This is a genomic window from Cupriavidus sp. 22TCCZM01-5 (assembly GCF_057798915.1).
The window spans coordinates 1-57,671 of the sequence record NZ_JBYOJR010000013.1 but is presented as its reverse complement, the minus strand read 5'-3'; the positions used below and the strand labels follow the sequence as shown (position 1 = coordinate 57,671).

45 protein-coding genes and 1 pseudogene (1 of these 46 running past the window's edge) are annotated in these 57,671 nt (G+C 67.4%); 33 read left to right on the top strand and 13 right to left on the bottom strand.

What is annotated here, in order from left to right:
* From AC3FNH_RS14560 to AC3FNH_RS14545, 4 genes are all read right to left on the bottom strand, one after another.
* Positions 1 to 929: the 5' portion of an acyltransferase family protein gene (locus AC3FNH_RS14560; RefSeq protein ID WP_488720532.1), read on the bottom strand. 238 nt of this gene lie to the left of the window's left edge; only the first 929 of its 1,167 coding nucleotides appear in the window; it begins with the start codon at positions 927 to 929; its stop codon lies off the left edge, out of view.
* Between the two features lie 10 nt (positions 930 to 939).
* On the bottom strand, positions 940 to 1,560 hold the full coding sequence (locus tag AC3FNH_RS14555) for an LbetaH domain-containing protein (RefSeq protein ID WP_276102043.1): 621 nt from the start codon (positions 1,558 to 1,560) through the stop codon (positions 940 to 942).
* Between the two features lie 146 nt (positions 1,561 to 1,706).
* A complete protein-coding gene (locus AC3FNH_RS14550) occupies positions 1,707 to 2,897 on the bottom strand; it encodes an acyltransferase family protein (RefSeq protein WP_488720531.1) in 1,191 nt (396 codons plus the stop codon).
* 178 nt (positions 2,898 to 3,075) lie between these two features.
* The gene (locus AC3FNH_RS14545; RefSeq protein WP_488720599.1) at positions 3,076 to 4,287 is read right to left on the bottom strand and encodes a glycosyltransferase; all 1,212 of its coding nucleotides are present in this window, start codon (positions 4,285 to 4,287) and stop codon (positions 3,076 to 3,078) included.
* 319 nt (positions 4,288 to 4,606) lie between these two features.
* Here AC3FNH_RS14545 and AC3FNH_RS14540 point away from each other — a divergent pair, with 319 nt between their 5' ends.
* The 19 genes from AC3FNH_RS14540 (at position 4,607) to galE (ending at position 30,377) form a co-directional block, all read left to right on the top strand.
* The gene (locus AC3FNH_RS14540) at positions 4,607 to 5,857 is read left to right on the top strand and encodes an oligosaccharide flippase family protein (RefSeq protein WP_488720530.1); all 1,251 of its coding nucleotides are present in this window, start codon (positions 4,607 to 4,609) and stop codon (positions 5,855 to 5,857) included.
* On the top strand, positions 5,857 to 6,924 hold the full coding sequence (locus tag AC3FNH_RS14535) for a glycosyltransferase family 4 protein (protein ID WP_488720529.1): 1,068 nt from the start codon (positions 5,857 to 5,859) through the stop codon (positions 6,922 to 6,924). Before AC3FNH_RS14540 ends, AC3FNH_RS14535 begins: the two co-directional genes overlap by 1 nt.
* 702 nt (positions 6,925 to 7,626) lie before the next feature.
* Positions 7,627 to 8,619, top strand: a complete 993-nt coding sequence (locus tag AC3FNH_RS14530; protein ID WP_488720528.1) for a GlxA family transcriptional regulator — start codon at positions 7,627 to 7,629, stop codon at positions 8,617 to 8,619.
* Positions 8,620 to 8,762: 143 nt separating this feature from the next.
* A complete protein-coding gene (locus tag AC3FNH_RS14525; RefSeq protein WP_276102036.1) occupies positions 8,763 to 10,292 on the top strand; it encodes a mannose-1-phosphate guanylyltransferase/mannose-6-phosphate isomerase in 1,530 nt (509 codons plus the stop codon).
* A gap of 112 nt (positions 10,293 to 10,404) precedes the next feature.
* Entirely contained in the window at positions 10,405 to 11,784 is a 1,380-nt protein-coding gene (locus AC3FNH_RS14520; protein WP_276102035.1) for an undecaprenyl-phosphate glucose phosphotransferase, read from the top strand.
* A 67-nt stretch (positions 11,785 to 11,851) separates the two neighbouring features.
* Positions 11,852 to 14,101 carry a polysaccharide biosynthesis tyrosine autokinase gene (locus tag AC3FNH_RS14515; RefSeq protein WP_488720527.1) on the top strand — a complete coding sequence of 750 codons (2,250 nt, stop codon included), beginning with the start codon at positions 11,852 to 11,854 and terminating at the stop codon, positions 14,099 to 14,101.
* An 83-nt stretch (positions 14,102 to 14,184) separates the two neighbouring features.
* Complete coding sequence (gmd, locus tag AC3FNH_RS14510; protein ID WP_488720526.1) at positions 14,185 to 15,303, top strand: GDP-mannose 4,6-dehydratase; 1,119 nt, start codon at positions 14,185 to 14,187, stop codon at positions 15,301 to 15,303.
* A gap of 5 nt (positions 15,304 to 15,308) precedes the next feature.
* Positions 15,309 to 16,274 carry a GDP-L-fucose synthase family protein gene (locus AC3FNH_RS14505; protein ID WP_488720525.1) on the top strand — a complete coding sequence of 322 codons (966 nt, stop codon included), beginning with the start codon at positions 15,309 to 15,311 and terminating at the stop codon, positions 16,272 to 16,274.
* 26 nt (positions 16,275 to 16,300) lie between these two features.
* Positions 16,301 to 17,521: a glycosyltransferase family 4 protein gene (locus tag AC3FNH_RS14500; RefSeq protein ID WP_488720524.1), complete on the top strand. Its 1,221-nt coding sequence runs from the start codon at positions 16,301 to 16,303 to the stop codon at positions 17,519 to 17,521.
* A complete protein-coding gene (locus tag AC3FNH_RS14495; RefSeq protein WP_488720523.1) occupies positions 17,518 to 18,804 on the top strand; it encodes a glycosyltransferase WbuB in 1,287 nt (428 codons plus the stop codon). The genes AC3FNH_RS14500 and AC3FNH_RS14495 overlap by 4 nt, the downstream gene beginning before the upstream one ends.
* A gap of 166 nt (positions 18,805 to 18,970) precedes the next feature.
* Positions 18,971 to 20,182, top strand: coding sequence for an acyltransferase family protein (locus tag AC3FNH_RS14490; protein WP_488720522.1), 1,212 nt, complete (start codon positions 18,971 to 18,973; stop codon positions 20,180 to 20,182).
* Positions 20,183 to 20,206: 24 nt separating this feature from the next.
* Positions 20,207 to 21,559, top strand: a complete 1,353-nt coding sequence (locus AC3FNH_RS14485) for a hypothetical protein (RefSeq protein ID WP_276102028.1) — start codon at positions 20,207 to 20,209, stop codon at positions 21,557 to 21,559.
* Positions 21,556 to 22,788 (top strand): glycosyltransferase, encoded by a 1,233-nt coding sequence (locus AC3FNH_RS14480; protein ID WP_488720521.1) that lies wholly within the window; start codon positions 21,556 to 21,558, stop codon positions 22,786 to 22,788. Before AC3FNH_RS14485 ends, AC3FNH_RS14480 begins: the two co-directional genes overlap by 4 nt.
* Positions 22,788 to 24,509 carry an FAD-dependent oxidoreductase gene (locus AC3FNH_RS14475; protein ID WP_488720520.1) on the top strand — a complete coding sequence of 574 codons (1,722 nt, stop codon included), beginning with the start codon at positions 22,788 to 22,790 and terminating at the stop codon, positions 24,507 to 24,509. Before AC3FNH_RS14480 ends, AC3FNH_RS14475 begins: the two co-directional genes overlap by 1 nt.
* Before the next feature lie 24 nt (positions 24,510 to 24,533).
* On the top strand, positions 24,534 to 25,694 hold the full coding sequence (locus tag AC3FNH_RS14470; RefSeq protein ID WP_276102025.1) for a polysaccharide biosynthesis/export family protein: 1,161 nt from the start codon (positions 24,534 to 24,536) through the stop codon (positions 25,692 to 25,694).
* A 43-nt stretch (positions 25,695 to 25,737) separates the two neighbouring features.
* Positions 25,738 to 26,559 (top strand): Crp/Fnr family transcriptional regulator, encoded by an 822-nt coding sequence (locus AC3FNH_RS14465; RefSeq protein ID WP_488720519.1) that lies wholly within the window; start codon positions 25,738 to 25,740, stop codon positions 26,557 to 26,559.
* Complete coding sequence (locus AC3FNH_RS14460; RefSeq protein WP_488720518.1) at positions 26,559 to 28,883, top strand: polysaccharide biosynthesis tyrosine autokinase; 2,325 nt, start codon at positions 26,559 to 26,561, stop codon at positions 28,881 to 28,883. The genes AC3FNH_RS14465 and AC3FNH_RS14460 overlap by 1 nt, the downstream gene beginning before the upstream one ends.
* Positions 28,884 to 28,945: 62 nt before the next feature.
* Complete coding sequence (locus AC3FNH_RS14455) at positions 28,946 to 29,353, top strand: VanZ family protein (protein ID WP_276102022.1); 408 nt, start codon at positions 28,946 to 28,948, stop codon at positions 29,351 to 29,353.
* Positions 29,346 to 30,377, top strand: a complete 1,032-nt coding sequence (gene galE / locus AC3FNH_RS14450) for a UDP-glucose 4-epimerase GalE (RefSeq protein WP_276102021.1) — start codon at positions 29,346 to 29,348, stop codon at positions 30,375 to 30,377. The genes AC3FNH_RS14455 and galE overlap by 8 nt, the downstream gene beginning before the upstream one ends.
* 82 nt (positions 30,378 to 30,459) lie before the next feature.
* On the opposite strand, the gene AC3FNH_RS14445 is transcribed toward galE, so the two are convergent.
* The 8 genes from AC3FNH_RS14445 to msuE form a co-directional block, all read right to left on the bottom strand.
* A complete protein-coding gene (locus tag AC3FNH_RS14445) occupies positions 30,460 to 31,113 on the bottom strand; it encodes a methionine ABC transporter permease (protein WP_276102020.1) in 654 nt (217 codons plus the stop codon).
* On the bottom strand, positions 31,094 to 32,233 hold the full coding sequence (locus tag AC3FNH_RS14440; RefSeq protein WP_276102019.1) for a methionine ABC transporter ATP-binding protein: 1,140 nt from the start codon (positions 32,231 to 32,233) through the stop codon (positions 31,094 to 31,096). The genes AC3FNH_RS14445 and AC3FNH_RS14440 overlap by 20 nt, the downstream gene beginning before the upstream one ends.
* 16 nt (positions 32,234 to 32,249) lie before the next feature.
* On the bottom strand, positions 32,250 to 33,077 hold the full coding sequence (locus tag AC3FNH_RS14435) for a MetQ/NlpA family ABC transporter substrate-binding protein (RefSeq protein WP_025585096.1): 828 nt from the start codon (positions 33,075 to 33,077) through the stop codon (positions 32,250 to 32,252).
* A 36-nt stretch (positions 33,078 to 33,113) separates the two neighbouring features.
* Positions 33,114 to 34,481 carry an LLM class flavin-dependent oxidoreductase gene (locus AC3FNH_RS14430; protein WP_276102018.1) on the bottom strand — a complete coding sequence of 456 codons (1,368 nt, stop codon included), beginning with the start codon at positions 34,479 to 34,481 and terminating at the stop codon, positions 33,114 to 33,116.
* Complete coding sequence (locus AC3FNH_RS14425) at positions 34,481 to 35,731, bottom strand: SfnB family sulfur acquisition oxidoreductase (RefSeq protein ID WP_488720517.1); 1,251 nt, start codon at positions 35,729 to 35,731, stop codon at positions 34,481 to 34,483. Before AC3FNH_RS14425 ends, AC3FNH_RS14430 begins: the two co-directional genes overlap by 1 nt.
* 1 nt (position 35,732) lies before the next feature.
* Positions 35,733 to 37,001: an SfnB family sulfur acquisition oxidoreductase gene (locus tag AC3FNH_RS14420; RefSeq protein WP_488720516.1), complete on the bottom strand. Its 1,269-nt coding sequence runs from the start codon at positions 36,999 to 37,001 to the stop codon at positions 35,733 to 35,735.
* Positions 37,002 to 37,223: 222 nt separating this feature from the next.
* A complete protein-coding gene (locus tag AC3FNH_RS14415) occupies positions 37,224 to 38,462 on the bottom strand; it encodes an acyl-CoA dehydrogenase family protein (protein ID WP_488720515.1) in 1,239 nt (412 codons plus the stop codon).
* An 18-nt stretch (positions 38,463 to 38,480) separates the two neighbouring features.
* Positions 38,481 to 39,044, bottom strand: coding sequence for an FMN reductase (msuE, locus tag AC3FNH_RS14410; RefSeq protein ID WP_276102013.1), 564 nt, complete (start codon positions 39,042 to 39,044; stop codon positions 38,481 to 38,483).
* Between the two features lie 255 nt (positions 39,045 to 39,299).
* Here msuE and AC3FNH_RS14405 point away from each other — a divergent pair, with 255 nt between their 5' ends.
* The 8 genes and pseudogenes from AC3FNH_RS14405 (at position 39,300) to AC3FNH_RS14370 (ending at position 48,558) form a co-directional block, all read left to right on the top strand.
* Entirely contained in the window at positions 39,300 to 41,015 is a 1,716-nt protein-coding gene (locus tag AC3FNH_RS14405) for an ABC transporter substrate-binding protein (RefSeq protein ID WP_488720514.1), read from the top strand.
* A gap of 69 nt (positions 41,016 to 41,084) precedes the next feature.
* Complete coding sequence (locus tag AC3FNH_RS14400) at positions 41,085 to 42,056, top strand: ABC transporter permease (protein WP_488720598.1); 972 nt, start codon at positions 41,085 to 41,087, stop codon at positions 42,054 to 42,056.
* A 105-nt stretch (positions 42,057 to 42,161) separates the two neighbouring features.
* Positions 42,162 to 43,019 (top strand): ABC transporter permease, encoded by an 858-nt coding sequence (locus tag AC3FNH_RS14395; protein ID WP_488720597.1) that lies wholly within the window; start codon positions 42,162 to 42,164, stop codon positions 43,017 to 43,019.
* A gap of 48 nt (positions 43,020 to 43,067) precedes the next feature.
* A complete protein-coding gene (locus AC3FNH_RS14390; protein WP_276102011.1) occupies positions 43,068 to 43,616 on the top strand; it encodes a carboxymuconolactone decarboxylase family protein in 549 nt (182 codons plus the stop codon).
* A 16-nt stretch (positions 43,617 to 43,632) separates the two neighbouring features.
* Entirely contained in the window at positions 43,633 to 45,318 is a 1,686-nt protein-coding gene (locus AC3FNH_RS14385; RefSeq protein WP_488720513.1) for an ABC transporter ATP-binding protein, read from the top strand.
* A gap of 12 nt (positions 45,319 to 45,330) precedes the next feature.
* On the top strand, positions 45,331 to 45,603 hold the full coding sequence (locus AC3FNH_RS14380; protein WP_488720512.1) for a LysR substrate-binding domain-containing protein: 273 nt from the start codon (positions 45,331 to 45,333) through the stop codon (positions 45,601 to 45,603).
* Between the two features lie 508 nt (positions 45,604 to 46,111).
* Positions 46,112 to 46,394, top strand: a pseudogene (locus tag AC3FNH_RS14375) (IS110 family transposase); the annotation flags it as partial.
* 511 nt (positions 46,395 to 46,905) lie between these two features.
* Entirely contained in the window at positions 46,906 to 48,558 is a 1,653-nt protein-coding gene (locus AC3FNH_RS14370) for a sialidase family protein (RefSeq protein ID WP_488720511.1), read from the top strand.
* Between the two features lie 466 nt (positions 48,559 to 49,024).
* Here AC3FNH_RS14370 and hisN read toward each other — a convergent pair whose 3' ends face one another.
* Entirely contained in the window at positions 49,025 to 49,798 is a 774-nt protein-coding gene (hisN, locus tag AC3FNH_RS14365; RefSeq protein WP_488720510.1) for a histidinol-phosphatase, read from the bottom strand.
* Positions 49,799 to 50,022: 224 nt separating this feature from the next.
* Between hisN and AC3FNH_RS14360 the strand changes: the two genes are divergently transcribed.
* The 6 genes from AC3FNH_RS14360 to AC3FNH_RS14335 all read left to right on the top strand — a co-directional run bounded on the left by AC3FNH_RS14360 (position 50,023) and on the right by AC3FNH_RS14335 (position 57,488).
* The gene (locus AC3FNH_RS14360) at positions 50,023 to 50,856 is read left to right on the top strand and encodes a p-hydroxycinnamoyl CoA hydratase/lyase (RefSeq protein WP_488720509.1); all 834 of its coding nucleotides are present in this window, start codon (positions 50,023 to 50,025) and stop codon (positions 50,854 to 50,856) included.
* Between the two features lie 80 nt (positions 50,857 to 50,936).
* Positions 50,937 to 52,388 carry an aldehyde dehydrogenase gene (locus AC3FNH_RS14355; RefSeq protein ID WP_488720508.1) on the top strand — a complete coding sequence of 484 codons (1,452 nt, stop codon included), beginning with the start codon at positions 50,937 to 50,939 and terminating at the stop codon, positions 52,386 to 52,388.
* A 70-nt stretch (positions 52,389 to 52,458) separates the two neighbouring features.
* Entirely contained in the window at positions 52,459 to 54,363 is a 1,905-nt protein-coding gene (locus AC3FNH_RS14350) for a feruloyl-CoA synthase (protein ID WP_488720507.1), read from the top strand.
* Between the two features lie 55 nt (positions 54,364 to 54,418).
* Positions 54,419 to 55,522 carry a porin gene (locus AC3FNH_RS14345; protein ID WP_488720506.1) on the top strand — a complete coding sequence of 368 codons (1,104 nt, stop codon included), beginning with the start codon at positions 54,419 to 54,421 and terminating at the stop codon, positions 55,520 to 55,522.
* A gap of 89 nt (positions 55,523 to 55,611) precedes the next feature.
* The gene (locus AC3FNH_RS14340; RefSeq protein WP_488720505.1) at positions 55,612 to 56,601 is read left to right on the top strand and encodes a Bug family tripartite tricarboxylate transporter substrate binding protein; all 990 of its coding nucleotides are present in this window, start codon (positions 55,612 to 55,614) and stop codon (positions 56,599 to 56,601) included.
* A 20-nt stretch (positions 56,602 to 56,621) separates the two neighbouring features.
* Entirely contained in the window at positions 56,622 to 57,488 is an 867-nt protein-coding gene (locus tag AC3FNH_RS14335) for an amidohydrolase family protein (protein WP_488720596.1), read from the top strand.
* The last annotated feature ends 183 nt before the right edge of the window (positions 57,489 to 57,671 follow it).

Below are 57,671 nucleotides of genomic sequence, written 5' to 3'. Positions count from 1 at the left end.
ACCGAGTGCCACAGGTAGATGCCGTACGAGTACACGCCGATCCACGCCACGACGCGGTACACCGCAGAGCGGCGCAGGTCGCCGGAATACTCCAGCGCCAGCACGATCAGCACGGCGAAGCCGATTGCCTGGATCGTGTAGCCGATACTCTCTTCCATCTGCAGGATCGGCTGCAGCCAGGCCAGCCACACCACCAGCGCGAGTACCAGCGCCACCAGCAGTGCGCGGCGCCGGGCCAGCGCGCGGTAGTAGGCCGGCTGCATCCAGTAGACCGTGGCGAGCATGACGCCGATCAGCAGGCTGTCGATGCGGTACTGCGTGTAGGCCGCCGCGGCTTCAAGGTTGCCATGGGCGACGGCGGCGCAACGCGCGGCGAGCACGACGACGCAGGTCAGTCCCAGCGTCCACAGGATCGCCGGTGCACCGGCGCGCCAGCGCGCCAGCAGGAGCAGCAGGGCCGGCAACAGCAGGTAGAAATGTTCCTCGACGGCCAGGCTCCATGTCTGGGCGATGGACGAGCCCAGGTAGTTCTGCAGATGCGTCAGGTTCTGGTAGAGAAAGGTGCTGGTGGGGTGCCGCCCGGCCACGACGTGGAAGACAATCAGCGCATAGTAGGCCGGCCAGATCTTGAAGATGCGCCGCACGATAAAGCGCCAGGCGTCGATGCGGCCTTCCTGCGAATACTGGCGCAGCAGCAGCCCGCCAACGAGAAAGCCGCTCAGCGTGAAGAACAGGTTGACGCCCTCGCGGCCGAAATTCTTCAGCGGATACTCGATCCACGCCAGTACCGGATGGCCCGCGCTGACGGTGTGGAAATGCATGCCCATCACCATGATGATGGCCAGCCCGCGCACGAAGTCGAGCTCGATCGCGCGGCCCGTGCTTGCGCCCTGATGGGTCTGCTTGCCGGAAATTCCGAAGTTGCCCATGACGGTCTCCTCAGATGCCGCAGTCGCGCCAGGACGGCACGGCGCTGCCGGCAAAGCGCGGGCGGATGAAGCGGCACGGATTTCCGCCGTAGACGCCGCCGGCTGGCAGCGAGTGGTGCACCACGGACAGCGGTGTCACCACCGTCGAGCGTCCGATCGTGACGCCCTTCTGCACCACGCACCCGGCCGTGATCCACGCGCCGTCCTCGATCACGATCGGGGCGACCATCAAGTCCATGTTCGTGTCCAGCGCGTGCGAGCCGGCAGTGAGGAAGGCGCCCTGCGAGATGCAGACGTGCGAGCCAATGCGGATCGGCGCCTGGTTGTAGATCCAGCAGTCGACGCCGAACCAGCACGCATCGCCCACCTCCAGGTTCCACGGTGCCTTCACGCGCATCGGATGGACCATCCGGCAGCCGCGCCCGATGCGCGCGCCGAACAGCCGCAGCAGTCCGACCCGCAGGGCGGAGAAGGGCATGAGCGGGTTGTTGATGATGGTTGCTTCGAGCACGAACCAGACGGCTTCGAGTGGGAGGCTGCGGCGTCTGACATAGTTGCCCTTGCCCGCGCGGTCGAGCGGTATGACGGCGTTGCCCGCGTGGCGGGCCGACCCGAGCGCCTCAGCTTTCATGTCCCGTTCCTCCCGGCCTGGTCGTCGCAGGCCTTTCCTTTTCAACGTTCATACCGTTTCCAATTCGGTAAAAGAATTATTGAACGCTGCGGCCGGCCTGGTGGCGTATCGAGGCACGCTTGTCCATGGGCGGAGAAGTTTTGGCGTCAATCGACTACGCCCTGTTGCCCGGGCGTCGGCCGGATGCCCCGGCGGTCTTCCAGGTCTTTTGCCATGCCAGCCGCGGGCAGCGGCGCGCGGCGCACGGGCATCACCGCTTCGCGCAGGCGCAGGAACGGGAGCTCGACGAGGCGCGTGGTCACGTAGCCCGCCACAAGGGCGATCGCAAACTGCAGGACGGTTGCCAGCGCCCACACCAGCAGTGGCGGCCAGCCCCATTCGAGCATGGTGCGAATGGCAACGCGCCCCGGCTCGCGCGCCACCGTGTGCCACAGGTAGATGCCGTATGAGTAGACGCCAACCCAGGCTACGGCACGATAGGCGAGCGTGTCGCGCAGCCGGCCGGAATGCTCCAGCACCAGCACGATCAGTGCGCAAAAGCCGATCGACTGGACGGTAAAGCCGATGCCTTCCTGTAGCGCGACGGTGCGTTGCACGCACAGCAGCCACGCCAGCAGCGCCGCCACGGCTGCGAGCAGCAAGGCGCGCCGCGCGGCCAGCGCGCGGTAGGTGGCGGGCATCAGGCAGTAGACCACGGCCAGCATCACCCCATAGAGCAGGCTGTCGACGCGGTAGTGGGTGTAGACGTAGGCACCGTCGAGGTCGCCAGCCGCTACCGCCGCCACGCGCCCGGCCAGCACCAGCATGCACAGCGCCGCCAGGTACACCAGCAGCATCTGCGGCGACGGGCGCCAGCGCGCCACGCCGAGCAGCGCGAGCGGCAACAGCAGGTAGAAGTGTTCCTCCACGGCAAGACTCCAGGTCTGTGCGATGGACGAACCCAGGTAGTTCTGCAGGTGAAAGGTGTTCTGGACCAGGAAGGTGTCGCGCGGGTGCCTTCCCGCCACGGCGTGGAACAGGACCAGCGCGTAGTACGCGGGCCAGATCTTGAACATGCGGCGCACGATGAAACGCCGCGCGTCGATCGTGCCGGTGCCGGCGTACTCGCGCAGCAGCAGGCCGCCCACCAGGAAGCCGCTCAGCGTGAAGAACAATGTCACGCCCTCGCGCCCGAAGTGCTTGAGCGGATATTCGACCAGCCACACCAGCGTGCTGCCGGTGTCAACCGTGAAGAAGTGGATGCCCATCACGGCAATGATGGCGATGCCACGGATGAAGTCGAGCTGGCGCAGGCGTTCGTTGGGCGATGATGCCGCGTCTTGCTGATGCGCAATCATGTGAACGGTCCTCCGGCCGGCAGGGACCCGCTACCCTGCCGGTGGGCGGCACCATCTTGGCGGTGCTTCGAAAGCTGAAAAGATAAAGATGGTGGCACCACATTCCTGGCGATGCCGCCGGTCCTGCATGGCTGGCTTGCGGCGGCGTGGCCAGGTTGGATTGCGCCCTGGCCAGCCCTCACGCGGCCGCGCAGCGCAAGGTGCGCTTGAACTCTGCGACCGTGTGGCGCGCCAGCAGGTGCGCGCGGGCGATGTCTCCCGGCGCCCGCGCGTGCGGCGTCGTGGTGGCGGGCGGCGGCCAGAGCTGGTTCAGGGCGTGGCGGATGGCCGGCGTCGACAAGTCGTCGAGCACGGGTCCGAGTTCGCGCCCGTTGCAGAACCAGCCGATCAGCCCGTCCGCGGTGGCGATCACCGGCTTGCCGCTGCGATAGGCCTGCACCAGCACGCCGCTCATGCCGTAGTGGCCCTTGTAGCCGAGCCACACCGCATCGCATGCAGCGAAGAGGTCGGCCTCCTCGGCCTCGCTGATGAAGCGGTCCAGGATGAGCGGCTGCGGCCTGAGCGCTGGCGCGGCGGCCTGCAGGTAGTCACGCGTCTCGGCGTCCTGAATGCCGGCGACGACCAGCGTCGGCGCGCGCGCATGCCCGGACAGCGCCTGCACCAGCTCGCGGATGCCCTTGCGTGCGCTGACGTCGCCATACACGAGCAGGTGCGGACCGGCACCCAGCCGCAGGCGCAAGCGCGCGGCGTCGGGGCTGGTGCCGCATGCGCCGGTGATTTCCGGGCTCGGGTCCGCGAGGTAGGCGAGCGCAGCGCCGCCGTGGCGCCCGGCATGCCACTGCGGCAGGGTGGGGTCGATCGACAGCAGCGTGCGCAGGCCATCGCAGCGCATCGCAGCGCGGAACAGCAGCGCCTTCAAGGCGTTGACGAACGGCTGGCGCGGCGCGCGCACGCCCACGCTGGCATGGTGGAAACTGGCGCGCATGGTAATGCCAAGCCATGACGTCGGGCCGAAGGGCGAGCCGAGCAGCGGCAGCGCGTACAGGAAATAGTCGGCGTAGGGCACCACCACCAACGCCGGCTGCAGCGTCGCGCAGGCTTGCCGGTGCAGATGGCGGAAAACCCGCCAGAAGCGGATATACGACAGCCGGCCCGCGCCACGACCGGCGTGGGCCGGCAGTGCTACCGGCAGCAGCTCGCAACCTGGGTGGCGCCCGGCGGCCAGTGCCTGCGCGAGCTGGTGATCGCGGTTGGCGACGTCCGTCACCACCAGGCAGCGGTGGCCGGCCTCGGCGAAGGCCTGCATGGTCCATTCGACATAGCGCCAGCGGTGGCCGGTGAAATCGGGCTCGATGATCAGCAGCGCAGGGGCGGAGGTGGTAGCCGGCATCGCCGTCATGGTTGTCGTCGCACGTGTATGGAATTCATGCCGCAGCCCGCTCCCGGGCGAGAGAACTGCCGGGGCCGGCTTCCTGATGTCATCACCCTAGCAGCGCGTGCCAGTCCGCTGCCGCCAAAAGCAAGCGCGCCGCGGCAGCGGAACGGCAAGTCGTCCGGCACATGTCGCGTGGGCGGCACGGCTGACCGAAAACGACTGGAAGATGGCGTGCCGCCCATGCAGGTGGCGCGCTATGGTCGGTGCACAGGGCCATGCAGGCCATTGACGCCAGGCGCGCGCTCCACACACACCAACAAACAGCCGGGGGGCCATGAACAAGGCATTGAAGATCATGGCGGGATTGCCGCGCAGCTGGCCGCCGGCCCATTCCGCCGTCTGGGTGCTGGTCCAGCAGGCGCTGGCGCGAGGGCTGGTGGCGGTCAAGTTCCTGCTGGTCGGGCGCATGCTGGGCCCGGAGGCGCTCGGCGTCGCGGGCGTTGCGCTGCTGGCGGTGGCGATTGCCGAGGCACTCAGCGATACCGGCCTGCCGCAGGCCGTGGTGCAGGGCCGCCAGGAACCGGCGCCGCATGAATTGTCGGCACTGTGGATGGCACTGAGCTGCCGCGGCGTGCTGGTAGGACTGCTGCTGGCAGCGCTCGCGCCGTTCCTCGCCGCGCAGTTCCATCTTGCCGGCGCGGTGCCGTTGTTGTGGATGGCCGCCATGCTGCCGTTCCTGCGCGGGCTGGCCTCGCCCGCCTACTACGTGGTCATGCGCGAGCGCGGCTTCCAGCAGATCGCGGGCGTGGAAGTGGCGAACGCCTGCACCGACTGCGCCGTGAGCCTTGCCTGCGCGCTGGCCGGTGCGGGTGCGTACAGCATCGTCATTGGCCTGCTGGCAGGCGAGGCATGCAAGAGCGTGCTGACGTGGGCGGTGCTGCGCCCGCGCCCGCTGCTGCGGCTGCGCTGGACCGGCATCGGGCATTACATCGGCTTCAGCCGCTGGATCTGGGCCGGCAGTGTGGTCAACCTGATCCTGAACCAGTTCGACAAGGTGATGGTGGGCAGGCTGCTCGGCCCGGCGCAACTCGGCGCGTACCAGATGGCGTCCAAGCTCGCGCAGATGCTGCTGGCCGATGCGGGCATCGCGCTGTCGCAATACCTGTTCCCGACCTTCGCCGCGCGCCATCGCCAGCAGGACGGTTCCGCGCTGCGGCTGGCGCGCCGCCTGCTCCTGCTGGGCGTGCTGCTGCTGGCTGCGGCTGTTACCGTTCTGGCCGTGGTGGCCGAACCGCTCTTCCTGCTGCTGCTCGGGCCGCGCTGGCTCGAGGCCGTGCCGCTCTTTCGCGTGTTTGCGGTCAACATGGCCATCGGCGCGCTGATCGCGTTGCTGGTGGCCTACCTGCGCGCCGTGGGTCTGCCGCGCGCGGCCACTGAGGCGTCGGTGATCCAGGTTGGCGTGCTGCTCTTGCTGGTGCCGCCGGCCACGCAGCACTCCGGCGCTATCGGTATTGCGTGGTCGATGACCGTCGGGCTGGCGTGTGCGGCGGCGTGGATGCTCTTTCGCATGTTCAGGAGGGCGTGATGCGGATACTCCATCTTGTGCTGGCGCCGCGGCTGTCGGGCGCTGAAGTCCTGGCTCGGGACCTTGCCATCGCCCAGCAGGAAGAGGGGGAAGTCGTCGGCCTGGCCTCGCTGCTGCCGGCCCATGCCGACTTCGCCGCGCTGCGAGTCGATCTGGATCGCGCGGGCGTGTCGTGCCACTTCCCGGCGCGGCCGACGCGCGCGCCGGGCCGGCTGTGGCACCTGCTAGGCGCGCTGCGGCGCTTCCGTCCCGACGTGGTATTCGCCCACTCCACCATCCCAGCGTTCTACGCGCGCGCGCTGCCGTGGCCGGCGCCGGTCGTCTACGTGATGCATTCGGCCGTCAATGATTTCGAACGGCCGCTATTCCGCTTTGCGGAGCGCATGCTGTCGCAGCGCGCACGCGCCGTGGTGGCTGTGGCGCAGAGCAATATCCGCGACTATCGCGCGGCGGTGGGCAGCCATCCGGGACTGATGCTGATCCCGAACGGCGTCGACACGCGCCGCTTTGCCGCATCGGCCACCAAGGCGGTGAACGGGACGGATAGTCCCCTTGTCGTCCAGCTTGGCCGCTATGCGGCGGTAAAGAACCAGCTGCACACGGTACGTGCCTTCGCGCAGATGCTGCCAATGGTGCCCGGGGCGCGCCTCGCGCTGTACGGCGTGATCGAGGATCCCTCATACCATGCCGCCGTGCAGGCACTGGTCGATGCGCTCGGGCTGGGGGCGCAGGTCAGCGTCAACGGCCCGCGCGGCGATATCCCGCAACTGCTGGCGCTGGCGAGCGCCTTTGCCATGCCGTCGGCCTCCGAGGCGCACAGCATTGCCTTCCTGGAAGCACTGGCGACGGGCGTGCCCGTCGTGGCCAGCGCGATCCCTGCCTTTCGCTTTTCAGGCGGCTTCCCGGCAGTCCAGTTGCTCGACACAAGCGACATCGCCGCCTACGCGAACGCGCTCGCGCGGGCGGTGGCACAGCCCCGCGCCGCACGGCCGCTCGACGGCCTGACGCTGCAGGACACCGTGCGGCACTACCGCGCCATCGCGCGCACCGTGACAGGCCTCGCCTGAGGCTGCCTTCCGCTTGCCTTAGCCGCTTCCCGCCCGGCAACCGCCTTCGGCCCTGCCTCCTCCGACAGGGCTTCCCAGGAATTCCACCGCCATTCCCGCGAACGCGGGAATGGCTCCTTGTTGACGGTGCCAGAAGCGAGGCAGGACGCGCCGATGGGGCATGCGGGACGAGTGGTCCAATCATTCCGAAGGGCCCGCCCCCCTTGGCGAAGGGACAGCGGCGTATTAATGCCGGAATTAATTATTATATTCTTTTTTATTTTCACGCTTCATGTGTTTCTTTCGTCATGTCCTTTCGCATTATGTCGGGGTTTCAATCCGTATCATGGCTGAAACAAGTGCAAAAAAACATCGGGAAAATGCACCATATCTGATATTAGTGCGATTTACACCACGCTTGCTTTGGTGCAGTTGTGCCGCATTGCAACATTTTGTATAGAGTGATTTTTACTCGCTTCTTTTCTGGTTCTGGCGGGCCGAATAATCTGTGGCATGAATCACATGTATTGAATAAATTCGTTTATTTACAATGAAATGTGGCGAATTCAGTGATCCGACCGGCAAGATCCCGCCAAGAGGCCGTCAGTTTCCGACATCAACGTAGCCACGTTTTCATTGTTGTATATGATGCAATGCAACAGACCAGAAGTCCGGCGCTGCACGGAACAAAGAAGCAAGAAGCGAATGAAATGGGGAGTAATCATGAGCTATGCGCAACTCAAGCCTTCAGTGAGCTGGTTGTCTTTGTCAGCCCGGCCTCGCAGGGACGCCGCGCGGCGCATCGGAATCCTGCTGTTCGATGGATTTTCGCTGCTCGGCGCCGGAATGATTGCGGAGGTATTTCACACCGCCAACGCGCTGTCCGAGGATGTACCGGACCTGGCGGGGCAGGCCCGCTATGAAGTGCGCTTCCTGTCACTGACGGGCGGCAACATCGCCTGTTCGGCCTCCGTGCATGTCTGGACCGATGAAATCGACCCCGGCCAGCCGCCCGGCTTCGACATGCTCTTCGTCGCCGCCGGCGAGGACGCCCATGGCTGCAGCATCGACGAGCGCGTGGTGGGCTGGCTGCGTGCGGCCGCGCACCGCAAGACCGCCACGGTCCGGCCCATCGCCCAGGGCCGCGCCGTGCTCGATGCGGCAGGAATCTCTCCATTGGCCACGTTGCCTGACACGCAGTCGGCCAGCCAGCCGCTGGCGCTCGACGCCGCCGACGACCAGTTCGAATCCATGAAGGCCGCGCTGACGCTGATCCGGCACGAGCAGGGTGTCGATGCCGCCCGCGCCGTGGCGGGCCGCGTGATGCCTTCGTGGGGCAGCCGGCTGCTGCCGTGCATCGGCGACCCCGGCATGACGGGCCCCGGCGAGAAGATCCGCGCCGCGGCCCGCTGGCTGCGCCAGCATTGCGAACAGGACATCTCGATTGCCGACGCCGCTGAGGTGGCTGCCATGAGCGAGCGCAACTTCCTGCGCCGCTTCAAGCTGGAAATGAGCATCACGCCTTCGGACTTCCTGCTTCAGGCGCGGCTCGACACCGCCTGCGGCTTCCTTGCCGAGACCGAACTGCCGGTCGACAAGGTGGCGCGCCGCAGCGGCATGGGCAATGGCGACCGTCTTGCCAAGATTTTCCGCAAGCGCCTGTCGATCTCGCCGACCGAGTTCCGACAGCGATCCCGGCTGACCGTCGACGGCTAGTCCGCGGACGCGGCGCCTACGCCGCGCGCCAGTCAATCAGAAAGCCACGAGGAATGCAAGCCGCGCGGGGCGGCGGGTAGCGCTCGTCCCGACACCGTGGCTTCGCATTGCCCGAACGCAAACGAGAACAAGGAGGGCCGATCATGACAAACACAGACAGCGCCGACGGCACAGCCACCGCGGCATCGACGACCCCGGCACACGGCCAGCGCCTGCGCATCGCGCCGGTAGTCCTGGCGGGCGGCGCGGGCACCCGGCTGTGGCCGCTGTCGCGCGAGCACTATCCCAAGCAACTGATCGACCTGATCGGGCCCGACTCATTGCTGCAGGCCACGTTGCGCCGTCTCGAAGGCTTTGAGGGCGTACCCGGTGGGCGCGAGGTGGTGCCGGCGCCCATCGTCGCCTGCGGCGAAGAGCACCGTTTCGTCACCGCCGAGCAATTGCGCGCCAGCGGCATCCAGGCGCGCCTGCTGGTGGAACCGGGCCGCCGCAACACCGCGCCCGCGCTGACCATCGCCGCGTGGCTGGCCCAGGCGCAGGGCGAGGACGTGATCCTCGTGGTGATGCCGGCCGATCACGCCATGCTCGATACGGACGCCTTCCGCGCCGCGCTGGCCACGGCCGCCGATCACGCCGAACGCGGTGCGATGGTCACGCTCGGTGTGCCGCCCACGCGCGCCGAAACCGGTTACGGTTACATCCGCCTAGGCGCCGCGCTGCCCGACGGCGTGCACGAGATCGCGCGCTTCGTCGAGAAGCCCGCGCTCGAACTGGCGGCACAGTACGTGCAGAGCGGCCAGTACTGGTGGAACAGCGGCATCTTCATCGTACGCGCCAACGTGTGGCTGCAGGCCGTGCAGACGTTGCAGCCCGACATGTACGAGAGCTGCATGCATGCCGTGATCGAGGGCAAGCTCGATGGCGCCTTCTTCCGTCCCGCGCCGAAGGCTTTCCTGACCTGCCCGTCCGATTCCATCGACTACGCGGTGATGGAGCGGCTGGAACTGCCGGAGTCGCCGTGCCGCGGCGTGGTGGTGCCGCTGGCGGCAGGCTGGTCCGACCTTGGCTCGTGGGACGCCGTCTGGGACGCCACCGAAAAGGACACCGCTGGCAATGCGGCGCGCGGCCGCGTGGTATTCGAGGGCGCCAGCCACAGCTATGCGCATTCCGATGGCCGCCTGGTGGCCTGTGTCGGCACGCACAACATCGTCGTCATCGAGACCGCGGACGCGGTGCTGGTTGCCGACCGCTCGCATGTGCAGGACGTCAAGACCCTGGTCGAGCGCATCAAGGCCCAGCACGCACCCGAGGCCGAGACGCACCGCAAGGTGCGCCGGCCCTGGGGCTTCTACGACTCGGTGGACCACGGTCCGCGCTTCCAGGTCAAGCGCATCGTGGTAGCGCCTGGCGCGCGGCTGTCGCTCCAGTTGCACCACCACCGCGCCGAGCACTGGGTGGTGGTGAGCGGTACGGCGCTCGTGCAGCGTGGCGAAGAGAAATTCCTGCTCGGCGAGAACCAGTCGACCTACATACCGCTGGGTGTGACGCACCGGCTGGAGAACCCTGGCAAGTTGCCGCTCGAGATCATCGAGGTGCAGTCCGGTGGCTACCTGGGCGAAGACGACATCGTGCGGCTCGACGACGCCTTCGGGCGCTGCGACCGAGAGGGCTAGCGCTGCGAATGACCGGCGCCGGGCTGGCGCCGGGCGGTTTGCAAGGGGAGTCTGGCAACGGGGAGCCGGCGTGGCAAGGCAGTGGTTGCTTACGGGTGGTACGGGGGGCGCTATGCTCAGGCTGGAGGGGTTACTGGCGCGCACGCTGGACGTTGCGCTGGTGTTCGCGGGGGCCGTGGCGGCCTCGCAGATCCGCTTCGACGCGGTGATGCAGGAGGACTTCTACGACCTCTTCATCGTGCTGTCGGCGGCGTTCACGCTGGCATTGTTCCCCGCGTTCGGCATCTACGAATCGTGGCGCGGGCGTTCCAAGCTCGGCCTCGCAGGCCAGGTCGCGCTGGCCTGGCTGCTGGTGCAGCTGTGCGGTGTCATGGTGATGTTCTCCATGCACCGCCTCGACATCGTCTCGCGGCTCTGGTTCGCCTACTGGACCGCCGTCAGCGGTGCGCTGCTGATCGTTTCCAGGCTGGTCACCCATTTCGTGCTCGGCCACGTGCGCAGTGCCGGCATGAACCTGCACCAGGTCGCCATCGTCGGCGGCGGGCCACACTGCAACGCGGTGATCCGCCGCGTGGCGGCGTCGCCGGCATCGGGCTTCCGCGTGGCGGCGGCGTTCAACGTGCTGCCAACGTCCGGCAGTCTCAGCTCGCGCGTGCCGACCTTTGCTGACCGCGCCGCGTTCCAGCGCTACATCCGCACGCAGCAGATCCACGAACTCTGGCTTGCGCTGCCATTGTCGCAGGAGCGGTTGATCCTTGACCTCGTCAACGAGTTCCGCGACGAGCTGATCAATATCCGCTTCATGCCGGACCTTCGCTCGGTGGCGCTGTTCGACAGCGGCATGATCGACCTGATCGGCATGCATGCCATCAACCTCGCTGCCTCGCCGTTGCCGCAACACGCAGTGCTGCAGAAGGACATCTTCGACCGCCTGTTCGCCGTCGCCGCGCTGATCGGCCTGGCGCCGGTGCTGCTGGCGGTGGCTGTCGCGGTGAAGCTGTCGTCGCCGGGGCCGGTGCTGTTCCGCCAGAAGCGCAAGGGCGCCGACGGCCGCGTCTTCACCATCTACAAGTTCCGCTCGATGCGCGTGCATGCAGAGCAGGCCGGTACGCTGACGCAGGCCAGGCGTCTGGACCCGCGCGTCACCCGCGTAGGCGCCTTCCTGCGCCGCAGCAGCCTGGACGAGCTGCCACAGTTCTTCAACGTGCTGCGCGGCGACATGTCGGTGGTCGGCCCGCGCCCCCACGCGCTGGAGCATGACGACCAGTACAGCAAGCTGGTGAGCGGCTACATGCAGCGTTACCGCATCAAGCCGGGCATCACCGGCTGGGCCCAGGTCAACGGCTACCGCGGCGAGACCGACCGGCTGGAGAAGATGGAAGGACGCATTGCCTGCGACCTCTACTACCTCGGCAACTGGTCCTTCGCGCTCGACATGCGAATCATCGTCGCGACGATCTTCAAGGGACTGGTCCACCGCAACGCCTACTGACCCCGGCGACGGTCGCCGTGGCGGGCTCACCAAGAACGCGAAAGCACACGGAGCGCAAGGACAAGCCATGCCAACCGTACTCGACACGCAATACACCGAGGGCCCGCCGGCGCAGGAGCTGCGCCTGTCGGACTACCTGGCGACCCTGCTGGGGAGCTGGCGGCTGATCGCCCTGATCACGGCGGCAGCGCTGGTCATCGGCGTGATCTACGCGGCGATCGCCAAGCCGGTCTACCGCGCCGACGCGATGATCCAGGTGGAGGACAGCAAGGGCGCCGACGCCAACGCCAACCAGAATTCGCTGGGCTCGATCGCATCGATCTTCGACTCGAAGTCGTCCACGGCGGCGGAGATCGAGCTGATCCGTTCGCGGCTGGTGGTGGAGGAGGCCGTGCGCACGCTCCATCTCGACATGGCCGCGCGGCCACGCACGTTCCCCCTGGTTGGCGGCTGGCTGGCTGGGCGCTATGCCGGCACCGCGCCGGCACCGGCGCGCTTCGGCCTGCCGCAGTACGCATGGGGCGGCGAGTCGATCACGATGTCAGTGTTTGACACGCCTTCCAGGTACTACAACAAGCCGTTCGTCCTGACCATCACTGGCGAGCGCGCGTTCACGCTGCGCGACCCCGACGGCAACCCGGTGCTCAATGGCAAGGTGGGCGAGGAGGTCGGCGGCAACAGCGCGCTGGGTCCGGTGCGGGTGCGCATCGACGAGATCGCCGGGCGCCCCGGCACCGAGTTCGAGCTGGTGCGCGCGTCGACGCTCGCCACCGTGGAGCGCGTGCAACGCCAGCTCGCCGTGGGCGAGACCTCGCTGCAGTCAGGCATCATCCGCGCCAGCCTGGAAGGCCCCGACGCGAAGCTCACCGCCGACATCGTCAACACCATTGCGCGACAGTTCGTGCAGCAGGACATCGGCCGCCGCTCGGCTGAGGCGGAACACACGCTGGCCTTCCTCGACCAGCAGCTGCCGGTGCTGCGCAAGGAGTTGGACCATGCCGAGGAGCGCTACAACTCCTACCGCAATCGCACCGGCACGGTGAACCTGGACGAGGAAAGCCGGCTGCTGCTGCAGCAGGTGGTCGATAACAAGACCCGGCTTGCCACGCTGCAGGCCCAGCGCGCCGAGATGATGACGCGCTACACCGATACGAACCCCGCCATGGTCGCCATCAACGCCCAGATTGCGGCGCTCACGCAGCAGCAGGGCGCGTTGCGGCGCAGCGTGTCGGTGCTTCCCGATACCGAGCAGACCGTGCTGCGGCTGATGCGCGACGTGCGCGTCGACACCGAGCTGTACACCAGCCTGCTCAACAACGCCCAGCAGCTGCGCGTGATCAAGGCCGGCCAGGTCGGCAGCGTGCGCGTGGTGGACTTCGCGGCGCCGGCCGACGAGCCGGTGCGCCCGCAGCGCGTGATGCTGGTGCTGATCAGCGGCGGCCTTGGCATGCTGGCGGCCGTCGTGCTGGTGTTCGTGCGCAAGGCGCTCTATGGCGGCGTGGAGCATCCGGAGGACATCGAGCGCCTGCTCGGCGTGCCGGTCTGCGCCGTGGTGCCGCGCAGCCGCGTGCAGGCCCGGCTGCAGCGCGACCTCCGCGCCGGCCGGGGCGCGGGGGGGCCTCGCCTGCTGGCCGCGAGCGCGCCGGAAGACGTCGCCATCGAGGGCGTGCGCAGTCTTCGCACCACGTTGCAGTACGCGCTGCGCGATGCCCGCAACAACGTGGTCATGCTGACCGGCTCGCGCCAGGACGCAGGCAAGTCATTCCTGTCGGTGAATCTTGCCGCGCTGGTGGCGTCGGGCCACCGCCGCGTGCTGGTGATCGACGGCGACATGCGGCGCGGCGAGGTCCATTTGCACTTCGGCCTGCGCCACCGGCCGGGGCTCTCCGACGCGCTGGCGGGCATGGACTTCGACGCCGCCGTCGTGCGCGACGTGCTGCCGGGCCTGGACGTGCTGCCGCGCGGCAGCCTGCCAGAAGACCCGGCGGACCTGCTGATGAGCGAGCGCTTTCGCACCATGCTCGACCACTTCGCCACGTGCTACGACATGGTGATCCTCGACACCCCGCCGGTGCTCGCCGTGACCGATGCCACGCTGCTCGGCCGGCACGCCGCCACCACCCTGCTGGTGGTGCGTCACGGCCGCCATCCGGCCGCCGAGATCGGCGAGGCGGCGCGGCGGCTTGCCAACGGCGGCGTTGCCCTGCAGGGCGTGCTGCTGACCGATGTTCCGCGGCCGCCGTTGCAGCTCGGAGCGCCGTATGGCGCGGACTACGGCGCGCGGGGAGGGCAGGGAGGGCAGGGAGGGCAGGGGTAAGGATGCGGCAACAGGTCCCGCCGCCACGCCGGCCCCAACCGGGGCGAGCTCCAACCGAACTCCAATTCACAGGGAGAAAGACGATGAAGCGCAAGGTTGCTCTGATTACGGGAATCACCGGCCAGGACGGCTCCTATCTTGCCGAACTGCTGCTCGACAAGGGCTATGAAGTGCATGGCATCAAGCGGCGCACGTCGCTGTTCAATACCGACCGCATCGACCACCTGTACCGTGAGCGGCACGAGCAGGACCTGCGCTTCTTCCTGCACCACGGCGACCTGACCGACGCCACCAGCCTCCTGCGCGTGATCCAGCGCATCGAGCCGGACGAGATCTACAACCTTGCCGCGCAGAGTCACGTGGCGGTGTCGTTCGAGGAGCCGGAGTACACCGCCAACGCCGATGGCATCGGCACGCTTCGCATCCTCGAGGCGATCCGTATCCTCGGCCTGGCGAAGCAGACGCGCTTCTACCAGGCGTCGACCTCCGAGCTGTACGGTCTGGTGCAGGAGATCCCGCAGAAGGAGACCACCCCCTTCTACCCGCGCAGCCCGTACGCCGTGGCGAAGCTCTATGCCTACTGGATCACCGTGAACTACCGCGAGGCCTACGGCATGTATGCGTGCAACGGCATCCTGTTCAACCACGAGTCGCCGGTTCGCGGCGAGACGTTCGTCACGCGCAAGATCACGCGGGCCATCGCGCGCATCGCCGTTGGGCTGCAGGACTGCCTCTACCTGGGCAACCTGTCGGCGCTGCGCGACTGGGGCCATGCACGCGACTATGTCGAGATGCAGTGGATGATGCTCCAGCAAGCGCAGCCCGAGGACTTCGTGATCGCTACTGGCGAGCAGTACAGCGTGCGCGACTTCGTGCAGCAGGCCGCCAACGAGCTGGGCGTGACGGTGCGCTTCGAAGGCGAGGGCGTGGATGAGATCGGCGTCGTCGAGCACATACACGGCAAGGAAACGCGGCTGCAGCCGGGGCAAGTGATCGTGCGCGTCGATCCCGCGTACTTCCGTCCGACCGAGGTCGAGACCTTGCTGGGCGATGCCTCCAAGGCCCACGAGAAGCTCGGTTGGCGCCCCACCACGCCATTCCCCGCGCTGGTCAAGGAGATGGTGCGCGCGGACTACCAGATCGCGCGCCGCGACGCGATGGTCACGCTGGCCGGCTTCAAGGCCCTGGAACACCACGAGTGACGGCCATGGACAAGGACGCCAACATCTTCGTGGCCGGGCACCGTGGCATGGTCGGCTCTGCGCTGGTCCGGGCGCTGCAGGCCGACGGCTACCGCCACATCATCACGCGCACCCATGCCGAGCTGGACCTGACCGACCAGGCTGCGGTGCGCCGCTTCTTCGCCACCGGCTCGATCGACGTGGTGCTGCTGGCGGCCGCGCGCGTGGGCGGCATTGTCGCCAATGCCTCGCGCCCGGCCTCTTTCCTCTATGAGAACCTGGCCATCGAGACCAACGTGATCGACGCCGCGTTCGACTCTGGCGTGCAGCGGCTGGTGTTCTTCGGCTCGTCATGCATCTATCCGCGCGCCTGCCCGCAGCCGATTCGCGAGGAGTACCTGCTGACCGGCCCGCTGGAGCCGACCAACGAGGCCTACGCCATTGCCAAGATTGCCGGGCTCAAGCTGTGCGAGGCCTACAACCGCCAGTACGGCACGCGCTACCTGTCAGTGATGCCGACCAACCTGTACGGCCCCAACGACAACTATGACCTGACCAACAGCCACGTGCTGCCGGCGCTGATCCGCAAGGCGCACGCGGCGGTAGAGGAGGGCGCGGGCACGCTGGTGGTGTGGGGCACTGGCACGCCGCGCCGCGAGTTCCTGCACGTCGACGACCTCGCCGCCGCGACGCTGTTCCTGTTGCGCCATGAGCACGCCGAGGGCGTGTTCAACGTCGGTGTGGGCAAGGACCTGCCGATCGCCGAGCTGGCCGCGATGGTTGCGGGCATCGCCGGATTTCAGGGGGAGCTCGTGTTCGATACCAGCAAGCCGGATGGCACGCCGCGCAAGCTGCTCGACGTCAGCCGCCTGGCGCGCATGGGCTGGCAGCCGCGCATCGGGCTGGAGGCCGGCATCACGGCCACATATTGCGAGTACAGGAATCGCGCCAGGTCGCTTGCGGAGCCAGCCGCGGCGGCAACACACGTCTGACAGGCACGCAAACGGGGAGGTTCGCCATGCCACATACCGTCACCATCTTCCACAACGTCGTCTGGTCGCGCCACAAGGGCGAGGTCTTCTCGGCACTGCACCGCGACACCGCCGGCGGCCCCATTCGCTACCGGTTCATCCAGATCACCGAAACCGAGTACTACCGCCTGGGCTTCTCCGACGTGGACTACAGCGCCCACCGCTATCCGATGCAATGCCTCTATCACGGCTGCTACGAGGACGTGCCGGTGTGGAAGCTCACGGCGCGCCTCGTGTCGGAGGTGCTGCGCTCCGGCAGCGACCTGATCGTGCTGCCCGGCTACCACCGCCCCGAATACTGGGCGATGCTGCTGGCTTGCATCGTCACCGGCAGGCGCCGCGCGGTGTTCTGCGACTCCACTGGCCGCGACCGCCCGCGCCGGCTGCTGACGTCGATCCCCAAGCGGGTCTTCTTCGGCCTGTGCCATGGCTTTTTCGGCTTCGGCGAGCGCAGCCGCGAATACCTGGTGTCATTGGGCGCCGCACCCGCGCAGGTATTCATCCCGTGCCAGGCTGCCGCGCTGCCGCCCGGCTATAGTGCCGACGCCGCCCTCGCAGCACGTGCGCAGGCACGCACGGAGGGCGAGCCGGTCTTCCTCTACGTGGGCCGCCTCTCGCCCGAGAAGGGCCTGGACACGCTGATCGATGCCTTCGCAGGCCTGCGCCGCGAGTTGCCTGACGCGCGCCTGCGCCTGGTTGGCTCCGGTCCGATGGAAGCAACGCTGCGCGCGCGCTGCACCGAGCTGGGCCTGGGCGACTCGGTGGTGCTGGTCGGCAGCCTCCAGGGCGATGCGCTGTCCGCGGAGTACTACCGGGCCGCCAGTCTGGTGTTGCCGAGCTCCAGCGAGCCGTGGGGACTGGTGGTCAACGAAGCGCTCAACCACGGCTGCCCGACTGTCGCCAGCGACAACTGCGGCTGCGTGCCGGAACTCGTCCACGACGGCGAGACCGGCTTCGTGGTTCCGGCGCGCGATGCCGCCGCGCTGCAAAGCGCGATGACGCGCGCGCTGACCACCTTTGCCGACGCGCCCGCCACCGCCGCGCGCTGTCTCGCCGTGATGCGCCGCTTCGATCCCGCGGCAGCGGCGAGCCACATTGCCCGAGGCTGCGCGACGCTGCTGGCCGGGCGCCGTGTGCGCAGCCGGCCCGAAGCCGCCGACGGACCCGCTGCGCCGGCCCCAGCCGAAGTGACCCGGAGCGGAAGATGAAAATCCTGATCTGCGGGCAAAACTACGCCCCCGAACTGACGGGCACTGGCAAGTACACCGCCGAAATGGCCGAGGCGCTGGCGGAGGCCGGCCACGAGGTACGCGTGGTGTGCGGGCCGCCGTACTACCCCGCGTGGCGGATCGAGCCAGGCTATTCCGGCAGCCGCTATCGCGCCGAGACACTGCGCGGCGTGCGGGTGGTGCGCGTGCCGTTGTGGGTGCCGGGCCAGCCCGGCGCGGCCAAGCGCCTGCTGCACCTGGCGAGCTTTGCGGTGGCGGCGCTGCCGGCAATGGTGCAGCAGGCATTCTGGCGTCCGGACGTGGTCATGGGCATCGCGCCGGGGCTGATGGGCGCACCGGTCGCATGGCTGGCCGGCCGTCTCGCCGGCGCGCGCTGCTGGCTCCACGTGCAGGACTACGAGGTCGACGCCGCGTTCGAGCTGGGCCTGCTGCATGGGGGGCGAATGCGCCGCTTCGCGCTTGCCGTGGAGCGACTGCTGTTGCGCCGCTTCGACGTGGTGTCGAGCATCACGTCGAAGATGGTGGAGACCGCCGCCAGGAAGGGCGTGCTGGCGCCGCGCCTGTTCCTGCTGCCGAACTGGGTCGACACCGACGCCATTCGTCCGCTCGACCGGCCTAGCGCGCTGCGGCAGTCGCTTGGTATCGGGAAGGAGCAGAAGGTGGTGCTGTACGCCGGCAACATGGGCAACAAGCAGGGGCTCGACGTGCTGATGTGCACGGCCGCCGCGCTGGCCGGCGAGCGGGGCATCACCTTCGTCTTCTGCGGCAACGGGCCGGCGCGCGCCGAACTGGAACTGCACTGCGCCGGGCTCGACAACTGCCGCTTCCTGCCACTGCAGCCGGCCGATGCGCTCAACGAGCTGCTCAACCTCGCCGACATCCACGTATTGCCGCAGCGCGGCGGCGCCGCCGATCTTGTGATGCCGTCCAAGCTGACCGGCATGCTCGCCAGTGGCCGCGCGATCGTGGCGATGGCCGAGCCCGGCACCGAGCTGTTCGCGGCGCTGAGAGGGCGCGGCGTGGCGGTGCCGCCGGAAGACGTCGACGCGCTGGCCGGCGCCATCCGCCGCCTGGCGGCCGATGCCGAGCTGTGCGCGGCGCTGGGCGCATCGGCGCGTGCCTATGCGGTCGGCAACCTGTCGGCGCCCGCAGTGCTGGGCCGGCTCGACGCACGGTTGCGTGCCTTGTGCCCGAATGACACCGCGCGGCCGGCCGGCGCGGACCTGGCCCCGGCGCCGCTGCGCGCCGAGGAAGCCGAATAAGGGCGGTGCGAGAGCGCCATGCGACATGACGGAGGCCATCCATGATCCGGACCAAGCAACGCGCACAGCGCCGCCGCCATCGCCCCGGCACGCTGATTCCGCTGGTGGCGGCATTCATTGGCATCACGGCCGGCGCGGGCGCGCTGCCGTACACGGGAGGACGCTCATGTTTACAGGCGAGCCGGGCGCACAGGCGCCGTCGCGGCTGAGGCCGCGTGCCACCCCGGGCGTGGCGGTGCCGGCGGGACCAGCGGCACTGCCCGCGCTGACCAGCCTGCGATTCTTCGCGGCGCTGGTGGTGGTATGCAGCCACTTTGCGCAGATCGGGCTGCTGGCCGTGCCGCAGGCCGTGCAGCGCGCGGTCGACGGTGGCCGCCCCGCGGTGTCGTTCTTTTTCGTGCTGTCGGGCTTCATCCTGACGTGGAACTACCGCCGCCCGCTGGCCACTGGCGGCGCGCCGGCCCGACGCACCTTCTACTCGGCCCGCTTCGCGCGCATCTATCCGGTGCTGGTGCTGTCGCTCGTGCCGGCGCTGCCGGTCACTGCGTGGCTGCTGCATGACGGCGACGCCGCGCTGCTGCGCGAGTGGTACGGCCTTTCCGGCAGCGACGGCGCCAACTTGCGTGCGCTCTGCGCCAGCCTCGTGCTGCAGTTGCTGGCGCTGACCGCGTGGACGCCGTTTGCCGCGCTCAACCAGCCGTGGAACGGTCCGGCCTGGAGCATCTCGTGCGAGGCGTTCTTCTACGCGCTCTTCCCATGGCTGCTGGCGCGCCTGGGCGCCTGCGGCAACCGCGGGCTGGCGGCATGGTGCGTGGCATTGTGGCTGGCGCAGGGGGCATGGATCGCGTGGCTGCAGCATGCGCTGCCGGTGTCGCGCCACGGCTTCCTCGTGGCGCAGTTCCCGCCGACGCACCTGTTCGAATTCGTGCTCGGCATCTGCGCCGCACTGGTCCATGCACGGCATGCAGCAGCCGGCGCGGTACGCGTGCGGGTCGGGCACGTGCTGGCGGTGATTGCGCTGGCGGGCATCGTCGCACTGTCAGTGCTGCAACCGCTGGCGCCGGCGTTTTATATGCAGTCGCCGCTATTCGGCGCCCTGATTGTGGGACTGGCGCTGTCCGGCGGTCCGGCGTTCCTGTCGTGGCGATGGCTGGTCACGCTCGGCGAGGCGAGCTTCGCGCTTTACCTGCTGCACGTGCCGCTCGGCCGGCTGCTGCGCCTGGCCGACGTGCCGGCCGCCGCCGGCTGGCCAGCCCTGGCTGCCGTCGTGGGGATCAGCGTGCTGGTGTTTCGTGGCTACGAGGAGCCGCTGCGCCGCCGCCTGCGCCGGCGGCTGGCGCCCGCCACTCCGTCACTCGCCGTCGCGGCGCAGGGCTAGGGGGACGCAAGGGGAGCCGACACCGTGAACAACCGCTACGCAACCTTCTGGATCTGGCTGGCGCTGTGCCCGCTGGCGGTCGACTTCAAGAGCGTCGACGAGAACGGCAGCCGTCTCACGCAGATCCTGCTGACGGTACCGGCGCTGGGCGCGGCCCTGGTGCTCGCGCTGATCGCGCCGCGCTTCGCGGCCGGCAACCGCTTCAGCGCGCTGGTCATGGCCGCGCTGCTGCTGACCGTGCCGTGCAGCGTGGTGCCGCACGTGCTGCAGGGCAACGACATGGGTAACTACCTGCGCGTGCTACTGCCGTTCATGCTGCTGATGGCCGGCTACCTTGCCACCTGCAGACCGTGGCATGTGAAGCGGGTCGAGCAGATCGAGCTGGCAATGTTCAGCGGCATGGTGGTTTCGCTGCTGTTCGCCTTCGGTTACGGCATGGCGGTGGGCGGCGGTCTGGAGACAGTGCGCTTTCGCATCGTTTCCGTGGTGTTCCTTGCGCTGCAAGGCTTGCTGTTACACGAGATCGTGGTGGCGCGCCGCATCACGCGCTTCAAGCTGCTCCTGTTCCTCGTCTCGCTGGCTATCGAACTGCTGAGCGTCACCCGCAGCCTGCTGGTGGGCACTGCGCTGTTGTTCTGCCTGGCAACGTGGCTGGCGGCACCGTCGCTGCAGCAGTTGCTGCGTTCGCTGGCGCGCACGGTGGTGATCGCGGTGGCGCTGGTGGGCGGGACGGTGGTGATCGGCTCGGCGCTGTTCCCGAGCGTCGCGGCGCACTGGACGCAGCGCCTCCAGGCCGCCAAGGCCACGGCCGCGGGCATGGATCCTACCACGGCCACTCGTCTTGCGGAGATCAAGGACCAGCTCGACCAGGTGCGCTCGAGCCACCTGTCGCTGCTGCTTGGCCGGGGCTACGGGCACAACTACCGCTATTCGCCCGACTACCTGCCTGCACTTGCCGACCAGATGACGAAGGAGGAGTTCTACGCCATCAACGAATGGGCCGCGGGGCACAACTTCTGGGTCTACCAGCTGTTCGCGGGCGGACTCGTGTTCGGGCTGGCACTGCCGCTGATCGTGCTTTACGCGCTGGTGCGCGGCAGCCTGTTCTACCGGCGCTGGCGGCGCGCCGCCCCGGATGCGCCCTTTCTCGCGGTGCTCGGCCGCTCGCTGCTGGTGCTGGCGGCACTCCCGGCCACGTCGATCGGCGGCAACCCGCTCGGGCCGCGTTTCTCGGGACTCGTGTACGGCGTGGCGCTCGGATTGCTAGTGGCCACGCAGCTCCGGCTGGAGCGCATGGCGGTGCGGCGCACCGTGCCCGGCAACGTGCAGCCGGCACAGGCCATGCCGTCGCTTCCCTTGCAAGGACAACGCCCATGAAGCTGCTCCAGCTCCTTCCCTCGCTCGACCCGCAACAGGGCGGTACTACCGAATGCGTGCGGCAGATGTCGCGGCGGCTGGCCGCGCTCGGCCATCACGTGGAACTGGTTACGCTCGATCCGCAGGACGCGCCATGGCTGCGGGACGCAGGTCCTGCCGTGCACGCGCTGGGGCCGTCGCGCGGAGGCTACCGCTACGCGCCGCGGCTGCTGCCGTGGCTGCGCGCAAATGCGGCGCGATTTGACGCGGTGATCGTCAACGGCCTGTGGCAGTACCACGGCTTTGCCGCGTGGATGGCCCTGCGCGGCTCCGGTGTGCCGTACTACGTTTTCCCGCACGGCATGCTCGACCCGTGGTTCCGCACGCAACATCCGCTCAAGCACCTGAAAAAGTGGCTGTATTGGCCGTGGGCCGAGTACCGGGTACTGCGCGACGCACGCACGGTGATGTTCACCGCCGAGGAGGAGCGGCTGCGCGCGCGCGAGTCATTCTGGCTGTACCGCGTGCGCGAGGCCGTGGTGAGCTTCGGCACGGCCTGGCCGCCGCTGGACGACGGCAGGCTGCGCGAGGCCTTTCTTGCTGCCTGCCCGGAGCTGCGGGGAAAACGGCTGCTGCTGTTCCTTGGCCGCATTCATCCCAAGAAGGGTTGCGACCTGCTGATCGAGGCCTTCGCCCGCGTGGCCGGTACCGATCCCTTCCTGCATCTTGTCATGGCCGGCCCGGACGGCCACGGCGCGGCCCAATGGGGGCCCACGCTACGGGCACGCGCGGAGGCACTTGGCGTGGGCGCGCGCGTGAGCTGGCCAGGCATGCTGCGCGACGACATGAAGTGGGGTGCGTTTCATGCCAGCGACGCCTTCGTGCTGCCCTCGCACCAGGAGAACTTCGGCATTGCCGTGGCCGAGGCACTTGGCTGCGGCGTGCCGGCGCTGGTGTCGACGCGGGTCAACATCTGGCGCGAGCTGGTGCGCAACGGCGCGGGCATGAGCGCGATCGACACCGTGGATGGCACCGAATCGATGCTGCGGCGCTGGCTGGCCACCGAGCCGGCCGAGCGCGAGGGCATACGTGTGCGGGCCCGCGTGGCCTTCGCGCGGCATTTCACCGTCGAAGCGATGGCGGCCGACGTCCTGCGCGTGGTGCAGGGCGGGCCGGTGCCTTTCGCCGGCAGCGGCCCGGCCACGGCGGCGGGCCTTCACCTTCAGAGCCTGGGCAAGCGGGAGCGGTAATGTTCATCGATACAAGAAAAGTCGAGTCGGACAGTATTGTCCAAACAACGGTCTGCATCATTGGTGCCGGCGTGGCCGGCATCACGCTCGCGCTGGAACTGCAGCGTGCGGGCATTGCCACATGCCTGCTGGAGAGCGGTGGCTTCAAGCCTGACGACGAGACGCGCGACCTGTACCGGGGCGAAAACATCGGCCTGCCGTACACTTTCGCCGACGGCAGCCGCAGCCGCTACCTCGGCGGCAGCAGCAACTGCTGGGGCGGCTGGTGCCGGCCGCTCGACCCGTGGGACCTGGAGCGGCGCGACTGGGTGCCAAACAGCGGCTGGCCGTTCGGGCTCGACACACTGACGCCGTACTACCAGCGCACCCACGATGTGCTGAAGCTGGGTCCCGACAACTTCGACCCGGCCTGGTGGGAGGCTGCCATTGGCCGCACCGACGTGCGGCGCCTGCCGCTCACCGGAGGCAAGATCCGCGACACCATTTCCCAGTTCAGCCCGCCGGCGCGCTTCGGCAAGCTGTACCGGGAGGCGCTGTCGCAGGCGCACCGTGTGCGCGTCTATCTGTACGCCAACGTGGTGTCGATCGATACCAATCCCGACGCCACCGCCGTCACGCAGGTCGCGGTGCGCACGCTCAGCGGGCGCAGCATGAAAGTGGCCGCACATGTTTTCGTGCTGGCTGCCGGCGGCATCGAGAACGCGCGCCTGCTGCTTGCGTCGAACCACACCCAGCCTGTCGGCCTCGGCAACGGCAACGACCTGGTGGGACGCTATTTCATGGACCACCCGCGGCTGATGTCCGGCGACGTACGCTTCCGGCGGGATTGGGCGCGCAACAAGCTCTACGACATCAAGTACCACTACCAGAACGCGGCGGTCAGCGCGCACGGCCAGCACATCTCGTCGCAGTTTGCGCTGCAACCCGAGGTGCTGCGCCGCGAGGGCCTGCTCAACTCGCGCGTGTGGTTCTTCTCGACGTTCTACGGCGAGGGCAGCGCCGGTGCCGAGGCGCTGATCCGCGCCAAGCAGGCGCTGCTGAAGAAAGACCAGCCCGGCTACCGCCCGGCGCGCGACATACTCACCATGCTTCGACATCCGGTCGACACGGCCGGCTTCGGGCTCACGCGCCTGCTGCAGCCGCGCGCGCTGATCGCGGGCGTGCGCATGCAGGCAATCGTCGAGGCCGAGCCGGACCCGGAAAGCCGGGTCACGCTGTCGGACCAGCGCGACGCACTCGGCCTGCCGCGCGTGCGCGTGTCATGGAGGCTCGGCGCACGCGTGCAGCGCACCTTCGACCGCACCTTCGCGCTGCTGGCCGAGGAGCTGGAGCGCAGCGGAGTGGCCGACGTCACGCTTGATCCGCCCATCGAGGGCCACGCGTGGCCGGCGCAGCTCGAAGGCACGTGGCACCACATGGGCACCACGCGCATGCACGTGTCGCCGCGACAGGGCGTGGTCGATCCGGACTGTCGCGTGCACGGCATCGGCAATCTCTATATCGGCGGCAGCTCGGTGTTTCCCACCGTGGGCGCCAATTTCCCGACCATCACCATCGCGGCGCTGGCGCTGCGACTGGTCGACCACCTGGTTGCACGCCTTGGCACGGCGGGCGACGGCCTGGGCCGCACCGCCATGCCCGCGCGCGTCACGGACCGACAGGAAGCGCAGGTGCTGGCGTTCGCCGAGCCCGCTTCCGTTGCCGAGCGGGATCCCGCCTGACTTCATCACAAGGAGCACAGACCCATGACCACGAGGATGCTTGCGGTACTGCTGTCGGCCACGCTGCTGGCCGCATGTTCGTGGGCGCCGGGACCGGCGCTCGACGGCAGCCGGCTGGAAGACAACATGCGCGCCAAGACCGGCGCCGAGACCTACCCGGTCAGGCTTATCACCGCTGACGTGGTGCGCGCACAGGTCGACGCGGTGGCAGAAACCAACAGCAAGCAGTCGCCCGCACGCGGCGTCGACCTGCGGGCCAGCATCGAGCGGTACGAGTACCGCATCGGCCCCCAGGACATGGTCGGCGTGATGGTGCTGTACAACCCGCAACTCAGTTCCAACGCGCCACCGCCGGGGGCCGCCGTGGCCGCGGTGCAGACGGCGGAGGCGGCGCAGCCGGCAGTGCCGCTCGACCAGAACGGCTTTCGCGTGTCGCGCAGCGGCGAGATGTACTACCCGCCGGTGGGCGTGATGCGTGTGGGCGGGTGCACCGTGGAAGAGGTGCGCGCGATGATTGTTAGGGCGCTGTCGCGCGATATCCGGGATCCGCGCGTGGATGTGCGCGTGCTGTCGTTCCGCAATGGACGCGTCGACGTGACCGGCATGGTGCGTAATCCTGGTTCGCTATCGATGACCGACGTGCCGCTGACGATGATCAACGCCATCGCGCGCAGCGGCGGCACGCTGCCTGAGGCCGACGTGCAACGCGTGCGGCTCACGCGCGGCCAGCAGGTGTATGAGATGGATCTGGAGAACCTGATCGCGCGGCGCGAAGGCGAGAGCGATTTCCTGCTGCAGGCCGGCGACGTGGTCAGCGTGCCCGATCGCCTCGGCAGCCGCATCTTCGTGCTGGGCGAAGTGGCCAAGCCAACTTCGCTGCTGATGACGCGCGGCCGCCTGACGCTGGCCGACGCGCTCACCGGGGTCAACAGCATCGACGTACGCTACGCCGACCCGCGGCAGGTCTTCGTGGTGCGCGGCATGCGCGACAACCCGACCCGGCCCGAAGTCTACCGGCTCGACATGAGCCAGGTTGACGCGCTGCTCCTGTCGACGCAATTCCGGCTGGAGCCGCTCGACGTAGTGTATGTCGGCACGTCCGACGCGGTGCGCTTCAACCGCGTGCTGGAGCAGATCACACCGACCATCCAGACGCTGTTCTTCACGAAGGAACTGGCGCGCTGAAGGACATTCGCCACATTCATTGTTTGTCTGACGGGGAGCCGACATGAACCTGCAGGGAATCACATCACAGGTAAGCCTGATACTGGCACCACTGGGGCCATCTGACTGGGAAGTGCTGTCTCCCGGCCTCGAACTGGTGCGGCTGCGTGCCGGGCAATTGCTGAGCGATGCTGGCCAGCGCATCCGGCATGTCTACTTCCCGAAATCGGCCGTGGTGGCGGTGTCGTCGCTGACGCCGGATGGCGAGGGCATCGAGGTGGCGGTGGTGGGGCACGAAGGACTGGTTGGTCTGCCGGTACTTACCGGAGGAGACACCATGCCCTACCGTATCGAAGTGCGCTGCACCGGCTTCGCTTACCGGCTGCCCGCGCATGATATGCGCGAGGCCTTTCGCCGCTTGCCGGTGCTGCGGCGGCAGTGCCTGCTCTTTGTGCAGGCACTGCTGACCCAGGTTGCGCAGACGGCTGTCTGCAACCGCCATCACAGCCTGCAGGAACAGCTGTGCCGCTGGCTGCTGCTGACGCTGGACCGGATGACAGTGAACGAACTGGCCATTACACAGCAACAGATCGCGTACGCGCTGGGCGTGCGCCGCGAGGCGGTGGCCGTGGCGATGGGGCGGCTTTCCGATCTCGGGCTGATCCGCCATAGCCGGGGGCGCATTGCGGAATTCGACCGCCAGGGGCTGGAGCGGCTCGCCTGCGACTGCTATCGGCAAGTGCGCAGCGAATATGAGCGCCTGCTGCCGCCCGCGGCGCCGGACATGACGGACAGCTTGCGCCAGTACGATCTGCCGGGTGCCGGTGAGGACCGGGGAGATCCGCTTGCCCGGTTCGTTCATCTAGCCGATTCGGGGAGTTGCTGATGCACGCCGCCTCAAGGATTGCCACGCCATTCCGTGCCCTGCGGTGGCGCGGCCAGGATGCTGGAGCCGTCGCGATGTGCGCCGCGCTGGCCGCCACGGGCGCGCTGGCGGCTGCGCTGTACGCGTGGTCGCTGCCATCGGTGTATGAGGCGGACGCCCGCGTACGCTTGCTGGGCGCCGACATGGTCCCCTGGCGCGACAGCGCCGGCGGGGCCGTCACGCTGGAACCGCGTCTGTTGACCAGCCGCTCCATGCTGGCGCCAGTGGTGCGGGCGCAGCGCCTCGACATCGAGGCCGCACCGCTCAGGATGCCGTGGCTGGCGAGCGCCTGGTCCCTGGTTGCCCGGCCCGGGGCCGCCGGTCTGGTGCCAGCGCCCGGGGTGGCCCCGGCTGGTTTCGCGTGGGGCGGGGAGGACATTGCCGTAGATCGCTTCGATGTGCCGGAGGCCATGCTCAACCAGCCATTCATCGTCGAAGTCGACGGCGCCGGTCATTTCCGTTTGTTGGGGCCGGACGGGGCCGTGCTGCTGCACGGGCGTATCGGCGAGACCGTCCAGACCGCGGGCGTGTCGATCCATGTCGGGCGGCTCGTGGCGCGTCCTGGCACGCGTTTCACGCTCGTGCGCCGCGACGCCGCGGGCGCGGTTGCGGAGCTCGTCCGTGCGCTGACCGTCGTGTCGGAAAGGCGCGACATGGCCCCCGGCACGGCTGCCGCTTCGTCCTCCGGTTCTGCCGGCGTTGCCGGCGACGAACTGCGTATTGCCTGGCGCGATGCCGACCCGCGTCGCGCCAGCACTGTGGTCAACGCGGTGGCCGACGCCTTCATTGCCGCGCTGGTGCGCCAGCGCAACGAGCAAGCATCGCGCACGCTGGCGTTCGTCGAAAGCGAGCTGCCGCGCGTACGCGCCGAGCTGGAGCAGGCCGAACGTGCGCTTGCCCGCCACCGCGCACGGGCCGGCTCGCTGGCGCCGAGCCAGGAGGCGCAGTCCTACCTGAGCGGCAGCATCGAGTACCAGCGCCAGATCACGGCGCTGCGCATGGAGCGCGCGCGCCTGCTGCGCCGCTATACGCCCGAGAACCAGGAAGTGCGCGCGATCGACGATCAGATCGAGCAACTTCGGCAGGACCGGCGCGGCCTCGATGGCCGTTTGCAGAACCTGTCGGAAGCGGAGCGCGACCAGGTCGCGCTGGCGCGCGACGTCAGGGTGGCCGAGGAAACCTATATGACGCTGCGCCGGCAGGCCCAGTGGCTCGGGCTGGCCGAGAGCGACGCGGTCAGCAACGTCCAGCTTCTCGACCGCGCCGTGCCGCCGATGGTGCCGGCGGGGCCGCCGCGCGCGGCGATCACGGCCGGTGGCGCGGCAATCGGCCTTCTGCTCGGGCTGGCGGTGGCGACGGTGCGGCGCAGGCTGGCCACGGGCGTGTCGAGCGCGGCAACGGTAGAGGCGGGATTGGCGCTGCCGGTGGTCTGCGAAGTTCTCTTCAGTCGCGAGCAGCGCAGCCTGGACCTGCGAACGGGCACGCCACGGCATTTGCCGGCGCTGGCCGACGCTGCGGCGAAGCGCCGGACGGAGCCGGACGGCCAGGCCGATGGAGGGGCCCAGGCGTGTGGATACGACCAGTTCCTGCTGGCACGGCAGCATCCCACCGCGCTTGCCGTCGAATGCCTGCGCACGCTGCGCACGGCGCTGCGTCTCGGCCTGCTGGCCGAGGGGCGCCGCACGGTGGCCGTAACCAGCCCAGGCGCCGGAGCCGGCAAGACGTTCGGGGCGGTCAACCTGGCCGTGCTTGCCGCTGATGCCGGCATGCGCGTGCTGCTGGTCGATGCCGACCTGCGCCGCGGCGCGGTGGCGCGCCATTTCGGCGTTGCTGGCGCGCCGGGGTTGTCGGACGTGTTGGCTGGCCGGGCGAGCGTCGCCGATGCGGTTTGCCCCGGCGGTACGCCTGGCCTGTGGCTGCTGGTGGCCGGCACGCCGCCATCGAATCCGTCCGAACTGCTGACGAGCCCGCGCCTGCGCGAAATGATGACTGCCGGCGCGGGACGCTTCGACCTTGTGCTGGTCGACACACCTGCCGTGCTGTCGGTGTCGGATGCGATGCTCGTTTGCAACGTGACGTCCGCCACGCTTCTGTTCCTGCGCGCGGGCCAGACGTCCGAGTCCGACGCCGCCGAGGCCCTGCGCCAGCTCGGCCGGGCAGGCGCGCACGTGGTGGGCAGCATACTCAACGGCGTCAGCGAACGGGCCGCGGGCCGCGTGCATTGCGAGGAAGCGCGACGGCTGATGCGCGTCAGCGGGGCCGTGCAGGTAGCACCGCAGCCGTGAAGCGGTCGCGAGATGGAATCGCGGCGCGGGTGAAGGATATCAACAGTGGCGGGAGAAAAGCAATGAAGCGAAGTCATGCCTGGGCGCTCATGCTCGGGCTGGTGTTGGTACTGATGATCGGCACCCAGATGCCGGGCGGCCTGCGAGATCATATCGAGCGCAGCCTGCACGCGCCGATCCCGCTGTCGTCGCTGGCGCATTTCGTGTTGTTCACCGGCATGTCGTGCTTGTTGGCCGTGCGACCGATCCGGTGGCCGCCGCGGCGCATCGGCGCCTGCATGCTGGGGCTGGCGGTACTGACCGAGGTGCTGCAGATATTCGCCATCAACCGGCATCCGCGCCTGCTCGACATCGGCATTGACATGGCGGGCTTTGCCGCAGGCGTGGCGCTGTCCGTCTGCTTTGCCAAGGCACCAGGGGCCGAGGGCCGCCCGGCAGAGATGCGCTCCCGGGAGGCGCGCCATGGCTGAGACCCTGCTGCTGACCGGCGCCACCGGCTATATCGGCTCGCACACCTGGGTGGCGCTGCTTGATGCCGGATATGACGTGATCGGTCTCGACAATCTGAGTAACAGCTGCCGCGAGGTGGTCGGGCGTATCGGCGCGATCACCGGACGCAGGCCGCATTTCATCGAGGGTGATGTGCGCGACCGCGCGCTGCTGGCGCGGCTGTTCGATCGGCTGCCCATTGCCGGCACGATCCATTTCGCCGCGCTCAAGGCGGTGGGCGAGTCGGTGGCCGACCCGCTTGCCTACTACGACAACAACCTGAGCGGCCTGCTTACTGTCTGCGCGGCAATGCGGGAGGCGCAGGTGCGCCGGCTGGTGTTCAGTTCATCCGCGACCGTTTACGGGGATCCGGCGAGCGTGCCCATTGCCGAGTCTTTCCCGCTGTCGGCGACCAATCCCTACGGCCAGACCAAGCTCGCCGGCGAGCAGATCCTGCGCGACCTGGAGCGCTCAGATTCCTCGTGGCAAATCGCCTATCTGCGTTACTTCAACCCGATCGGCGCTCATCCGAGCGGTTTGATCGGCGAAGACCCCGACGGCATCCCCAACAATCTCGTCCCTTATGTTGCCCAAGTCGCAGCGGGCCGCCGCGCACAGCTGCTGGTCTTCGGCGGCGACTACCCGACGCCGGATGGCACCGGTGTGCGCGACTACCTCCACGTCTGCGACCTCGCTGAGGGCCACGTGGCAGCGCTGGCCTACCTGCGCCGCGAGAACGGTGGGCTGACGGTCAACCTCGGGACCGGACAGGGCTACAGCGTGCTGGAAGTGGTCAAGGCGTACCGGCAAGCGAGCGGGCGTCCGGTGCCCTACGAGATCGTGGCGCGCCGGCCAGGCGATATTGCCGCCTGCTATGCCGACCCGTCGCTTGCCACAAAGCTGCTCGGGTGGCGTGCGCGATACGGGCTGGACCGGATGTGCGAGGACTCGTGGCGGTGGCAGGCGCGGAATCCACACGGGTTCAGGACGTTGGCTGCGGGCTGAAAGGAGACCGCGCCAAAGTGAGGGATGGCCGGGCTTCGGAGACGTGTGGGGCTGAACAAGGGCCTTCTCTTGCGACCGGTTTCTAGCGCTCTCGCAGCCGATGCACCAGGCGGTCGCCACTTGCCTGGACGACCGTGACCAGCGCAATGAGGATCACGATGACGACCGCCATCACGGTGGTATCGAAACGTTGGTAGCCATACCGGATCGCAAGATCGCCAAGTCCGCCCGCGCCAACCGCGCCGGCCATGGCTGAGGCACCAATCAGAGAAACGACGGTGATGGTAACGCCGCCAACGATGCCAGGCAGCGCTTCCGGCAGCAGCACGTGCAGCAGGATATGCCGGCGTCGGCAGCCCATGGCCTGCGCGGCCTCGACCAGGCCCGTATCGACCTGGCGCAGGCTGATTTCCGCAATGCGTGCAAAGAACGGCGTGGCGCTGACCGCCAGCGGCACCACCGCGGCCCAGACGCCGATGGTCGCACCGACGACCAGACGCGTGAACGGCAGCAGCGCCACCAGCAGCACGATGAACGGCGTGGCGCGGAAGCTGTTGACCACGCTGCCGAGCACGCGATGCAGGCGCGGCGCCGGCCGCATGCCATCGGGAGCGGTGACCATGAGCACTAGCGCGAGCGGCACACCCGCCAGCACGGCAATGGCGGCCGATGCGCCGACCATTGTCAGCGTATCGAGAAATCCTTGCCAGAGGCGTTCAATAAGAATCGGCGACATAGCCTAGTGTTTTCACGTGTGGGGAAAGGGGAGAGCGCAGCGAATCCGGATCCGTGCCGGCGCCCGCCAGCGACCACAGCAGGCGGCCTTGCGTGTGGCCCTGGATGCGGTCCAGGCTGCCGTGCAGCAGCTGTGCGCCCGTGCCGAGTCCGGCGGCCAGGCTGGCGAGATCCGGCACGTGCTCGCCGCTGCTGGCATAGTGCAGTTCGGCGATGCGCCGGTGCGGCCCCGCCGGCGGCTCGGGCAGCAGCCGCGCGACGATGTCTTGCGGCAGTTCCGGTGTCAGCGGCGCCAGCAGCGCCTGCGTCGCCGCGTGTTGCGGCTGGCCGAATACCTGCCATACGGGCCCAGCTTCGGCAATGGCGCCGCACTCCAGCACCAGCACCTGGTCGCAGATTTCGCGGATCACGCGCATCTCGTGCGTGATCAGCACGATGGTGAGCCCGAGGCGCCGGTTGATGTCGCGCAGCAACTGCAGGATCGATTGCGTGGTTTCAGGATCCAGCGCGGATGTGGCTTCATCGCACAGCAGGATCTCGGGGTGGTGTACGAGCGCGCGCGCAATGCCGACACGCTGCTTCTGTCCGCCCGACAGGCGGCCGGGATAGGTATCGTGCTTGCCTTCGAGGCCAACCAAGGCGAGCACCTCGTCCACGCGCCGCGCAATGGCGTCGCGCGGCACGCCGGCTACCTTCAGCGGCAGCGCCACGTTTTCGCGCACCGTCTTGGCCGAAAGCAGGTTGAAATGCTGGAAGATCATGCCGATACGGCGGCGCAGTGCCACGAGTCCGTTTTCGTCGAGCGTCGCGATATCCTGCCCGTCGACCAGCACGCGTCCATCCGTCGGAGCCTCGAGCCGGTTGATCGTGCGCAGCAGCGTGGATTTTCCGGCGCCGCTGCGCCCGATAATGCCGAAGATGCCGCCGCGCGGTATTTCAAGATCGATGTTGCTGAGTGCCTGGACGACACCGGCGCCGCTCGCATAACGCTTGCTCATGCGTTCGAAGCGAACGGCGCCGGTCGCAGTCCGCGCATGGCCCTCACACGTGGCGGTGGCGGCGTCGGAGCGTGTCGCGACGGGCAGGAGCCCGCGGCGCAGCAATGCAGTGGTCATGCTCATGGCAGTCCCTTGTCTGTCACGGCTGCGCCTTGAGCCACGGCAGGCTGTACAGCTTGTCGTTGTTGGCGTAGGACGTGCCGAGCTGCTTGCGGACCGCTGGCGAGTCCTGGTAGATCTTCACGAAGCGCGCCACGCGCGGATCGGCGGCGTTGTCTTCGCGCGTGACGAAGCGGATCGCGAAATACGTATCGTCGATGCCCGAGTACAGCAACCCGGCACCGGCCACCTGGGCCTTGCCGGCGTTGACGAAGTGCGCGGGGTAGCCCTGCGCCAGGTCTACGTCGTCCAGCGCGCGGACCAGTTGCGGTCCCTCTATCTCGATCAGCTTGAGCTTCTTCGGATTCGCGACGATGTCGTTGACGCTGCCTTTTGCGCCCACGCCGTCGCGCAGCTTGACGAGGCCAGCCTTCTGCAGCAGCAACAGGCCGCGGCCCTGGTTGACCGGATCGCTCGCCACGCCGACGCGCGCGCCTTCCTTCAGCTCGTCGAAGCGCTTCACGTGGCTCGAATACAAGCCGATGTTCGGCAGTACGCCGAGCGCCACGCTGCGGAACTTGTAGCCGCGTTCCTTGACGGCGTTGTCGAGGAACGCCTGGTGCTGGAAGTAGTTCACGTCGAGGTCGCCGGACGACAGCGCGACATTGGGCGTGGTCCAGTCCGTGAACTCGACGACCTTTACATCGAGGCCCTGCTTGCGCGCTTCGGCGGCTGCTACTTCGACTGAGTCAGCGAGTGCGCCCGGTGTGACACCGATGCGCAACGGCGCGGCATGGACGGCCGGCAGCAGCGCCAGCGAAGCAAACAGGGCGGCAACGGTGGCCGGCAGGAGGCGGGAGATCTTCATGGTGTCAGTTGTCAATGCGGAAAAGGGAGGCGTGCGTCATGCGTGACGGAATGCGTCGGCCGCGTGGCGCGCCGGCAACCGGTCGCCTTCGGCGAACAGCTTGCGCCGCAGCGTGCCGTCGGCATACGCGGTCTTGTAGCGGCCACGCTCCTGCAGTGCGGGGACGACGAGGTCGACGAAGTCCTCGTAGCTCTCCGGCACCACGGTGCGGCTCAGATTGAAACCATCGATGCCGGTCTCGTCGACCCATTCGGCGAGCGTGTCGGCCACCTGCGACGGGTCGCCGACGATGGCCGGGTAGCGTCCGCCCAGCTCGAACAGGTCCAGCAGCTTGCGGCGCGTCCAGCCATGCTGGGCGGCGGCTTTCGTTGCCGATTCGATGGCGTTGCCGCCTTCATAGTTCACGGGGTCGTCGAGCCCGTAGCGCGCGAAGTCCACGCCGGTGCTGGCCGCGAAATGGGCGAGTCCCGCCTCGCGGCTCGCATAGTCGCGATACTCGGCATGCCTGGCGCGCGCCTCGGCCTCGGTGCGGCCCGTGACCACGGCTGCGCCCATGAAGACCTTGACGTCGTCCGGACGTCGTCCGGCAGCCACGAGCTGCTCGCGCAGCGCGGACACCGTCTTGCGCGCCGCTTCCTTGTTCGGCGGGGAAATGAATACGCATTCGGCGTGGCGTGCGGCAAAGCGCTGGCCCCGGCCCGAACTGCCGGCCTGGAACAGCACAGGTGTGCGCTGCGGCGATGGTTCGGACAGGTGATAGCCGTCCACCTTGTAGTAGCGCCCGCTGTGGCTTATCTTGCGCACCTTCGCCGGATCGGCGAACACGCGCGCGGCCTTGTCGCGCAGCACGGCGTCGTTCCGCCAGCTGCCTTCCCAGAGTTTGTAGAGCACGTCGAGAAACTCGTCGGCGCGGTCGTAGCGCTCGTCGTGGGCGAGCTGTCCTTCGAGGCCCATGGCGCGCGCCGCGCTGTCGAGGTAGCCGGTCACGATGTTCCAGCCGACACGCCCGCGCGTCAGGTGGTCCAGCGTGGAAAACCGGCGCGCCAGCAGGTACGGCTGCTCATAGGTCAGGTTCACCGTGACCCCGAAGCCAAGGTGCCTGGTGGCCGCGGCCATGGCGGGGACGAGAAGCAGCGGGTCGTTCACCGGAAGCTGGATAGATTCCTGCAGCGTGACATCGACGTTGCCGCGGTACACGTCATAGACGCCGACGATGTCGGCGATGAACAATCCGTCGAACAGGCCGCGTTCGAGCGTGCGCGCCTGGTCCACCCAGTACTCCAGTGTGTTGTACTCCGCCGAGCGGTCGCGCGGGTGCGTCCACAGCCCGTGGTTGATATGCCCCACGCAGTTCATGTTGAACGCGTTGAGCAGGATCTGCTTGCGCTGTCCATGGTTCGCCATCAGATCGCTCCATGCCGCGGCGGCAGCTTGTCATTGAGATGGAAGTTGCCGACCGCGTGGTATTTCCAGCGAACCGGATCGTGCAACGTATGCGTGCGCGCGTTGCGCCAGAAACGGTCCAGGCCCTGGTTGTCGAGCGTGGCGGACGTGCCGCCCAGCTCGAACAGCCGCGTGCCGGCAAGCAGCGATGCGGTTGTCGTGAGCGCACGCGCGGCAGCAACGGCCAGCGACGCCTGCGCGACGGTCTGTTCGTCGGCCACCTGCTGCGCGGCATCGGTGGCACGGCCGGCGCGGCGCACGAGTGCTTCGGCGGCGCGCAGCCGTACCTGGACCTCCCCAAGCTGGTGCAGCGTCAGCGGGTCGTCCGCCGCGCGTGCTACGCCGGCATCGATCCACGGCCGTGCGTGGTCGCGCAGGAACGGCAGCGTGGCTGCCAGCGCGCCACGGCCGATGCCGAGGTCGATCGCCGCATGCAGCAACTGGGCAAAGGGACCGATGGTCGTGGGCCGCTCGAACGGGGCGAGGAACGGCATCACCCAGTCAGCCTCGACGCGTACGTTCTCGAACGTCACCGAGCCGCTGCCGGTGACGCGCTGGCCAAAGCCGTCCCAGTCATCCGTAATGCCGACACCGGCGGCCGTGCGCGGCACAAACGCGAGCCACGTGACTTCGCGTCCGGCTTCCTCGGCCACTACTAGTGTGGGAATCCAGTGCGCATACAGCGCGCCGGTGCAATAGAACTTCTTGCCATCGATGCGGAAGCCGTCGCCGTCTGGCGTGAGCCGCGTGCGGCGGCGGAAGTCCTTGTGGCCGATCTCGGCCAGTGCGTTGCCGAAGCGCTCGCCGGCCAGTGCGCGGGCATAGAAGAATGCCTGCTGCGCTGGCGTGCCGCCAACACGCAGCACCTCCAGCGCATAAAAGTGGTTCTGCGGAATCTGCCCGAGCGAGCCATCCGCGGCAGCGATGATGGCGATGACCTCCGCCAGCGTGGTGTTGGACACGCCCGCGCCACCGTATTCGCGCGGCACGGTGATGCCCCACAGGCCGCTGGCGCTGAAGGCTTCCAGTTCCTCCCAGGGCAGGCGCCGTTCGCGGTCGCGCTGGGCCGCTCCGGGCGCAAAGTGTGCGGCCAGCCGGCGCGCAATGGCGATCGCTTCGGCGTCGTCGCGGACAAGATGCGGAACCACGGCAGGCGCGGGCGCTGGCTGCGCCCGTCCATCGGCGGGCGGCGGATTGAAAAGCAACGACATATCAGTTCCAGGAGTGCCGCTTGGGCAGCGCGTTGTTCAGGTAGTAGTTGCCGATCAGGTGCAGCTTCCAGCGCACCGGATCGTGCAGCGTGTGCGTGCGCGCATTGCGCCAGTGGCGGTCGAGGTTGTGCCCGGCGCGGGTGGCGGAAGAACCGGCCAGCTCGAACAGCTTCTCGCTGGCCTGCAGCGCTGCTTCGGTGGTCAGCACCTTGGCCTCGGCCACGGCGACCGAGGCCTGTGCGCTGCTTGCCTCGGTGACCGGCTGCTCGGCGATGGCATCGAGCGTCAGCGCGGCTTCACGCAGCACTTCGCGCGCGGCTTCGAGATCGATCGCCAGGCGGCCAACGTCGCCGATCAGGTGCGGATCTTCGCTCGCACGCGCGACGCCTGCATCGATCCACGGACGCGCGTGCTGGCGCACGAACGCAATGGCATCGTCGAACGCGGCCTGTGCGATGCCGAGATCGATCGCGGCCTGGATCAGTTGCGAGTTCGCGCCGTAGAGGCCGGGCTGGTCAGCCAGCTGCCACACGGGGATCACGTCGTCCTCGGCGACTGCGACGTGGTCGAACACCACCGTGCCGCTCGCCGACGTGCGCTGGCCGAACGACGACCAGTCGTCGACCACGGTCAGGCCGGCGGCATTGCGCGGTACCCAGACCTGGACCGCGCGACCCTCATCGTCGAGTGCGCGCGTTGGCACGCGGTGCGCGAACAGCGCGCCGGTGGAGTAAAAGCGTGTGCCGCTCAGGCGCAGCCCTTGCGCCGTGCGACGCAGGCGCGTGGTGCCATCGAGGATGGTCGGGCTTTCCGTGGAGCGCCGCTCGGGCCCGGCATTGCCGAGGCGTTGCCCGGCCAGCACCTCCGCGTAGAAGCGGCGCTTCTGGGCCTCCGTTCCCGCTTCGCGCAGCACGCCAAGCAGGCCGAAATGGTTCTGCGGAATCTGGCCCAGCGATGCATCGGCGGCGCTGAGGATCGCAAATACCTCGGCCAGCGTTGCATAGGAGACGCCGGCACCGCCGTAGGCTTTTGGTACGGTGATGCCTCCCAATCCGCTTTCGGACCAGCGGTCGAGTTCATCCCATGGCAGGATGCGTTCACGATCGCGCATCGAAGCGCCTGCACGGAATATCTCGGCGAGCGCGCGTGCCGCGTCGGTGGCTTCTGCGTCGTCGCGGATGCGTCGTACGCTTGCTGGATCGGGCAGGACGGGTTCGCGCCCCGCAGCGGCGGGCAGCTTGGCTGCGTAGATATCGGAGAGATCGGTCATGACAAGTCGGAGGATGCTTTGCACCAGGCATGGTGGTGTCTCGCATCGAAAAGGGCTGACGATTGATTGGAGCATGCGCGTCCACGGCTTTCCCACGAATATTTCCGAGGATGCTTAGAAGGGTGGCTGCGGTGACTGTGCGGTGGTTGATGGCGTAGAACCCACGAATGTTTGCTCCCTCTCCGGCTAGCGGGAGGGAGCGAACATTCGGCGCGCGGTTTGTCAGGCGGCCCGCGTACCGACCGACCAGTAATACGTCGGCGCCGTGCCGTTGATCGCATGGTCGCCGACGATTCGTGCCTTGTAGATGGCCGGGTTGTGCGAGGCCAGCGTGCGTGCGTTGCGCCAGTGGCGGTCGAGCTGGTGCGCGGCGTCGAGCGCGGAGGCCCCGCCGACGTCGAACAGCCGGCTGGCCGCGCCGAGGACCAGGTCGAGCATGCCGACCTGGGCGCGCGATGCATCGAGTTCGACGTCCTGCAGGAGGGCATCCGGCACCACCTCGCCGCGCTGGCGCAGTGCATCGATCTGATCGAGCTTCGCGGCAACGGCACTGACCGTTGCCTGTGCGACAAAGGCGACGCCGGACAACTGGCCGACTACCTGCTGCACGAGCGGGTCTTCCGCCGCCGTCGCCGCGCTGCCATTGCTGTACACGCGTTTGCGCAGCCGCACGAACGCGGCAGCGTCGCGCTCGATGGCGCGCGCGATGCCGGCCAGCGTGGCCAGGTGTACGAGTTGAAAGCACGCTGTGACCGTGGTCGGGTCCGTGCGCGAGAACGACAGCACGTGCTCGTCGGGAACCGCAACGTCGAGAAAACGCGTCGTGCCCGATGCGCTCAGGCGCTGGCCGAAGCCATGCCAGTCGTCCAGCCGGTCGACGCCTGCCGCATCGGCCCGTACCAGTACATAGGCTGGGCTGCCGTCATCGGTGCGGGTGGCCGACACGGCGATCCAGTCCGCATACAGCGTGCCGGTGCTGTAGTACTTCTCTCCGTCGAGGCGCCAGCCTCCGGCGCCGTCCGGCGCGAGTGTCGTGCGGTACCGGCCGAGCTGGCCGTCGCCGCGCTCCATCGCGGCGTTGCCGAACATGACGCCCTGCGCCGCGAGCCGAAGCCACGGCGCGCGCCGTGCCGGCGCGATCTCGGCATGCAGCCGTTCGATGAAGCCGAAGTGCGCGCGCAGGATCTGCGGCAGGTTGGAGTCGGCCGCGCCCAGTTCGATCAGCAGCGCATACATCTGCGACGCGGAAGCACCAAGGCCGCCATGCTCGCGCGGCACGCGTAGTGCACCGAAGCCTGCGTCGCGCAGCAGTGCAACCGCGTCGTGGGCCAATGTGCGTGTGCGTTCGCGTTCGAGTGCGCCGGCAGCGATCTGCGCGAACACCGGACGAAAGCGCTCGGCGAGAAATGAGAACGTCGGTGCCGCGTGAGCGGAAGGTGAAGCAGAAAGAGAGTGTGGCATGGGCGGTGGATTCAGCGCTCACGCGGCCTTCAATGCAATCCGACGGTGCGCCGCGAACAATGGTGCGGCGCGGTCGGCCGCGAGCCGGATACGCTCGCGCAGCGCGGGACTCTGCACCGTGTAGTTCTGGAAATCCGAAGGGGTTGCATAAACGCCAATAGGCAGCGTCAGTGCCTGCAGGAAGCCGAACAGTGGCCGCAACTGGTGCTCGAGCACCAGTGCATGGCGGTCGCTGCCGCCGGTGGCGGCGAGCAGCACGGGCTTGTCGGCGAGCGCTTCCTGGCCGATCAGGTCGAACAGGTGCTTGAAGTGGCCCGGATAAGCGCCGCGATAGACCGGCGACGCGGCGATGACCAGATCGGCTGATTCGATTGCCTGCAGTTGCGCTTCGATCGCGGTCGGCAGTTCCGCGCGCCACAGCGCGCCGCCGAGCGGACGCGCGATATCGGCCAGGTTGATGACATGGGCGTCGACATGCAGTCGCGCGTCAAGCTCGGCGATCAGCGCATCGACCAGCGCCAGCGTGCGCGAGGGTTGCTGGGTACTGCCGTTGACGGCGACGATCTTCAGGGGCTTGGACATGATGGGCTTCCGGAGAGGGTGATGGCGTTGATAATGGCGAGGGCCGCAAAGGTATGGTTTTCCTGCTTTGCGCAGCCTGGTGGGTGCCAAGACGATACTGCGGCGCGACCGCCGCGCGAACGACGCGTTTGTTCTATCCACAGGCGATCCGTGCGCATAAGGACATGCGCAATCGTTCGTTCCGGGCAGATAGGGGGCGTCTCTATAGTTGGCCACCCTTGCAGACATTGGCCCATCTTTCCGCCCATCACCACCATGAAGAACCCGTTCCCGCCATCGCGACCCTCGCAACTATTCCGGCCGTTCGCGTTCCTGGCTCCCGTCGTGCTGTCGCTGCCGCTGCTGGGCGGCATGCTGGCGGCACCGGCCAACGCCGCTTCGGCAGCACCGGCCACGGAAGCGCCGCGGACGGGTGGTACGCTCACGACCATCATCCAGCCCGAGCCGGTGATTCTGACTTCGGCGCTCAATTCCGCCGCGCCGACCGGCTTCTTCAGCGCGAACGTCTTCGATGGCCTGATCGAGTATGACAACGAGTTCAAGCTCAGGCCGGCGCTCGCGCAGAGCTGGGACATCTCGAAGGATTCGAAGACGCTCACGTTCCACCTGCGGCCGAACGTGAAGTGGCATGACGGCAAGCCGTTCACGTCGGCCGACGTGAAGTGGACGCTTGAGAATGTGTGGAAGAAGCTGCATCCGCGCAACCAGATCCTGTTCGGCAAGGTCACGCGCGTCGATACGCCCGATGCGCTGACCGTCGTGCTGCATTTCTCCGAGCCGTCGCTGGCGGTGCTCAGCTCGCTGAACAGCAACGGCGCGCAGGTGCTGCCCAAGCACCTGTACGAAGGCACGGACATCCTCAACAACCCGTACAACAACAAGCCGGTGGGAACGGGGCCTTTCGTCTTCAAGGAATGGAGCAAGGGCAACTACATCGTGCTCGAGCGCAACCCCGACTACTGGGACAAGGGCAAACCGTACCTCGACAAGATCGTCTTCAAGGTGATCCCCGATGCCAGCGCGCGTGCCGCGGCGCTGGAGAAGGGCGAAGTCCAGTACGCGCCGTTCAACCCGGTGCCGCTGAAGGACGCGCAGCGCCTGTCGCAACTGCCTTCGCTGAAACTGGAAACGCGCGGCTACGAATGGCTGTCGCCGTGGTTGTTCATGGATGTCAACATTGACCGGCCGTACTTCAAGGACGTGCGCGTGCGCCAGGCGCTGGCCCATGCGATCGACCTGAACGCGCTGAACAAGGTGGTCTGGTTCGGCTTCGGCAAGCCCGCGGTGAGCCCGGTGGTCTCGACACTGGGGCAGTTCTTCAACCCCAACGTGCCGAAGTATCCGTATGACCCGGCCAGGGCCGAAGCCCTGCTAGACGCTGCCGGCCTGAAGCGCGGCGCTGACGGCAACCGCCTGAAGATCCAGATCGACTACCTGCCGTATGGCGACGACTACAAGCGCAGCGCGGAGTACATCAAGCAGGCGCTCAAGCGCGTGGGTGTCGACGTGACCGTGCGCACGCAGGACACACCCACCTATACCAAGCGTGTCTACGGCGATCGCGATTTCGACCTCGCCGTGGTCTGGTTCGCGGGCTTTGCCGATCCGCTGGTTGGCGTGACGCGCGCCTATCGTAGCGACACGGTCGGCAAGAATATCCCGTGGTCGAACGGCTCGGGCTATCGCGGCGACGAAGCGAACCGGCTGATCGACCAGGCTCAGGGCTCGCCGAGCCAGGCCGAGCGCGTCGAGCTGTTCCGCAAGTTCCAGTCCGTGGTGCAGACCGACCTGCCGTCGATCCCGCTGCTCGAGCTGCGCTTCTTCACGGTGCAGTCGTCGAACCTGCGCGATACGGTCAGCGGCGTGGACCAGGTCTATGCCTCGCTCAAGCGCGCCTGGCTGGCGCCGGCGGGCACGGCTGTGGCCACGGCAACCACGCCGGCTGCCGCTGCGGCGCAGGTCGCGCGCTGACGAAGGGGGATGACCATGCCAACCACCCCGCGCGACACGCCTGGGCGCAAGCCGGCATGGCTGGCCCGCATGCCGTGGCGAACGGCGTGGCGCCGGCTGCTGCAGCTCGCCGGCATCGTCGCAGGCATGGCCGTAGTCAATTTCTTTCTGCTGCGGCTTGCACCCGGTGACGCCGCGCAGGTGCTGGCCGGGGAGGCGGGTGCCGCCACGCCGGAGTACCTGGCGGCGCTGCGCGCGCAGTTCGGGCTTGATCAGCCTTTGTGGGTGCAGCTCGGTAAGTACCTGTGGCACCTGGCGCAACTCGACCTCGGCTATTCGTTCCGGCAGGGCATGCCGGTGCTCGACCTCATCCTGCAGCGCCTGCCGGCCACGCTGCTGCTGATGGGCGCGAGCATTGCGTTTGCGGTGGTGATTGGCGCGGCCCTCGGCGTGCTGGCGGCCGCACGCGCCGGACGAGCGCTGGACACGCTGATCTCATCCGTGGCGCTGCTGTGCTTTGCCACGCCGCTGTTCTGGATCGGCCTGATGCTGGTCCTGGTGTTCTCGGTCCGCCTCGACTGGCTGCCGGTGGGCGGCATGTTCACGGTGGAGGCCGGCCTCACGGGCTGGGCATACGCCGCCGACGTGGCGCGGCACCTGGTGCTGCCAGCCGCGACGCTCGGCGTGTTCTACATGGCCGTCTACGTGCGGCTGATGCGCGCCAGCATGATCGAGGTGCGGCGGCAGGATTTCGTGCGCACGGCCGTGGCCAAGGGCGCGCCGGCGGGCCGCGTGTTGACGCGCCATGTCCTGCGCAATGCGCTGCTGCCGCTGGTGACGATGGTCGGCGTGCAGGCCAGTTCCGTGATCGGCGGTGCGGTGCTCGTGGAGACGGTGTTCTCGTGGCCCGGACTCGGCAGGATGGCGTTCGAGGCACTGTACCAGCGCGACTACAACCTGCTGCTCGGCATCCTGCTGTGCAGCGCCGTGGTGGTGGTGCTGGTCAACTGGCTCATCGACGCCGTCTACGCGCGGGTGGACCCGCGCATCCGGCTGGCCTGACGAGGCCCCGGCGTTTGCAGGAGTATTCGCTTGTCTTTGCCTTCTTCCTCCCTTCCGGCGCCTCTGCAGCCGGGCCAGTCCGATGCGCACGGCGCAGCGGCTGACATCACTGTGCCCCTGCTGCCACCCGCGGACCGGCGGCGGCTGCGCCGACTGCTGTCGTCGCCCAGCGCCGTGGCGGGCGTGGCGCTGCTGGCTGTGGTTCTCGCTGCCGCGCTGTCGGCAGGCTGGGTATTTCCCGGCGACCCGCTCGAGATGGCGACCGAACCGCTGCTGTGGCCGGGGCGCGATGCCGCATTCCCGCTCGGCTCCGACATGCTGGGCCGCGACATCCTCGCGGGCCTGTTTCATGGCGCGCGCGCCTCTCTGCTGATCGCGGGCGTCTCGACGGCGCTTGCCGTGGTGCTTGGCGTCGCGGGCGGTGTGACGGCCGGCTACTACGGTGGCCGCGCCGACCGCGTGTTCGGCACGCTGACGACATTTTTCCTGACGATCCCATCGTTCCTGTTCGCGCTGGCCATCGTAGCGGTGGTGCAGCCTTCGGTGTGGAAGATCGCGCTCGCGATCGGGATCACGTCGTGGCCCGCGCTGGGGCGGCTGGTGCGTGCCGAGGTGCTGCGCCTGCGCCACGGCGACATGGTGCTGGCGAGCGAGGCGGTGGGCGCCAGCCACGCCCGCATCATCATCGAAGACATCCTGCCCAACACGCTCACGCCCGTGCTGGTGTCGGCGTCGCTGATGGTGGCCACGGCCATCCTGACCGAATCGAGCCTGGCGTTTCTCGGTTTGGCCGACCCCAACGTCGCGAGCTGGGGAAACATGGTCGGAGCGGGTCGCGAGGTGCTGCGCACGGACTGGTATGTGTGCGCATTGCCCGGCCTGGCAATCGTGCTGACCGTGCTCGCGCTGAACTTGCTCGGCGACGGTCTGGCCACCGCCTTCGATCCGCGCGAAGGCCGCTGAACGCCTTCGCCTCACGTTCCTAACCGACCGACTTCACAGGAGAGCGTCTTGGCACGCATTCACGACATCGATCCCGACGCCCTGCAGGGCGAAGCCCGCTCCACGTTCGAACGCGTGGAGCGCGAGTACGGTGCGTTCGGCAACATGCTGCGCGTGCTCGGTCACCGGCCGCCGGCGCTCGCGCACCTGTTCGGCCTGCTGCTGGATTCCGCACGCGACGCACTGATTACGCGCAGGCATCTGGAGATCGTGCTGGTCACGGCATCGCGGCTGAACGCGTGCCACTACTGCATCAGCCATCACGTGCCGAGGCTGGAAGCGCTGGGCGTGGCGCCCGAAACGGTAGAACGGATCCTGGAGCCAGACGTGCCTGGGCTGGATGCCGTGGAGCGCCTGGTGCGCGACTACACCGCGCAAGTCACGACGCAACGCGTCACCGACACGGTGGTAGCGCGGCTGCGCGAGCATTTCACCGAAGCACAGGTCGTGGAGCTGACGCTGCGCGCGGCGCTGTGCGCATTCTTCGCGCGCTTCAATGAAGCGCTGGAGATCCAGGTCGAGCCCGAACTGCTGGCCGCCGAGATCCACGCCACCTGACTTGTCCCGAGGCATCATGAAGCCGTTGCTTTCCCTGCAGGAGCTTTCCATCCGCTATCCCGGCGCTGCACGGCCCGCCGTCGCGAACCTGAGCCTGGATGTCGGCGCCGGCGAGACCGTCGCGCTCGTGGGCGAGTCGGGCTGTGGCAAGTCCACCACCGCGCTGGCGCTGCTGCGGCTGCTACCGGCGTCCGCGCAGATGCGGGGGCGCGTGCTGCTGGAAGGGCGCGACCTGCTGACGCTGAGCGAGCGCGACATGACCACGCTGCGCGGCAACACGGTGTCGATGATCTTCCAGGAGCCGATGACCTCGCTCAACCCGGTGCTGAGCGTCGGCGCGCAGGTCATCGAGACCCTGCGGCTGCATACCGCGCTATCGGCGCAGGCGGCCCATGCGCGGGCAGTCGAACTGCTGGACCAGGTCCGGATTCCCGAACCGCAGCGGCGCTTCCATGCCTTTCCCCACCAGTTGTCGGGCGGGCAGCGCCAGCGCGTGATGATCGCCATGGCGATCGCCTGCACGCCGAAGCTGCTCGTGGCCGATGAGCCGACCACCGCGCTCGATGTCACCGTGCAGGCGCAGATCCTCGAGTTGCTGGATACGCTCCGGCGCGAACTGCGCATGGCGATGCTGCTGATCACGCACGACCTCGGCGTAGTGGCGCGCTGGGCGGATCGCGTTGCTGTCATGCACGACGGCATCAAGGTGGAGGAGCAGTCTGCCCGGACCTTGTTCCGTGAACCGGCCCACCCCTATACGCGTGGGCTGCTCGGCGCATCGCTGAGCGCCGCGGACGGCGTGGTGCCGCACTATCGGCAGGCCCGCCTGCCCGAGATCCGCGTGGACCGCCGCGCCGACGGCACGCCGGCGGCATTCCGGCTCGAACGTCCGGCGCTGCGTGCGGCCAGCAGCAAGGCCACCGGTCCGGCACCGGCCGTGCTCGATGTCGAGGATCTCCATGTGACGCACCGCTCCGGCGCCCACGCTACCGTGGCAGTGCAGGGGGTTTCCTTTTCCATTGCCGCGGGCGAGACCGTGGGTCTGGTTGGAGAATCGGGCTGCGGCAAATCCACGCTCGCGCGGGCCGTGCTGCGCCTGGCGGACCATGACGCGGGGCGTATCGTATTCGAAGGCACCGACATCGCGCCGGTCGAGCGCCGGCGAATGCGCCCGTGGCGGGGCGCGATGCAGTTGGTGTTCCAGGATCCGTACAGCTCGCTCAATCCGCGCAAGACCGTCGCCGAGGTGCTGGAAGGCGCGCTGCAGATCCACGGTGTGCGGGACCGGCAGGAACGGCGCGCTCGCGCGGCGGCGATGATTGACCGCGTGGGCTTGCCCGCTGCGGTGCTGCACCGCTATCCGCACGAGTTTTCCGGGGGCCAGCGCCAGCGCATCGGCATTGCGCGCGCGCTGATTGTCAGGCCGCGTCTGCTCGTCTGCGATGAGCCGGTGTCGGCGCTCGACGTTTCGGTGCAGGCGCAGGTTCTGAACCTGCTCGCCGACCTGCAGGCCGAGTATGGGCTGTCATGCCTGTTCATCTCGCATGACCTTGGCGTCGTGCGTTATATCGCCGACCGCATCCTGGTCATGCGCGAGGGCCGGCTTGTCGAGAGCGGCGCCCGCGACGAGATCTGGCAACGGCCCGCGCATCCCTACACTCGGTCGCTGCTTGCTTCGGTGCCACGGGCACTTCCGGCGTAAGCCGGCCTGCTGGTGCATGAGGTCTTTGACCGCGAAGGTGGCCAGCCTGACATGCGGGTGCAGGTGGAACAAGCCCACGTGGCCAGGGCGCTGGCCCAAGCGGGCGCTGGCATTGCGCTGGTCGATGCCATGACCGTGTTCGGCCAGGACTGGCCCGATGTGGTGGCGGTGCCGGTGCGCACCAAGGTCAATGCCTCGGTGCAGATCTTCCACGTGCAGACCGAGCCGCTGTCCCGCTTGGCGCTGGCCTTCGTGGATACGCTGACGGCCATCGTGAAGCGCTAGGCGCTGGCGCGAACAGAGTTTGGCCGTAGTGTGGACGGATGTGCTCTATCCGTGGCATTGAATAGCGCCCAGATTTCGGCAGGTGTCGGAGCTGGCATTGATGAATGCCGAAACTGGCTGCGGCCGGGTCGTCGCCGCGAAACCGCGAGGGTCTGAGGCCGACCCGAAGCGGGCGTTCGGACAATCGCGCTCCGAATGACCGTCCCCAAGTTGCAACGGCCATCCACCGATTCAGGTGTCTCTCGGCATGTCAACGAGGTAGCTATCTCTTTTCCCAAGATGGACTTCTTTGGAAGTACGCATCGAAGATCCAATTTGTTGGCCCCCACTTTGCGGATTGGCAGGATGGGCGCTGCATGACGGCACCCCCGTCTAGGGCTAACGCCTGTTGACGTCCTTCTGATATGCGAAGAGCCCTCGGCACATCTGGTGAGTTGCAGCGACGTGCACGGGAATCGTCGACGGGGGTGACCGGTAAGCTACCGATTGCAGCGGCAAGACGTGCTAGGTGCACTGGCGCTGGCAATGCCCGCCTGCGCCAGACCTTCAGACCTCCGTCGAAGGTGCAGCCCAGTCCATCAACAAGTCGTCCTGGGCGGGCGCCTACTACCGGCAAACAGCGAGCGAAGGGCAGTTCGTATCAGGCCGCCGTCCGGGCACTGGCATTCAAGGGGATACGGATCCTCTACCGCTGCTGGCAAGCGGGAACGCGGTGCGATGAGAGCATCTACCTCAACGCCCTGAGGAAGCGCGGTTCGCCGCGCATCGGAGACCACGGGCTTCCAAGGTGACCACTCTCGAGCGGCGGTGACGCAGTTCAACTCCAGCTATGAAGACCGACAAGATTACCCGGCTCGACTGCTCGAACCGGAAACCAACGCTCCTTTGAAAAACCACCTCATGGCGTGACTCAGTCATTCGACGGTGTCTTGTTGAACGGCAGGGCCGGCAGAAAATGCGGACACCCGAGGCAATCTGTTTCATTGATGTTACGAATTAAGCATCATGCAGGACAGAGTTGACTGGGAACCCGTTGTCATTTGCCGTCGGCACCATATAGTAATTTTGTCTGCCTCGCCTTATGCGGATCGAGTGCAGTTGAGAATTGCGTGGATTTTGTAACGTTTCGATGCGCTTGATAGCACGAATATCAGCGCTCAAGCGCACCGCGATCCCAACTCGGAAGACGGGCATGCTTCGACGGGAAGAGGAATCGGCCGTTCATACTGCGAAACTCATGGTGCCGGTGATGTGCAGCCGGCAGTGCAAAAAAGCGTTTTACCGTTTTTCGCGAGGCACAGAATGAAATCAATTTCCAGACGCCTTTCCCGTCTTATTTCCCAGGGTCTCGCAGGTGGCGGCGTCATCGCGCTCACGTGCGCGATCGGCACAGGCTCCCAGGCGCAGACGCTCGGCCCACTTGTCCAGGTGACCGCGGGCGATCCGTTCAGTGGATGCGCTGCCGACCAGGTGCACGCGCAGGAGGCCGCATTCGGGAGCATCCTTTATCCAGCCACGTCGATCGAGCCGTGGGTGGCGGCTGATCCGACCGACCCGTCTCGCCTCCTCGTCGGCCACCAACAGGACCGCTGGAACGATGGTGGCTCACGCGGGCTCGTCGGCGTCGTCTCCAACGATGCGGGCAACACCTGGACCAATTCGATCCCGACCGGCGTTACCGAGTGCACCGGGGGTAAATTCGGTCGCGCCTCCGATCCCTGGGTAGATTTTGCGCAAAATGGAACGGCGTTCTTCTTCTCGCTGGTGTTGGATCCGATGAAGCCAACGAGTCCGTTTGGTGCACGAAATAGCGCGATGCTGGTCAGCCGGTCCGTCGACCACGGCGCGACGTGGCAGACTCCGGTTACGCTGATCCGCAACAACTCGCCGCACGTGCTAAATGACAAGAACGCGCTCACCGCCGATCCGACCGCGAGCGATTTCGTCTATGCGGTGTGGGATCAACTGAGCGTCTTCCCGCACACCATCGAGGCTGCTCAATTGCTCGCGGAAAACGATGGTGTCGAAATCGCGCGCAAATTGCTCAACGCTACAGCGGGCGGTGCTCCGTCCTTCAAGTTTAATTTTACCGGCCCGACCTTCTTCTCGCGATCCATTGACAATGGCGCGACCTGGAGCACGGCCGCCCCAATCTTCCATCCGGGCACGAACAAACAGACGATCAACAACATCGTGCGGGTGTTGCCTGATGGGAGTGTGCTCGATTTCTTCACTGCGATCGGTGTCACAAAGGCGGGTCTCAGCATCGGCTATATAAAGTCCACGGATAAGGGAGGGAGTTGGAGCGAGCCGACGTTCGCCAACGATATTCACGTGGTCCGAGTGGTCACTCCGGACACCGGCGCGCCGATACGCGATGCCTCCATTCTCTACAGCGTGGCTGTGAACCCAGTCACGGGGGCAATCTATCTCGCCTGGCAGGACGATCGCTTTTCGACGGCCATGTGCCCCACGCCCACAAGTTCCACAGGGTCAATCCCGATCGACGGGATCGTCTTCAGCGAGTCGGATGACGGCGGGCTAACTTGGTCGGCGCCGGTGATGATCAACAAGACGCCGGCGAATGCCACGAACCCGTGCCGTCAGCAGGCCTTCATCCCCGCGGTGGTGGCGTCGGGCGACGGCAAGACGATTGTGGTGACGTACTACGACTTTCGTAATGACGGGAAGATATCTGGCATCGAGGGCACTGACTATTTCGCGCTCTTCTGCCCTACCTCCAGCGACTGCACGAAGCCCGCCAACTGGGGCAATGAGAAGCCTCTAACCACAGCTTCGTTCAACATACTTGACGCGCCCGTGGCGCGTGGCCATTTCCTTGGCGATTACATGGGCTTGACTGCTAGCGGGCCCAAGACCGTGTATCCGGTATTCGGCATAGCCACGGGTCTCAACGTGACGGCGGAATTCACCCGCCAAATCACATTGCCGTGAGCGCAACCAGCGGCGGCTGGAGGAGGGTCGCCGCCCGGTCCTCCGGCATGCGCAAGGGTCCCGGCAACAGCTCATATGGGGAGGGGAATGCGCGAGCTCTCTGCGATGATGCAGCAGTGTTTTCGTTGCGTGATCGCCTTGGACGCCCGTTCCCTGCACTCCCGAACCGCAAGATCTCTTTATGATCTTCGTCTCTTTTTCTGAGACCAGCCATTCGGAAATGAACACGTATGCGAGAAGCCAATGGTTTGGCCAATGACCGCCTGTCAGTATCAGGTAGCGAAGGTCCGCAGCAGGATGTGAATCGGACGTTTCCATGAACGAGCACCAGCCTCAGCGAAGGACCGGTCATGGCCGGGAACGGCCCTCCGTGCTTCGATATATTGTTTCCCGGCTGTGTCGGCCCTCCACCGGTGCAGCGGTAGGCAAGCAATTCAGCTGACGGGTATCCGAGCAATGGTTTTCATCAGCGTCTGAGCGCTGCCATCGCCTGACGGTGCAGCGCCGGTGTCGCTGCCGCCAGCAACCGGCCTGAAAAATCCTTGTCGATAGGCCGCCCGTTCCAGTCCGTCACGATGCCGCCCGCGTTCTCGATGACCGGCACCAGCGCCACGACGTCGTAGATCTCGAGGTTGGCTTCCACGACCAAGTCGCAAAGCCCGGAGGCGAGCAGCCCATAGGCATAGCAATCGGTGCCAAATCTGCGCATCCCGACTTCGCGACTGAGGGCGGAGAAGGCGTCCGCATCCTGGCCGTCGAACATGTCTGGCGAGGTGGCAAAGAGCCGCGCGTCCTTCAGCGATGTGCATGCGTTCACGCGCGCCGGTGTTTCGTTGAAGGTGGTCCGTCCGGCATACCCGACCCAGCGTTCGCGCAGCGCCGGCATTTCGATCAAGCCAAGCACCGGCTTGCCGTCTTCAAGCAGGGCAATGAGGCAGCCGAACAGTGGTACGCCGCAGATAAAGCTCTTCGTGCCGTCGATGGGGTCGATGACCCAGCCGAGCCCGGCGCCGATGGAGCCGCCGGATTCTTCGCCGAAAAAGGCATGGTGCGGGTACCGGTTGGCAATCAGCGACCGGAGTTCCGACTCGATTTCCCGGTCGGCCCGGGTGACGGGACTCGCGTCCGTTTTGATTGCGATCTCCACGTCGGACCGGAAGTAATGCATGGCTCTGGCGCGGGCGACGTCGGCCAACTCGCTGGCAAACGCGGACAGGGGCCGGAGTTCGGCAGCGTCCACTTGAGGCTCCATAAGGCAATGCTATTGCATATCAGCATATCTCACTGATTGTCCGATGATGGGCCGCGCAATTCCCGGAGCAGCGATTTTTTCCGCGGACCACTCGCCGAGGCCAGAGTCGCATCCGGGTTTACGCGCAGCAAGGATATTCTCCTTGATGTATCAGGTAGATTGATATTAAACTGAGGTTCATGACGGAGCCGGACTACCAAGGAGAGACAGAGATGGCTGATTACGAAGGGTGCTGGAAGGCTGTGAAGGTCAGTGTGGAAGCGGGCATTGCCTGGGTCACATTCAACCGGCCCGAGAAGCGCAACGCGATGAACCCCACGCTGAACGCCGAGATGGTGCAGGTGCTGGAAGAACTGGAGCTGGATGCGGACGCCAAGGTGCTGGTGCTGACCGGCGCCGGTGACGCCTGGACGGCGGGCATGGATCTGAAGGAATACTTCCGTGAAGTGGATGCCGGCCCCGAGATCCTGCAGGAGAAGATCCGCCGCGATGCCTCGCAGTGGCAATGGCGGCTCCTGCGCATGTACAGCAAGCCGACCATCGCGATGGTCAACGGCTGGTGCTTTGGCGGCGGTTTCTCGCCGCTGGTGGCCTGCGACCTGGCGATCGCTGCCGACGAGGCCACCTTCGGCCTGTCGGAGATCAACTGGGGCATTCCGCCCGGAAACCTGGTCAGCAAGGCGATGGCCGATACGGTCGGTCACCGCAAGGCGCTGCACTACATCATGACGGGCGACACCTTCACCGGCAGCGAGGCCGCGGCGATGGGCCTGGTCAACGAAAGCGTGCCGCGTGCCCAGCTGCGCGAGCACACGATCGCGCTGGCCGGGAAGCTGCTCGAGAAGAACCCGGTGGTGCTGCGCGCGGCCAAGATCGGCTTCAAGCGCAGCCGCGAGCTGACGTGGGAGCAGAACGAGGACTACCTGTACGCGAAGCTCGACCAGGCGCAGCTGCGCGATCCCGAACACGGGCGCGAGCAGGGTCTGAAGCAATTCCTCGACGACAAGTCGATCAAGCCCGGCCTGCAGGCCTACAAGCGCGCCTGAGCGGCGGCGCGGCCTACCACCCCGCCTACCACCCCAATCGAGCCGGCGGCCTCAAGAGCCGCCGCCAGGAGACAATGCTGATGAACGAACTGACCATGCTGATTGGCGGGCAGGACCGGCACGCCGCCAATGGCGCCACTTTCGAGCGCCGCAATCCGCTGACCGAAGCCGTGGTGTCGCGCGCGCCGGCGGCCACGCCGGCGGATGCGGACGCCGCCGTCGAAGCGGCCGCGGCCGCCTTCCCGGCCTGGGCGGCGCTGCTGCCCGGCGAGCGCCGCCGCCGGCTGCTGAAGGCCGCCGACCTGATGGACCAGCGTACGGAAGACTTCATCCGCATCGGCGTGGCCGAGACCGGCGCGATGCCGAACTGGTACGGCTTCAACGTGATGCTCGCGGCCAATATGCTGCGCGAGGCGGCCGCGATGACGACGCGGATCGACGGCAGCGTGATTCCGTCGGACGTGCCGGGCAATCTCGCCATGGCCGTGCGCCAGCCGTGCGGCGTGGTGCTCGGCATCGCGCCGTGGAACGCGCCGGTGATCCTCGGCACGCGCGCGCTGGCGATGCCGCTCGCGTGCGGCAACACGGTGGTGCTCAAGGCGTCCGAGGCGTGCCCCGGCGTGCATCGCCTGATCGGCACGGTGCTGCAGGAGGCGGGGCTCGGTGATGGCGTGGTCAACGTGGTCACGAACGCGCCTGAGGATGCGGCGCAGGTGGTCGAGCGGCTGATCGCGCATCCGGCGGTGCGCCGCGTCAACTTCACCGGCTCCACGCACGTGGGCCGCATCATCGCGCAGCACGCGGCCCGGCACCTGAAGCCGGCGCTGCTGGAGCTCGGCGGCAAGGCGCCGCTGCTGGTGCTCGACGATGCGGACCTCGATGCGGCAGTCGATGCCGTGGCCTTCGGCGCCTTCTTCAACCAGGGCCAGATCTGCATGTCGACCGAGCGCGTGATCGCGGACCGCAAGATCGCGGACCGCTTCGTCGAGAAGCTGTCCGCGAAGGCGAAGACGCTGCGGGCCGGCGACCCCGCCGATCCGTCCAGCGTGCTCGGCGCGCTGATCAGCAAGGACGCAGCGCAGCGCATCGCCGCGTTGGTCGAGGATGCGCGCGCGCAGGGCGCGATCCTGCCCGTGGGCCTGCACGCCGACGGCGCGATCCTGCAGCCGGTCATCGTCGACGGCATCGCGCCGGGCATGAGGCTCTACCGCGAGGAATCGTTCGGTCCGGTGGTGACAGTGGCGCGCGTGGACGGCGACGACGAGGCGGTGCGCATGGCCAACGACAGCGAGTATGGCCTTTCCGCGTCGGTATTCAGCCGCGACGTGTCGCGCGCATTCTCGGTGGCCCAACGGATCGAATCGGGCATCTGCCATATCAACGGCCCCACCGTGCATGACGAGGCGCAGATGCCGTTTGGCGGCGTCAAGGCGAGCGGTTATGGACGCTTCGGCGGCCAGGCGGCGGTGGCCGAATTCACCGAGCTGCGCTGGATCACGATCCAGAACACCCCGCGCCACTATCCGGTCTGAACCGGCGCCGATCCGCATACTCCCCGCCGAGAGAGAAGAGGGAGACAACAGAACATTGAGGAGACAGGACGTGACAAACGTCTCGACGCAAGCCGCCCCCGGCCCCGCGGTCGCTGCCGTGTCCTACCGGGACGTCGCCATTGGGCGCACCGAGGCCGAGTTCCATCGCGACGGCGAGATCTGGCGCGTGCTTTCGCGCGAAGCGCTGCAGGACTATCCGCAACGGATGTCCGATTGCCTTGCCACCGGCGCCGCGCGCCACCCCGAGCGCGTGCTCGTGGCGCAGCGCGGCCCCGACGGCAACTGGATCACGATCACCTATAGCGAGATGCTGGCGCGTGCGCGCTCGATCGGGCAGGCGCTGGTGGACCGCTCGCTGTCCGCCGAGCGGCCGCTGGTGATCCTCTCCGGCAATGATCTCGAGCACCTGCAACTGGCGCTCGGCGCGCTCTGGGCCGGCGTGCCGTTCTCGGCCGTGTCACCGCCGTACTCGCTGGTCTCCGGGGACTTCGGCAAGCTGCGGCACGTGTTCGATTTGCTGACGCCGGGCCTGGTCTACGCCGCCGACGGCCGCGCTTTCTCGCGGGCCATCGGGGCCGTGGTGCCCGCCGGCGTGGAAGTCGTGACCCGCGATGGCATCCTGCCCGGCCGTGCCGCGACGTCGTTCGACGCGCTCGCGCAGACGCGTCCCGGCAGCGTTGACGCGGCCCATGCGGCGGTCGGCCCGGACGCGATCGCCAAGTTCCTCTTCACCTCCGGCTCCACGCGGCTACCGAAGGCGGTGACGACCACGCACCGCATGCTGTGCAGCAACCAGCAGATGCTGCGCCAGGCGATGCCGGAGCTCGCCCGCGTGCCGCCGGTGCTGGTCGACTGGCTGCCCTGGAACCATACCTTCGGCGGCAGCCACAACGTCGGCATCGTGCTCTATAACGGCGGCACGCTCTACATCGATGGCGGCAGGCCCGTGCCAGGCGGCTTCGATGAAACGCTGCGCAACCTGCGCGAGATCGCGCCCACGATCTACTTCAACGTGCCCAAGGGTTGGGAGGAGCTCAGTAGGGCGCTGGAACATGATGCACGGCTGCGCGAGACGTTCTTCTCGCGCGTCAATCTCTACTTCTTTGCCGCGGCGGGACTGTCGCAGGAGGCGTGGGACCGGCTCGAGCGCGTCACCGAGGCGCATTGCGGACAGCGCATCCACATCATGTCCGGCCTCGGCATGACGGAGACGGCGCCGTCGAGCATGTTCACGACGGGGCCGGTCGCGCAGTCCGGCTATGTCGGCCTGCCGGCCGCGGGCTGCGAGCTGAAGCTGGTGCCGGTCAACGGCAAGTACGAGGCGCGTTTTCGCGGACCGCATGTGATGCCCGGCTACTGGCGTGCGGCGCCCGATCCCGAGCGGCAGGTGTTCGACGAGGAAGGCTACTACTGCACTGGCGATGCGCTGCGCTTCGTCGATCCCGGACGGCCGGAGCTTGGTTTCCAGTTCGACGGGCGCATTGCCGAGGACTTCAAGCTCAGCACCGGCACGTTCGTGAGCGTCGGGCCGCTGCGTGCGCGAGCGATCAGCGCCGGTGCACCCTACGTGCAGGACGTGGTGATCGCGGGCGCGGACCGCGACGAGATCGGCTTGCTCGTGTTCCCGCAACTGGCGGAATGCCGCCGCCTGGCCGGCCTGCCGGCCAATGCGGGTACGTGGGAGGTGCTGTCGTCCGCGCCGGTGCGCGAGGCCTTCGCGGCGATGCTGCAAACGCTCGACCTCACCGCCACCGGCAGCGCCACGCGGGTCACGCGGCTGTTGTTGCTCGAAGAGGCGCCGTCGCTCGATCACGGCGAGCTGACCGACAAGGGCTCGATCAACCAGCGCGCGGTGCTCACGCGCCGTGCCGCGCTCGTCGACGCGCTCTACGACGACGCCGGCCGCGACGGCCGGGTGATCCAGGTGCGGGAAGCCACGCCACAGAGCCGGTAAGCACAACAAGAACAACGCCGACAGGGTGGTCGGCCATCACAAGAGGAGACAGCAGATGAAGTTAGGACGGGCAGGGCTTGCGGCACTGGCGGCGGCCCCGGCAATCGCGGGCGCGCAATCGGTGACGCTGTATGGCGTCATCGATACCGGCGTGGAGTACGTCAACAACATCGGCGCCGCGAAGGACAGCGTGGTACGCATGCCGACGCTGACCGGCACGGTGCCGTCGCGCTGGGGCCTGCGCGGCAGCGAGGATCTCGGCGGCGGCCTGAAGAGCGTGTTCGTGCTGGAATCCGGCTTCACGCCGGACGCCGGCGCGTCGGGCCAGGGCGGCCGCCTGTTCGGCCGGCAGGCGATGGTCGGGCTCTCCGGTCCCTGGGGCCAGGTCGGCCTCGGCCGCCAGTACACGATGCTGTTCTGGGCGACGCTGGACGCCGACATCCTCGGTCCGAACATCTATGCCTCCGGCTCGCTCGACAGCTACCTGCCGAACGCGCGCGCCGACAATGCGCTTGCCTACAAGGGCACGTTCAACGGCCTGACGGTGGGCGCCACCTACAGCTTCGGCCGCGACACGGTCAATGCCGGGCCGAGTCCGGCGGGCCAGAACTGTGCCGGCGAGAACGCAGCGGACAAGCGGGCGTGCCGCGAATGGTCGGCAATGCTGCTGTACGAGTTCAAGGGCCTCGGTCCGACGATCGGCCTGTCCGCCGCCTACGACTCGCTGCGCGGCGGCCCTGGTGCGTTCGGCGGCCTCACGCGCAGCAGTTTCACGGACGATCGCCTGTTCCTTGGCGGCTACGCGATCTTCTCGCGGACCAAGGTCGGCCTCGGCTGGATCCGCCGCGACAACGACAGCAGCCCGACGCCGCGCAGCGACATGATCTACGGTGGCATCTCCTACGACGTGACCCCGGCCTTCAACCTCGCCGGGCAGGTCTACTACTACAAGTTCCACAATAGCGAGAACAAGGCGATGCTCTACGCGCTGCGCGGCACCTACGCGTTCTCGAAGCGCACGTCGGTCTACGCGACGGCCGGCTACATCAACAACGACGGGCAGCTGACGCTCTCGGTCAGCGGCGGCGCCCCCGGCTCCAATACGGCCCCGGGCGGCCAGCAGCTCGGCGTGATGACCGGCATCAAGCATATCTTCTGACCGCCGCCTGCAAGAGGCAGGCAAGGGCGCCACGAGGCGGCAACGAGATACGCCGTGGCGCCCGACACACGACAACGAGGAGACAAGTCATGACAACACGCCGCGATGTTCTTCAGGCGTTGCTGGCCGCTTCCGCGGGCGGCGCGCTCTCGCCGCTGGCCGCGCTCGCCCAGGCGGTCCCGCAGGCCAAGGTGCTCTATGGTTTTCCGGCTGGCAGCGTGGGCGACCAGGTGGCCCGGCGCGTCGGTGAGAAGTTCGCCAACACGGCGTTCTCGCGCAGCGGCGCGGTGGTGGACAACCGCCCCGGCGCGGGCGGGCGTATCGCGCTGGAACTGCTGAAGGCCTCGCCCGCCGATGGCAGCGTGCTGGCGCTCTCGCAGGCATCGGCGCTGTCGACCTATCCGCACGTCTATACGAAGCTCAGCTATTCGCCGGCGGACTTCGCGCCGATCTCCACGGCCGCCTACATGACGTTCGCCCTCGCCGTCGGACCGGCGGTGCCGGCCAGTGTGCGCACGGTGAAGGACTATATCGCGTGGGCGAAGGCCAACCCGAAGGAGGCCAACTACGGCTCGCCGGGCGCGGGATCGACGCCGCATTTCGTCGGCGCGCTGTTCGGCCTCAACGCGGGTCTCGACCTGCGCCACGTGCCGTATCGTGGCTCGCTGCCGGCGGTCAACGACGTGGTGGCCGGGCAGATCGCCTCGAGCTTCACGCTCACCGGCGATTACCTGCCGTTCGTCAAAAGCGGCAAGCTGCGCGTGCTGGCCACTTCCGGCGCCACGCGCGCGCCGTACCTGCCGGACGTGCCGACGTTCGCGGAGCTCGGCTATCCGGAAGTGGTGGCCGACGAGTGGTTCGGCTTCCTGGCGCCGGCCAGGACGCCGCCAGCCGTGCTCGCCGCGGCAGGCACCGCGATCAACAACGCGCTCAGGGATCCGGCGATCGTCGACGGCTTCTTCTCGATCGGCCTGGTGGCGAAAGGCTCGTCGCCCGACGACATGAAGCGCGCGATGGACGCCGAATACCGCAAGTGGGGCCTGCTCGTGAAGAAGGTCGGCTTCACGGCTGAATCTTGATGGCGTCCGGGGAGCCCATGATGGATCACCAGGACCTTGTGGCGATTGACTTCCACACCCACGCGGAGGTCAGTTGCTGGAACCCGTTCGATAACTACGGCGAGGAATACGACGCCGCCGCCGACAAATACTTCGGCAACAAGCGCCGGCCGACGATCGAAGAGACCGTCGCCTACTACCGTGAGAGACGGATCGGCCTGATCATGTTCACGGTGGACAGCGAATCGAACCTGGGCCGGCGCCGGATCCCCAACGAGGAGATCGCGGCGGCGGCGAAGGCCAACAGCGACATGATGATGGCCTTCGCCAGCATTGACCCGCACAAGGGCAAGTTCGGCGCGCGCGAAGCGCGCAGGCTGATCGACGAACATGGTGTGAAGGGCTTCAAGTTCCACCCGACCGTGCAGGGCTTTCATCCGAACGACAGGATGGCGTGGCCGATCTATGAGGTCATCAACGGGCACGGCCTGCCCGCGATCTTCCATACGGGACACAGCGGCATTGGCTCAGGCATGCGCTGCGGTGGCGGGCTGCGGCTCGAGTACAGCAATCCAATGCACCTGGACGACGTGGCGATCGCGTTTCCCGACATGCAGATCGTGATGGCGCACCCGAGCTTCCCGTGGCAGGACGAGGCGATCAGCGTGGCGATGCACAAGCCGAACGTGTGGATTGACCTGTCCGGCTGGAGTCCGAAGTATTTCCCGCCGCAACTCGTGCGCTACGCCAACACGCTCCTGAAGGACCGGGTGCTGTTCGGCAGCGACTTCCCGCTGATCACGCCGGAGCGGTGGATGGACGACTTCAGGCAGGCGGGGTTCCGGCCGGAGGTGATGCCGGGCATTCTCAAGGACAACGCCGTGCGGTTGCTGGGTCTCGGTGGGTGATGGGGGGGGGCGGGCGTGTCAGGGGTGGTGGCATGCGGCCAGGCGCTCTTTGCCGGATTGCGGGAGTGGGGGAGGGCTGGGGTTTGGCGTGCTTGCCAGCAGGACCTATCCGGAAATTTGTGTACGAGGCATATCATGAGAGGTAATGACCATGGATATGCCGATGAAGAAGAAACGTACGGT

Bases quoted from the DNA above. Each gene is read 5' to 3' on its own strand.
- AC3FNH_RS14500 (WP_488720524.1), top strand. From the start codon at position 16,301: ATGCCACATACCGTCACCATCTTCCACAACGTCGTCTGGTCGCGCCAC.
- AC3FNH_RS14480 (WP_488720521.1), top strand. From the start codon at position 21,556: ATGAAGCTGCTCCAGCTCCTTCCCTCGCTCGACCCGCAACAGGGCGGT.
- AC3FNH_RS14475 (WP_488720520.1), top strand. From the start codon at position 22,788: ATGTTCATCGATACAAGAAAAGTCGAGTCGGACAGTATTGTCCAAACA.
- AC3FNH_RS14425 (WP_488720517.1), bottom strand. From the start codon at position 35,731: ATGTCGTTGCTTTTCAATCCGCCGCCCGCCGATGGACGGGCGCAGCCA.
- AC3FNH_RS14400 (WP_488720598.1), top strand. From the start codon at position 41,085: ATGCCGTGGCGAACGGCGTGGCGCCGGCTGCTGCAGCTCGCCGGCATC.
- AC3FNH_RS14495 (WP_488720523.1), top strand. From the start codon at position 17,518: ATGAAAATCCTGATCTGCGGGCAAAACTACGCCCCCGAACTGACGGGC.
- AC3FNH_RS14430 (WP_276102018.1), bottom strand. From the start codon at position 34,481: ATGGCGAACCATGGACAGCGCAAGCAGATCCTGCTCAACGCGTTCAAC.
- AC3FNH_RS14385 (WP_488720513.1), top strand. From the start codon at position 43,633: ATGAAGCCGTTGCTTTCCCTGCAGGAGCTTTCCATCCGCTATCCCGGC.
- AC3FNH_RS14525 (WP_276102036.1), top strand. From the start codon at position 8,763: ATGACAAACACAGACAGCGCCGACGGCACAGCCACCGCGGCATCGACG.
- msuE (WP_276102013.1), bottom strand. From the start codon at position 39,044: ATGTCCAAGCCCCTGAAGATCGTCGCCGTCAACGGCAGTACCCAGCAA.
- AC3FNH_RS14465 (WP_488720519.1), top strand. From the start codon at position 25,738: ATGAACCTGCAGGGAATCACATCACAGGTAAGCCTGATACTGGCACCA.
- AC3FNH_RS14355 (WP_488720508.1), top strand. From the start codon at position 50,937: ATGAACGAACTGACCATGCTGATTGGCGGGCAGGACCGGCACGCCGCC.
- AC3FNH_RS14555 (WP_276102043.1), bottom strand. From the start codon at position 1,560: ATGAAAGCTGAGGCGCTCGGGTCGGCCCGCCACGCGGGCAACGCCGTC.
- AC3FNH_RS14520 (WP_276102035.1), top strand. From the start codon at position 10,405: ATGCTCAGGCTGGAGGGGTTACTGGCGCGCACGCTGGACGTTGCGCTG.
- AC3FNH_RS14490 (WP_488720522.1), top strand. From the start codon at position 18,971: ATGTTTACAGGCGAGCCGGGCGCACAGGCGCCGTCGCGGCTGAGGCCG.
- AC3FNH_RS14435 (WP_025585096.1), bottom strand. From the start codon at position 33,077: ATGAAGATCTCCCGCCTCCTGCCGGCCACCGTTGCCGCCCTGTTTGCT.
- gmd (WP_488720526.1), top strand. From the start codon at position 14,185: ATGAAGCGCAAGGTTGCTCTGATTACGGGAATCACCGGCCAGGACGGC.
- AC3FNH_RS14335 (WP_488720596.1), top strand. From the start codon at position 56,622: ATGGATCACCAGGACCTTGTGGCGATTGACTTCCACACCCACGCGGAG.
- AC3FNH_RS14545 (WP_488720599.1), bottom strand. From the start codon at position 4,287: ATGCCGGCTACCACCTCCGCCCCTGCGCTGCTGATCATCGAGCCCGAT.
- AC3FNH_RS14540 (WP_488720530.1), top strand. From the start codon at position 4,607: ATGAACAAGGCATTGAAGATCATGGCGGGATTGCCGCGCAGCTGGCCG.
- AC3FNH_RS14515 (WP_488720527.1), top strand. From the start codon at position 11,852: ATGCCAACCGTACTCGACACGCAATACACCGAGGGCCCGCCGGCGCAG.
- AC3FNH_RS14370 (WP_488720511.1), top strand. From the start codon at position 46,906: ATGAAATCAATTTCCAGACGCCTTTCCCGTCTTATTTCCCAGGGTCTC.
- AC3FNH_RS14505 (WP_488720525.1), top strand. From the start codon at position 15,309: ATGGACAAGGACGCCAACATCTTCGTGGCCGGGCACCGTGGCATGGTC.
- AC3FNH_RS14415 (WP_488720515.1), bottom strand. From the start codon at position 38,462: ATGCCACACTCTCTTTCTGCTTCACCTTCCGCTCACGCGGCACCGACG.
- AC3FNH_RS14340 (WP_488720505.1), top strand. From the start codon at position 55,612: ATGACAACACGCCGCGATGTTCTTCAGGCGTTGCTGGCCGCTTCCGCG.
- AC3FNH_RS14420 (WP_488720516.1), bottom strand. From the start codon at position 37,001: ATGACCGATCTCTCCGATATCTACGCAGCCAAGCTGCCCGCCGCTGCG.
- AC3FNH_RS14530 (WP_488720528.1), top strand. From the start codon at position 7,627: ATGAGCTATGCGCAACTCAAGCCTTCAGTGAGCTGGTTGTCTTTGTCA.
- AC3FNH_RS14445 (WP_276102020.1), bottom strand. From the start codon at position 31,113: ATGTCGCCGATTCTTATTGAACGCCTCTGGCAAGGATTTCTCGATACG.
- AC3FNH_RS14440 (WP_276102019.1), bottom strand. From the start codon at position 32,233: ATGAGCATGACCACTGCATTGCTGCGCCGCGGGCTCCTGCCCGTCGCG.
- AC3FNH_RS14460 (WP_488720518.1), top strand. From the start codon at position 26,559: ATGCACGCCGCCTCAAGGATTGCCACGCCATTCCGTGCCCTGCGGTGG.
- AC3FNH_RS14455 (WP_276102022.1), top strand. From the start codon at position 28,946: ATGAAGCGAAGTCATGCCTGGGCGCTCATGCTCGGGCTGGTGTTGGTA.
- galE (WP_276102021.1), top strand. From the start codon at position 29,346: ATGGCTGAGACCCTGCTGCTGACCGGCGCCACCGGCTATATCGGCTCG.
- AC3FNH_RS14550 (WP_488720531.1), bottom strand. From the start codon at position 2,897: ATGATTGCGCATCAGCAAGACGCGGCATCATCGCCCAACGAACGCCTG.
- AC3FNH_RS14535 (WP_488720529.1), top strand. From the start codon at position 5,857: ATGCGGATACTCCATCTTGTGCTGGCGCCGCGGCTGTCGGGCGCTGAA.
- AC3FNH_RS14405 (WP_488720514.1), top strand. From the start codon at position 39,300: ATGAAGAACCCGTTCCCGCCATCGCGACCCTCGCAACTATTCCGGCCG.
- AC3FNH_RS14360 (WP_488720509.1), top strand. From the start codon at position 50,023: ATGGCTGATTACGAAGGGTGCTGGAAGGCTGTGAAGGTCAGTGTGGAA.
- AC3FNH_RS14345 (WP_488720506.1), top strand. From the start codon at position 54,419: ATGAAGTTAGGACGGGCAGGGCTTGCGGCACTGGCGGCGGCCCCGGCA.
- AC3FNH_RS14470 (WP_276102025.1), top strand. From the start codon at position 24,534: ATGACCACGAGGATGCTTGCGGTACTGCTGTCGGCCACGCTGCTGGCC.